General features: G+C 68.1%; 42 protein-coding genes and 2 pseudogenes (1 of these 44 running past the window's edge). 19 read left to right on the plus strand and 25 right to left on the minus strand.

The annotated features are described in order from the left end of the window. The first annotated feature begins 504 nt into the window (after positions 1-504). From ACIOGX_RS36355 to ACIOGX_RS36365, 3 genes are all read left to right on the plus strand, one after another. Positions 505-657 carry a hypothetical protein gene (locus ACIOGX_RS36355; protein WP_401918986.1) on the plus strand — a complete coding sequence of 51 codons (153 nt, stop codon included), beginning with the start codon at positions 505-507 and terminating at the stop codon, positions 655-657. A 189-nt stretch (positions 658-846) separates the two neighbouring features. Beyond that, the gene (locus ACIOGX_RS36360; RefSeq protein ID WP_401918988.1) at positions 847-996 is read left to right on the plus strand and encodes a hypothetical protein; all 150 of its coding nucleotides are present in this window, start codon (positions 847-849) and stop codon (positions 994-996) included. Positions 997-1,119: 123 nt separating this feature from the next. Next, positions 1,120-3,789, plus strand: a complete 2,670-nt coding sequence (locus tag ACIOGX_RS36365; RefSeq protein WP_401918990.1) for a Helicase associated domain protein — start codon at positions 1,120-1,122, stop codon at positions 3,787-3,789. A 101-nt stretch (positions 3,790-3,890) separates the two neighbouring features. Here ACIOGX_RS36365 and ACIOGX_RS36370 read toward each other — a convergent pair whose 3' ends face one another. The 4 genes from ACIOGX_RS36370 to ACIOGX_RS36385 form a co-directional block, all read right to left on the minus strand. Then, positions 3,891-5,810, minus strand: a complete 1,920-nt coding sequence (locus ACIOGX_RS36370; protein ID WP_401918992.1) for a hypothetical protein — start codon at positions 5,808-5,810, stop codon at positions 3,891-3,893. Continuing rightward, positions 5,807-6,376, minus strand: a complete 570-nt coding sequence (locus tag ACIOGX_RS36375) for a hypothetical protein (protein ID WP_401918994.1) — start codon at positions 6,374-6,376, stop codon at positions 5,807-5,809. Before ACIOGX_RS36375 ends, ACIOGX_RS36370 begins: the two co-directional genes overlap by 4 nt. Next, positions 6,360-7,538: a dsDNA nuclease domain-containing protein gene (locus tag ACIOGX_RS36380; RefSeq protein ID WP_401918996.1), complete on the minus strand. Its 1,179-nt coding sequence runs from the start codon at positions 7,536-7,538 to the stop codon at positions 6,360-6,362. Before ACIOGX_RS36380 ends, ACIOGX_RS36375 begins: the two co-directional genes overlap by 17 nt. A gap of 211 nt (positions 7,539-7,749) precedes the next feature. After that, entirely contained in the window at positions 7,750-10,041 is a 2,292-nt protein-coding gene (locus tag ACIOGX_RS36385; RefSeq protein WP_401918998.1) for a dsDNA nuclease domain-containing protein, read from the minus strand. 268 nt (positions 10,042-10,309) lie between these two features. Between ACIOGX_RS36385 and ACIOGX_RS36390 the strand changes: the two genes are divergently transcribed. The 5 genes from ACIOGX_RS36390 (at position 10,310) to ACIOGX_RS36410 (ending at position 19,745) form a co-directional block, all read left to right on the plus strand. Beyond that, on the plus strand, positions 10,310-11,026 hold the full coding sequence (locus tag ACIOGX_RS36390; protein WP_401919000.1) for a TnsA-like heteromeric transposase endonuclease subunit: 717 nt from the start codon (positions 10,310-10,312) through the stop codon (positions 11,024-11,026). Next, positions 11,023-13,191: a transposase gene (locus ACIOGX_RS36395; protein ID WP_401919002.1), complete on the plus strand. Its 2,169-nt coding sequence runs from the start codon at positions 11,023-11,025 to the stop codon at positions 13,189-13,191. Before ACIOGX_RS36390 ends, ACIOGX_RS36395 begins: the two co-directional genes overlap by 4 nt. Positions 13,192-13,232: 41 nt before the next feature. Beyond that, entirely contained in the window at positions 13,233-14,243 is a 1,011-nt protein-coding gene (locus ACIOGX_RS36400; protein WP_401919074.1) for a TniB family NTP-binding protein, read from the plus strand. 15 nt (positions 14,244-14,258) lie between these two features. Further along, the gene (locus ACIOGX_RS36405; RefSeq protein WP_401919004.1) at positions 14,259-17,828 is read left to right on the plus strand and encodes a helicase associated domain-containing protein; all 3,570 of its coding nucleotides are present in this window, start codon (positions 14,259-14,261) and stop codon (positions 17,826-17,828) included. Positions 17,829-17,966: 138 nt separating this feature from the next. Next, entirely contained in the window at positions 17,967-19,745 is a 1,779-nt protein-coding gene (locus ACIOGX_RS36410) for a Helicase associated domain protein (RefSeq protein WP_401919006.1), read from the plus strand. Between the two features lie 956 nt (positions 19,746-20,701). On the opposite strand, the gene ACIOGX_RS36415 is transcribed toward ACIOGX_RS36410, so the two are convergent. After that, the gene (locus tag ACIOGX_RS36415; protein WP_401919008.1) at positions 20,702-21,424 is read right to left on the minus strand and encodes a DUF402 domain-containing protein; all 723 of its coding nucleotides are present in this window, start codon (positions 21,422-21,424) and stop codon (positions 20,702-20,704) included. A 147-nt stretch (positions 21,425-21,571) separates the two neighbouring features. Between ACIOGX_RS36415 and ACIOGX_RS36420 the strand changes: the two genes are divergently transcribed. Further along, complete coding sequence (locus tag ACIOGX_RS36420) at positions 21,572-21,712, plus strand: hypothetical protein (RefSeq protein ID WP_401919010.1); 141 nt, start codon at positions 21,572-21,574, stop codon at positions 21,710-21,712. Positions 21,713-21,897: 185 nt separating this feature from the next. Here ACIOGX_RS36420 and ACIOGX_RS36425 read toward each other — a convergent pair whose 3' ends face one another. The 3 genes and pseudogenes from ACIOGX_RS36425 to ACIOGX_RS36435 form a co-directional block, all read right to left on the minus strand. Further along, complete coding sequence (locus tag ACIOGX_RS36425) at positions 21,898-22,923, minus strand: hypothetical protein (RefSeq protein ID WP_401919012.1); 1,026 nt, start codon at positions 22,921-22,923, stop codon at positions 21,898-21,900. A gap of 381 nt (positions 22,924-23,304) precedes the next feature. After that, positions 23,305-23,469 (minus strand): annotated as a pseudogene (locus tag ACIOGX_RS36430) (transposase); the annotation flags it as partial. Between the two features lie 82 nt (positions 23,470-23,551). After that, positions 23,552-26,647, minus strand: coding sequence for an FG-GAP-like repeat-containing protein (locus tag ACIOGX_RS36435; RefSeq protein WP_401919013.1), 3,096 nt, complete (start codon positions 26,645-26,647; stop codon positions 23,552-23,554). Between the two features lie 472 nt (positions 26,648-27,119). Here ACIOGX_RS36435 and ACIOGX_RS36440 point away from each other — a divergent pair, with 472 nt between their 5' ends. From ACIOGX_RS36440 to ACIOGX_RS36450, 3 genes are all read left to right on the plus strand, one after another. Next, positions 27,120-33,323 carry an RHS repeat domain-containing protein gene (locus ACIOGX_RS36440; protein WP_401919015.1) on the plus strand — a complete coding sequence of 2,068 codons (6,204 nt, stop codon included), beginning with the start codon at positions 27,120-27,122 and terminating at the stop codon, positions 33,321-33,323. 111 nt (positions 33,324-33,434) lie between these two features. Continuing rightward, positions 33,435-34,028, plus strand: coding sequence for a hypothetical protein (locus ACIOGX_RS36445; RefSeq protein ID WP_401919017.1), 594 nt, complete (start codon positions 33,435-33,437; stop codon positions 34,026-34,028). A gap of 1,296 nt (positions 34,029-35,324) precedes the next feature. Then, positions 35,325-35,756: a DUF4259 domain-containing protein gene (locus ACIOGX_RS36450; RefSeq protein ID WP_401919076.1), complete on the plus strand. Its 432-nt coding sequence runs from the start codon at positions 35,325-35,327 to the stop codon at positions 35,754-35,756. 167 nt (positions 35,757-35,923) lie between these two features. On the opposite strand, the gene ACIOGX_RS36455 is transcribed toward ACIOGX_RS36450, so the two are convergent. Then, positions 35,924-36,274 carry a beta/gamma crystallin domain-containing protein gene (locus tag ACIOGX_RS36455; RefSeq protein ID WP_401919019.1) on the minus strand — a complete coding sequence of 117 codons (351 nt, stop codon included), beginning with the start codon at positions 36,272-36,274 and terminating at the stop codon, positions 35,924-35,926. 229 nt (positions 36,275-36,503) lie between these two features. Here ACIOGX_RS36455 and ACIOGX_RS36460 point away from each other — a divergent pair, with 229 nt between their 5' ends. The 3 genes from ACIOGX_RS36460 (at position 36,504) to ACIOGX_RS36470 (ending at position 38,770) form a co-directional block, all read left to right on the plus strand. Next, entirely contained in the window at positions 36,504-36,971 is a 468-nt protein-coding gene (locus ACIOGX_RS36460) for a hypothetical protein (RefSeq protein ID WP_401919021.1), read from the plus strand. Between the two features lie 150 nt (positions 36,972-37,121). After that, entirely contained in the window at positions 37,122-37,628 is a 507-nt protein-coding gene (locus tag ACIOGX_RS36465; protein ID WP_401919023.1) for an NUDIX hydrolase, read from the plus strand. Positions 37,629-37,960: 332 nt separating this feature from the next. After that, positions 37,961-38,770 (plus strand): hypothetical protein, encoded by an 810-nt coding sequence (locus tag ACIOGX_RS36470; protein WP_401919025.1) that lies wholly within the window; start codon positions 37,961-37,963, stop codon positions 38,768-38,770. 149 nt (positions 38,771-38,919) lie between these two features. On the opposite strand, the gene ACIOGX_RS36475 is transcribed toward ACIOGX_RS36470, so the two are convergent. Together ACIOGX_RS36475 and ACIOGX_RS36480 are read right to left on the minus strand one after the other, a co-directional pair. Then, on the minus strand, positions 38,920-39,267 hold the full coding sequence (locus ACIOGX_RS36475; RefSeq protein WP_401919027.1) for a VOC family protein: 348 nt from the start codon (positions 39,265-39,267) through the stop codon (positions 38,920-38,922). 509 nt (positions 39,268-39,776) lie between these two features. Beyond that, positions 39,777-40,271, minus strand: a complete 495-nt coding sequence (locus ACIOGX_RS36480; RefSeq protein WP_401919029.1) for a GNAT family N-acetyltransferase — start codon at positions 40,269-40,271, stop codon at positions 39,777-39,779. Positions 40,272-40,434: 163 nt separating this feature from the next. Here ACIOGX_RS36480 and ACIOGX_RS36485 point away from each other — a divergent pair. Next, positions 40,435-40,747 (plus strand): annotated as a pseudogene (locus tag ACIOGX_RS36485) (hypothetical protein); the annotation flags it as partial. On the opposite strand, the gene ACIOGX_RS36490 reads toward ACIOGX_RS36485, so the two are convergent. The 7 genes from ACIOGX_RS36490 to tap all read right to left on the minus strand — a co-directional run bounded on the left by ACIOGX_RS36490 (position 40,675) and on the right by tap (position 47,272). After that, on the minus strand, positions 40,675-40,965 hold the full coding sequence (locus ACIOGX_RS36490) for a hypothetical protein (protein ID WP_401919078.1): 291 nt from the start codon (positions 40,963-40,965) through the stop codon (positions 40,675-40,677). The pseudogene ACIOGX_RS36485 and the gene ACIOGX_RS36490 overlap by 73 nt on opposite strands. Continuing rightward, positions 40,919-41,260 carry a hypothetical protein gene (locus tag ACIOGX_RS36495; protein ID WP_401919031.1) on the minus strand — a complete coding sequence of 114 codons (342 nt, stop codon included), beginning with the start codon at positions 41,258-41,260 and terminating at the stop codon, positions 40,919-40,921. The genes ACIOGX_RS36490 and ACIOGX_RS36495 overlap by 47 nt, the downstream gene beginning before the upstream one ends. A gap of 389 nt (positions 41,261-41,649) precedes the next feature. Then, positions 41,650-41,868 (minus strand): hypothetical protein, encoded by a 219-nt coding sequence (locus ACIOGX_RS36500; RefSeq protein ID WP_401919033.1) that lies wholly within the window; start codon positions 41,866-41,868, stop codon positions 41,650-41,652. Positions 41,869-42,172: 304 nt separating this feature from the next. Beyond that, positions 42,173-43,255 carry a hypothetical protein gene (locus ACIOGX_RS36505; RefSeq protein WP_401919035.1) on the minus strand — a complete coding sequence of 361 codons (1,083 nt, stop codon included), beginning with the start codon at positions 43,253-43,255 and terminating at the stop codon, positions 42,173-42,175. Between the two features lie 386 nt (positions 43,256-43,641). Further along, positions 43,642-44,247, minus strand: a complete 606-nt coding sequence (locus ACIOGX_RS36510) for a dihydrofolate reductase family protein (RefSeq protein WP_384773469.1) — start codon at positions 44,245-44,247, stop codon at positions 43,642-43,644. A 238-nt stretch (positions 44,248-44,485) separates the two neighbouring features. Continuing rightward, entirely contained in the window at positions 44,486-45,043 is a 558-nt protein-coding gene (tpg, locus tag ACIOGX_RS36515; RefSeq protein WP_384773472.1) for a telomere-protecting terminal protein Tpg, read from the minus strand. Positions 45,044-45,049: 6 nt separating this feature from the next. Then, the gene (gene tap / locus ACIOGX_RS36520; protein ID WP_401919038.1) at positions 45,050-47,272 is read right to left on the minus strand and encodes a telomere-associated protein Tap; all 2,223 of its coding nucleotides are present in this window, start codon (positions 47,270-47,272) and stop codon (positions 45,050-45,052) included. Positions 47,273-47,800: 528 nt separating this feature from the next. Here tap and ACIOGX_RS36525 point away from each other — a divergent pair. Further along, entirely contained in the window at positions 47,801-48,346 is a 546-nt protein-coding gene (locus ACIOGX_RS36525; protein ID WP_401919040.1) for a PadR family transcriptional regulator, read from the plus strand. Between the two features lie 158 nt (positions 48,347-48,504). Here ACIOGX_RS36525 and ACIOGX_RS36530 read toward each other — a convergent pair whose 3' ends face one another. The 3 genes from ACIOGX_RS36530 to ACIOGX_RS36540 all read right to left on the minus strand — a co-directional run bounded on the left by ACIOGX_RS36530 (position 48,505) and on the right by ACIOGX_RS36540 (position 51,728). After that, a complete protein-coding gene (locus tag ACIOGX_RS36530) occupies positions 48,505-49,284 on the minus strand; it encodes an SDR family oxidoreductase (protein WP_356517907.1) in 780 nt (259 codons plus the stop codon). Between the two features lie 205 nt (positions 49,285-49,489). After that, complete coding sequence (locus tag ACIOGX_RS36535) at positions 49,490-50,329, minus strand: SDR family NAD(P)-dependent oxidoreductase (protein ID WP_356517905.1); 840 nt, start codon at positions 50,327-50,329, stop codon at positions 49,490-49,492. A gap of 547 nt (positions 50,330-50,876) precedes the next feature. Then, the gene (locus tag ACIOGX_RS36540; RefSeq protein ID WP_401919042.1) at positions 50,877-51,728 is read right to left on the minus strand and encodes a helix-turn-helix transcriptional regulator; all 852 of its coding nucleotides are present in this window, start codon (positions 51,726-51,728) and stop codon (positions 50,877-50,879) included. Positions 51,729-52,009: 281 nt separating this feature from the next. Between ACIOGX_RS36540 and ACIOGX_RS36545 the strand changes: the two genes are divergently transcribed. Continuing rightward, complete coding sequence (locus tag ACIOGX_RS36545; RefSeq protein WP_401919044.1) at positions 52,010-52,894, plus strand: helix-turn-helix transcriptional regulator; 885 nt, start codon at positions 52,010-52,012, stop codon at positions 52,892-52,894. 57 nt (positions 52,895-52,951) lie between these two features. Here the strand turns inward: ACIOGX_RS36545 and ACIOGX_RS36550 are convergent, their stop codons facing one another. Beyond that, positions 52,952-53,872 carry a helix-turn-helix domain-containing protein gene (locus tag ACIOGX_RS36550; protein ID WP_401919046.1) on the minus strand — a complete coding sequence of 307 codons (921 nt, stop codon included), beginning with the start codon at positions 53,870-53,872 and terminating at the stop codon, positions 52,952-52,954. A 98-nt stretch (positions 53,873-53,970) separates the two neighbouring features. On the opposite strand from ACIOGX_RS36550, the gene ACIOGX_RS36555 reads away from it, so the two are divergent. Further along, positions 53,971-54,981 (plus strand): alpha/beta hydrolase, encoded by a 1,011-nt coding sequence (locus tag ACIOGX_RS36555; RefSeq protein ID WP_383973791.1) that lies wholly within the window; start codon positions 53,971-53,973, stop codon positions 54,979-54,981. 162 nt (positions 54,982-55,143) lie between these two features. Here ACIOGX_RS36555 and ACIOGX_RS36560 read toward each other — a convergent pair whose 3' ends face one another. The 3 genes from ACIOGX_RS36560 to ACIOGX_RS36570 form a co-directional block, all read right to left on the minus strand. Next, positions 55,144-55,593 (minus strand): spore-associated protein, encoded by a 450-nt coding sequence (locus ACIOGX_RS36560; protein ID WP_356517895.1) that lies wholly within the window; start codon positions 55,591-55,593, stop codon positions 55,144-55,146. A gap of 135 nt (positions 55,594-55,728) precedes the next feature. Beyond that, positions 55,729-57,315, minus strand: a complete 1,587-nt coding sequence (locus ACIOGX_RS36565; RefSeq protein WP_401919049.1) for an MFS transporter — start codon at positions 57,313-57,315, stop codon at positions 55,729-55,731. A gap of 14 nt (positions 57,316-57,329) precedes the next feature. Then, positions 57,330-57,671 carry the 3' portion of an SDR family NAD(P)-dependent oxidoreductase gene (locus ACIOGX_RS36570; protein ID WP_401919051.1) on the minus strand. Its footprint extends 11,589 nt past the window's final position, so 342 of the gene's 11,931 nt are visible here — the last part of the coding sequence; the start codon falls outside the window, past its right edge — the gene reads right to left on this strand; the stop codon is at positions 57,330-57,332.

Raw genomic sequence — 57,671 nt, forward strand, 5'->3', positions numbered from 1 at the left:
CCCGCGGAGCGGGTACCACATCGCTGCGCGATGTGCAAGCGAACACCCACGCTGCGCGTGGGTGTTGCGCTCCCGCTCCGCGGGAGCGCTGGCGGGACGCTGCGCGTCCCGCTCACCAAGCCCGCTGCGCGGGCTTGGTGAGGCTCCGTCCGCTGCGCTTCCGGAGCTGTGGGGCTTTGCCCAGCTGGCCTTGGGCTTCGCTTCGCTCTGCCCTGGGCCGGCGGGTCCGCTGCGCTCCCCGCCTCAAGGGCCCTTCCGGCTGCGCCTCCAGGGCCCGGGGGCCGCTGGCGCGGGCCTGGCTGGTTACGAGGAGCGGGGGTCGCTCGTTCGTGTGGGGTTCTAGGGTATGGCTGCCTCAGGTAGATGCACCATGTACTGTTGGAAGAATTAGGGGATACCCGTCCGGTCACTCGGGACCCAACTTTCGAGAGGATGGCCCAGATGGCTGGTCACCACGAATCTACCGGACCAGATCCCGCGCTGAGCAGCGATTCAATGCTCTGGGTGGCGCAGTATCAGGCGGCGGGTGTGAACGCCCGGTTGCGACTGTTCGCGCTCCTGGAGGCGCAGGGCGTGCCCGCGAGCGAGGTGGGCGACTTGGTGGCCGGGGCGCAGTGCGAGGTGGTGGAGCTGGACGGCATGGCGCCGGCTTCTTGAGGTGTGCTGTGTTCGCGGGCGGCTGGGAAACGAAGGGGTGATGGCGGTGAGCGAGGCTCTGGGGGCATCGCGGGCTGCCACGGCGCGCGGCCGGTCGGGCGGGGCGGTTGAGCTGGTCGTACATTTCGCGTACGTGAGACAGCGTGAACGGGCGGACCTGGTGCGGCTGGAGGGCGTTCGGTCGGGACCGTGCTACCCCTCACCCGTCTGCACACCCTGCGCCGCGCCATGGTGTGCAGACGGGTGAGGGGCGAGGCCGGCGGTCTGTGTGCGACGCGGAGGGTGAGCAGCGAGGAGGACTGCGCGCTCGGTGTCGGGCGCTACGACCCGGACGGCTGACCGCCCTGCAAGGGCGGAAAGCCTGGCTGGCGCAGGGCGGGTGCGTCGATCTGGAACGGCTCGGGTGCGGTCTGCATTCCGCGCGCGGCCATTGAAGGACTATAGGGATCGGGAGGTTTAGGGATGGTTTTGTTTCCGCTCAAGGAACATCAGGTCGACCAGGAATTGCGCTTTCGTGACTGGGTTGGATTTCCTGCAAGATCTTTTGTGCCTCCGGAGGGAGCGCGTGCGATGGGGGTGTCGGCGACCGGGTCCGGTAAGACGATCACCACCGCTGCGTGCGCTCTGGAGTACTTCCCGGGCGGGCGGATCCTCGTCATGGTGCCCACGCTTGATCTGATCGTGCAGAGTGCGCAGTCCTGGCGGCGGGTCGGGCACCGGGCGCCGATGGTCGCGGTCTGCTCGGTGGACCAGGACGAGGTCCTGGAGCAGCTCGGGGTACGTGCCACGACCAACCCGATCCAGGTCGCTCTGTGGGCCGGGACGGGGCCGGTGGTCGTGTTCGCTACGTACGCCTCTCTCGTTGATCGCGAAGATCCCGAGGACCCGTCGGGTCGGCGGACGGTGCGCGGGCCGCTGGAGGCCGCTCTGGCGGGCGGGGAGCGGTTGTACGGGCAGCGGATGGCTCCGTTCGACCTGGCCGTCCTGGACGAGGGGCACATGACCGCCGGGGATATGGGGCGGCCGTGGGCGGCGATCCACGATAACGGTCGGATCCCTGTCGACTTCCGGCTCTACCTGACCGCCACCCCGCGGATCCTGGCCGCGCCCCGGCCGCAGCGCGGGCGGGACGGGCGGGAGCTGGTGATCGCGTCGATGGAGGACGACTCCCACACGTACGGCACCCGGATTTTTGATCTTGGGCTGGCGGAGGCGGTGGAACGCTCGATCCTCGCCGGGTTCGAGATCGACGTGCTCGAGATCCGCGACCCCGACCCGATCCTCGGGCTCTCCGAGGACGCGCTGCGCGGCCGGCGCACGGCCCTGCTCCAGGCCGCACTGCTCGAGCACGCAGCGCAGCGGAATCTGCACACCACCATGGTGTTCCACCAGCGGGTCGAGGAAGCCGCGGCGTTCGCCGAGCAGATGCCGGCGACCGCCGCCGAGCTGTATACCGCTGAAGCCTCCGCGGCGGCGCTGGCCGAGGCGGAGGAGCTGCCCGCGTCATCGATCGACGCCGAGCTGTACGAGCTCGAGGACGGCCGGCACGTACCTGCGGAGCGGGTGTGGGCGGACTGGCTGTGCGGAGACCATCCCATCGCCCACCGGCGTGAAGTGATCCACCGGTTCGCCAACGGCATCAACGCCCACAACCGGCGCGTACACCGGGCGTTCCTGTCCTCCGTACGCGCCCTCGGAGTCGGGGTCGACATCACCGGACTGCGCGGCGTCGAAGCCGTGTGCATCGTCGGCTCACGCAGCTCACAGGTCGACATCGTCCAGAACATCGGACGGGCACTGCGCCCCAACCCCGACGGCAGCGTGAAGACCGCGCGGATCATCATCCCCGTCTTCCTCCAGCCCGGGGAAGACCCCAAGGACATGGTCGCCTCCGCCAGCTACCAGCCCCTCGTCGACATCCTCCAGGCCCTGCGCTCGCACTCGGAACGCATGGTCGACCAACTCGCCTCCCACGCCCTCACCCGCAGCACCGAACGCCGGCGACTCCACATCCACCCCGCGGCCGGGGCCGGCCCGGAGAACGGGGACATGCCCGGGGAGAGCAGCGAGGCGCAGCAGGAGGTCGACCGCGTCGCGTCGGTCGTGGTGAACTTCGCCTCTCCCCGCGACGCCGCTGACATCGCCGCCCTCACCCGCTGCCGCGTCATCCGCCCCCAGTCCCTCGTCTGGCTCGAGGGCTACCAGGCCCTCCTGCGATGGCGTGCCGAGAACGGCATCACCGGGCTGCACGCCGTCCCCTACGACGTCGAGACCGCAGTCGGGACGACGAAGGCGTTTCCGCTGGGGCGATGGGTCCATCAACAGCGGAAATCCCTGCGGTCCGGAGAACTCGACTCCCACCGCAAAGACCTCCTCGACATGCCAGAGGCTGGCATGGTGTGGGAACCCGGCGACGAAGCCTGGGAGAACAAACTCGCCGCACTCCGCACCTACCACCGGGCCACCGGACACCTCGCACCCCGACAAGACGCCCTCTGGGGCGAAGGCGCGGCGATGGTGCCCATCGGGCAGTATTTGGCGAACCTCCGCCGCAAGAGCGGCCTCGGCAAGGACCTGCAGCGCGCGGAGGCCCGGGCCGCGCAGCTCGCGGAGATCGACCCGGACTGGAACTGCCCCTGGCCCCTCGACTGGCAACGCCACCACAAGGTGCTTGCCGACCTCGCCGCCGACGAGAACGGCGGAGTACTACCCGACATCCAGCCGGGCGTGACCTTCGATGGCGACGACATCGGACGATGGCTGCAGCGGCAGAAGAACCCGGGCACCTGGGCGCAGCTGTCGACCGAGCAGCAGGAACGGCTGACCGCGCTGGGCGTGGAACCTGCCCAGGCGCCGCCTCCGGCCCCTGCATCCAGCCGTACGGCGAAGAGGCCGAGCAAGGCGCAGCAGGCATTCCAACGCGGCCTCACAGCCCTCACGCAATGGGTCGAGCGGGAAGGCGCCCACCGGCCGGTCCCCCGCGCCCACGGCGAGGAGATCACAGTCAAGGGCGAGGCTGAACCGGTGGTGGTGAAGCTCGGTGTATGGGTCTCCAACACCAAGTCGAGGCGGGACAGGCTCACTCAGGAACAACTCGTTGCCCTACGGGAGCTCGGTATCGCTTGGGCATGACTCTGGCACCGACCCATCGGTGCGCTAACCAGACAGCGCCGAGCCCGCAGTCCCCAAGGGAACGCCTGCCGGGACTGCGGGTTGCAGATTCGACTGGTGTCTCAGCTGCTGTCGCCACTCTGATCAGTTTCTGTGTCCGGGGCCTCTTGCCCGGCGGTCGCTTCTGGGACGAGGCGATCGGTGTCCGACAGTTTTAGTGCTCGGTGAACTCCCGAGATGGGCGGGGGATCGTTGTCCGCCACGATGATCTGCAGGTCATCGATATGCTGGAGGGCAGCGCTGAGCAGGGTGGTGTACATCTTGCGTAGCCGCTCGAGATCGATGCCTTCGTGGCCGACGTTGTTGCTGAGGCCGTCGATGATCAGGATGTTCGGGAGCGGAATGCTGTTGTCACGCAGGGCAACAAGTTGGTGTGCGAGGACGTGCGCCACGTTGACGAGGACTTCCACTCCCTGAGAACCGAGGTCTGAGAAGGACCGGCCGTCGACGATGGGCAGGTACGTCTTGCGACTGATGTACGTGCCTGCCGGTTCTTCGAATCGTGGGGTGTCGAAGGCGCGAAGGATCGTCTCGAAGGCTTCGTCGAGTTTCCGCAGTCGTTCTTGGACGGCAGGGTTGCTGTGCCTGGAAGCGTCGATGCTCGCGTTGAGAGATTCTTGTTCCTGCTCAAGCTCGGCGATGCGGCGTGCCTGCTTCTGGGAACGCTCGTACAACGACAGGGCTTGTTCCAGGCTGATCAAGCGTTCTTCAAGCCTGGCTTGTTCGGCGGCGGTGGCGCGGATGCGGTCGGTCTGATCGCTGACGAAGGCTGACGTGGCTCGGTCTAGCTGTGCTCCGAGGTCGTTGCGGAGACGTGCGTGGCCTGCGCGTGCGGCCTGGAGTTCTTCGATTCTTTTCGTGCTGCGTTCGATGAGTTGCTTGGTTTCCGAAACCTGCTCGATCACCCGGTCCTGCTCGCTGGCGAGGGATGACGGTGCCGCGGTCTGCGGAGGGGTCTGCAGGCACAGTCGGCAGGTGTGGTCGTCGCCGCGCTCTGGGATGCCGGATCCGCATCGGGGACAGGTGTGGAACTCGAAGTCGTTGAGAAGCCGTTCCGCGACGAGTGCGCGGGTGAGGCGACGACTTTGGGCGATGAGCTGGTCGTGTAGCTCGCGCAGGTTGGCTACCGCCGCAGATTCTGCGGCGGTAGCCATGTCGATGCGCGCGAGTTCGCTTTCAGCATCAGCAATCCGAGAGCGCAGGGTCACAGTGGAAGGGTCGGTGAGCTCACTCGTTAGTTGCTGATCCGCTGTACGTGCCGCCCGAAGCTTGGTCTCAGTGGCTGTGCGCTGCACCTCCAGCTGGGCTTGTGAGCCGAAGGCTGTCTCAGCCAAGAGTCGTTCCAGGGTGACGGAGTCCGCAGTGAGGGCCTTGAGCTCCGTGGACACTTTGCGAAGCCGTTCCCGAAGTCCGGTGGATTCAGGGTCATGGATGCCGTACAGAATCTCGAAGACGTAGCGGCGTTTGATGTTCTTCGCGTGGTTGTCAGCGGTGCCGAAGACAGAAGCGTCGATCTCCTTCTGTCTCAGGACGCAGTACATGAGGTAGTCGCTTGCCGTCACGGGGACAAGCGGGCTCGTTTGGTCGGTTGGGGCTCGCGGCACCTTGATGCGAGGCAGGCCGAGGCGGTCGAGGAGCCAGTCGCGGAAGGTGTGGTCGTAGCCGGCCTGGAGTTCGCTGGCCGGCAACCGCCAGGCTTCCTCTTGGCCTCCGATCTCGGCGATATCGACCTTGGCGGTCGTCGTGGTGACAAGGGGGCGGACGATGCGGAAGCGGCGGTCGCCGATGAGTACGGTGCCGGCCATGGTGCGCCCTCGGAGCTCGGGGACGACGCTTACATCGGCGCCGAGCAAGGCCCGAAGGCAGCTGATCGTCGCCGTCTTACCGCCGCTCATGGCGCCAGTAATGGCGTTCATCCCACGCTCGAACCGGATGCGGCGGCTGGTTCCGACCAGGTGCAGTTCTTCGATCCGGATTCTCACAGTTGTGTCCCCCAGTCCGCCTCGACGATGTCGGGGAACGCTCGATAGATCATGTCTTTGAGAGTGGTGCCGGTGAGGTTGAAGTGCCGGCGCAGGAGCCGGGCCCGATCGCGTACGGGGCGCCAGCTTTCGGATTCGGCAAGGGCCTGCGCGACCCTTCTTCCGGATGGCGTGGTGCGGTAGGTCGCGACCGCGTTCTCGTGCTTGGGCTCGATGAGGCCCTTGCCTGTCAGAGCACCAAGGAGGGCGTAGTAGGCGGGGTCCCAGGGGCCATAGCGATAGCGGATCATGCTCTGCTCGATGGCTCCTGTCAGCCACGGATCGTCGCCTGGGTCGGCGTCGGGTCGGCGCTCGGCCATTAGATGGTTGAAGTGCTCGGGGTAGCGCAGGAGAAAGTCAAGTTTGGCGAGCTTCATCCTGCCTTCAATGCCTTTGGATGCTGCTGTCTCGGAGAAGGCGTCAATGACGATAAGAAGCCTGGCTTGGGCGTCAGCGGAAGGAGGGAGTCCGTCTGGATACTCCGGGGGCGCGGTGGGGGGCGGGGCGATATCAGGCAGGAGACTCATGGCCAGTCCCCCAGTCGAAACGGCATTCGTCGGAGATGGCGCACGCCCGGCCCATGAGCAGCACGCTGTCCCGGACATAGAGGGGCCAGCGGTCGTGGGTAGCGGCGCTGGTTTCGAGAGTGGTCTGGAGGCCGTCGAAGATGGCGTTCGCTGGGCGAGGATCTGCCGCGTGCCTGCGGATGGTACGGCGCGCGACCAGCAGCAGCCGCTCGTCCAGGTCCGCCTCGATGGCCGGGTCAGCCGGCCACGTGCCCAGGGACTGCTGCTTCATACGGTGAATGTCGGCATGTGCGCGGACCATCTGAGCTTCCTGGATTACATCGTCCGTCGCCGCGCCCCGGCGTAGCTTGCGGACCAACGATGTCTCGACTCCGCTGAGACGCTGCGATACATCAGTCAGCAGTACGTGGTCAGGGCGCATCAGACGCTGTCGGAGGTCTGCGACGGTGCCGGGGCCGATGCGCTTCCTCAGCAGTTTCGCAGGCAGGTCCTGCACCGCTAGCTGCTCGGCCCACCGCGGGCCCAAACGGCCCTGCATTGCCTCCCGAGTACGGCGTACGAGTTCGGTGTAGAGGCCGGTGATCTCCGCACCGGTCAAGGACGGGCCGAGCTCGTAGAGGAAGGCGGTATTGCGCAGCTCGATGTCCTCGCGTCTGGGCAGTTCCCGGATGCGGACCAGGCCCAGGAAGGCTGAGACCTCCTTAACGTCAGCCTTCAGGTGGGCTGTCACCCTCTCCAGGCACCGCCCGTTATCCGCCCCTCCCCCAAGTGCGAGAGCGGTAACGAGTGCGTCGGCGGGATCGAGGTAGCCCTCCAGCCCAGCTGTGAGCCCGTATGAGAGCGTCTGGTCCTTCACCGCCCGGTACGTGCGCCACAAGCTCTTCAACGGTCCCTTGGCGAGAACGTCCGTAAGCGCCCAGGGCGTGGTCGTGTCCCGTGTCTTGATCTGCTGAAAATCCCAGAAGAGGCCGCCCTTGGTCTGCTCCTCGCTGCCGCGGGCAACGATGACGTCCTCGATGTGCTCGCAGGTCACATGGCGTACCGGCTCGTCAGCGAGCATTTCCAGGATGGCCTGCGCAGCCACATGAACCTGATACTCGTACCGCCGCAGCGTGACCGAACCAGAATCGTCCGGAGCAACGGTCTCAATCGGATCAGCCATATACCCCCCAGGCCACTCTCCCCAAGCACGCAGCGTAAGCGGTACAACACTGGCCAGTCGATCACTTCGACGGAACTCGTGGAGCCACTGTTCCCTCACTGAGGACGGGTCCCTCTTCGGCGGACGCCTACGGCTCGGGCCTCCAGCTCATCACCACCGACAACGACACCGCCCCCTGGCCGGACGAAGCCTTCAGCACCAGCGAAGTCGACTACGCCTGCCTATGGTTCCCAGCGTCACTCGACCCGGCCCAGCCACACCGGGGCGCGCTGAAGACGAGGTACCGGGCATAGTCGCGCCGCCCCCTACGTTGACCCGGCGGTGCCGGTCGCGCCCGGCGGAGGTGGTGAGACTGCCGAGCGGATCCGGTGATCGACTCGCATTTCGTGGCCAGTGAGGAGAAGTGGCGTGCGCAGTCGGGGTGGTCGCGCAGCGCTCCTGCGACTGAGCCGGCGGCATCCCCTGTCAGGGTGCGCAGCCAGGGCCTGATCTCATCCTGCGGCCTCCACTGGTCCCACAAGGCGTCCCAGGTGAAGGCGCCGTTGCAGCAAACTTCCAGGAGATCCAACTGCGCAGCATTAGCGGCGTGGCGTGCGACGGTGAACAGCCACAGGATGACGGCGTCGACTTCACCACGCTCTATTGAGCGGTGTGTGCCCAGAAGGTCGGGCATCGCCCGGACAATCTCAAGGGCTCGGGGAAGGTCAGCCAGCAACGCCGGCATGAGCGCCACAGGATCAACATTGAGAAGTACGTCGCAGTACAGAGCAGCGTCGTCGGGGTGGGTAGCCGCCAGGGCCACCAACTCCTCTGAGGCATTCGCTGCTCCATCGTTCAAAGCATCACGGAGCGTTTCGGCATGTACTACGGGCGGCGTGGGGGGTGTGTCGATCTCCTGGGCGATGAGGTCAAGGAACGCTTGCACCGTTGCCGGCCGTCTCCCGGGGTCCGTACGCGTTGCTCCTCGGACGACCGCGCGCCAGGGCCCAGAGTCCGGTATGAGTGGAATATTCTGCTGCGGGTTCCTGCGTGTGATCGCCCAGCCGATCAGCTGCCCCAAGCTGTAGACGTCAGTCGGCGGACCGGCACTGTGGGCATCGAAGCTCAACTCCGGAGCGGCAAAGCCCTCAGATCCCATGCTCGCCCCAAGCCGAGTGCGCTGCGCATGCGTGGTCTGGCCAGGCGGACGACGCACAATGCCCCAGTCGGCAAGAACCCATCGCCCATCAAGCCGAAGTACGTTAGACGGCTTGATGTCCCGATGTATCCACCCGTGGGGGGCGCCCGGTGCCTGCATCCCATGCGCAGCGATCAGCACCGAGCACAGGCTCTCAATCAGGTCCCGTAGTACGGCCGGATCCTTGAGGTCATCGAGGCATTCCGTTGCGACAGCCTGCGCCTTGGGCATGACGAACCACGTGCCGTCGGCGCTGGCGTCCCAGACCGGCATCGCATTCGGATGGTCGCTCAGAAGACGGCCCACCTCGATCTCACGGGTCATCCGGGCTTTCTTGTCGAGGTGCGGGTACTGGCCGCGTAGCTTCTTGAGGACGACGGGCATGCCGGTCGGCTTGTGCGTCGCGTAGAAGACGTCAGCCATGCCGTCCTCTTGACGGTGGAAGGGGAACTTCTCGCAGTCATAGTCCTTGCGCAGACCGCGTGCCTCGTACGGGGCTGCTGCGCCACTCCGCACTTCACTGATCTGTGCTGTGTCGACTCCTCCGCGCTGTGAGAAGCCGGTCAACAGCATGCGATCAGGTAGTTGCAGGCGCTGTCGGATGTCGGCAACCGCGCTGGGCCCGATGCGCTTCCCCAGCAGCCCCGCAGGCAGGTCCTGCACGCCTGATTGCTCAGTCCACCGAGGATCCAGGCGGCCTTGCATCGCCTTCCTGACACGGTGCACTAGCTCGGCGTAGAGACCGTTAATTTCAGTACCGGTCAAAGGCGAGCCCAGTTCGTGAAGGAACGCGACGTTACGTTCCTCGATGTCTTCGCTCCTGGGAAGTTCCTGGATACGGATCAGGCCCAGGAAGGCAGAGACCTCCTTGGCGTCAGCTTTCAGGTGGGCAGTCACCCGCTCCATACAGTGCTCGTTGTCGGCCCCTTCTCCGTACGCAAGAGCAGTAACGAGCGCGTCGGCAGGATCAAGGAATCCCTCAACGGCAGCCGTTAGCCTGTAGGAGAGCCCCTGGTCTTTCAACGTTCCATACGTACGCCACAGGCTTTGCAACGGCCTCTTTGCGAGCACGTCTCTGAATGCCCAGGGAGTGGCCGCTTCCCGCATCTTGATCTGTTGAAACTCCCACAACAGACCGCCCTCGGCCTGCTCCTCACTGCGGGCGATGATGACGTCCTCAATGTGCTCGCATGTCACATGCCGTACTGCCTCATCAGCGAGCATCTCCAGGATGGCCTGTGCAGCCACATGAGTCTGGTACTCGTAGCCTCGCAGTGTCACCGAACCCGAATCGTTCAGGGCAGCAGTCGCAATCGGATTAACCATGTACCCCCCAGCCCACTCTCCCCAAGCACGCAGCGTAAGCGGTACTCGACTGGCGAGTCGATCACTTCGGCGGAACTCGTGAAGCCAGCATGTCCTTCCCTCACTGAGGTCTCCCTCTTCGGCAGCGGATCGCGGCGTGTTCACCCGTTCGGGGTGGGAGCAGCCGGATCACGTACCCGGCCGCCCGGCATGCATTTGGCTGTCAGACGTGAGGCGACAAGGCGGCGAGGCAAGCGGAGAGTTCGCGGAGGGAGCCGGCGATCACCTGATGGCGCGCTTCGTCGATCCTGCGTGCAGTGAGCGGCTGATGTGCTGGCGAGACGTCGCACGGGAGGTCGCGTTGGAGGACTGCGGTCCGGTGCGGCCCTTTCCCGTGCGTTCTGGCCGTCGTTTTGCGCCGGGTTGGTGGTGGTCGGCAACGACCGGGCGGCTGGTGCACTACGGGTCTGGTGTCATGCGGAACCAGGTGATGCAACTGGACCGGGATCCTTCGGTCGTGGCCATTGCATGCCGCCCGGTGGAATTCACCTGGCGTAAGCGTGACGGAGCCTGGGTCCGGCACGCACCGCATCTGATGGCCCGGCTCGCGGAAGGCAGGGGTCTGCTGGCGGACTGCGCCGGGCACGGGGACATCTCACCGCGCCTGGCCTGTCGGGCGGCGGTGATGGAGGCCGCGGCCGCGGCAGCGGGGTGGCAGTACAGGGTTCTGCGCCCTCCGGATCCGGTTCTGGCGGCCAATCTGCGCTGGCTGGCCGGGTACCGGCACCCCCGCTACAGAGGCGGCGAACTTGCCGGGCGCGCGGCCGAGGTCTTTCGGCGACCGCGGCCTCTGATCGAGGGCGTGCGTGAACTCGGCGATCCGGTGCAGGTCTTCCCGGTGGTCTTCCACGCGCTGTGGCACGGCAAGTTGTCGGCCCCCCTCGAGGTGCCCTTGCACGAGCGGGTGACCGTGACGGCGGACCGCCCCAGAGGGGGGCAGGCATGAGCGGCACAGTGCTAGAGCCCGGAACACAGGTGCGTTTCGCGAAGCGGACCTGGACGGTGGTAATGCTGGAAGGGTCATGCGTACGGCTGGTCGACGCGGACAACTCCGTGGCCACTGTCCTGGCGAACTTCCTGTTCGCCGAACCCGACTTCGAAGTGGTAGGCGCCCCGCAGCGCGGCGTGCCTCCGTTCGGGCTCCTGGAGGAGCTGCCTGAACAGGTGCGCGCGCGTGCGTACGCCTGGGAGCGGCATGTGCGTGAGGTGGAGACCGGGTGCCCCGTTCCGGGTCAGGACCAGGTGCCGCGTGCCGAGTTCGATCCGGCCCGGCGCACCATGGCGGAGCGGGAGGCAACCAAGGCCGCCGAGCTGACAGCGGCCGGGCAGCCGGCCAGTGCGGTGACGGTGCGGCGGATGCGGGCCCGCTATCGGGAGCAAGGCCTGTGGGGGCTGGTGGACGGCCGGGCCGCCCGGCGGCGCTCGCCGGTAGGGCGCGCGGACGAGCGGGTGGTCGCCGCGATCGAGCAGGCACTCCAGGCGCAGCGGGAGCGGTCGACCGGGACGCTGAGCCGGCTCCGGCGAACCGTCGGCTGGATTCTGGAGGACGCCCACGGTGTGGGGACGGTAAAGGTGCCGCCGGCCTCGACGTTCAACCGGCTGGTGCACGCCCTTGCGGACCGTCAGGGACTGCTGGGGACAGCGGCGCAGCGGCGCCGTCACTCCTCACGGCCGGCTCCGCCGTTCACCCCGACGGTGGCGCTGCGGCCCGGTGAGCTGGTGATGCTGGACAGCACCCCTTTGGACGTGATGGTGGTCCTGGCCGACGGGGTAGTGGGTAAGGCCGAGCTGACGATCGCCCTGGATGTGGCGACGCGCAGTATCTGTGCGACCGTGCTGCGGCCGATGGGCACCGGGTCGGTGGATGCGGCGGTTCTGCTGGCGCAGATGGTGACGCCCATGCGGATGCGCCGAGGCTGGGAAGAGGCGCTGGCGATGTCGCGGTCGGTCATCCCCTACAAGCGGCTGGTGTCGTTGGACGCGCGGCTGGAGGGTGCGGCAGCCCGTCCGGTGATCACGCCGGAGACGGTCGTCGTCGACCAGGGCCGGGTGTTCATCTCCGCCTCGTTCACCGCGGCGTGCGACAGCCTGGGGGTGTCGGTGCAGCCGGCGCCTCCGGCCAACGGCCCGGCCAAGGGAAATGTCGAGCGGATGTTCCGCACCATCGGCGACCGGTTCTCCCAGTACGTGGCCGGTTACACCGGATCCGACGTCACTCAGCGCGGCTCTCACATCGAGGACGAGGCGTGCTGGACGCTTCCCCAGATCCAGGACCTGCTGGACGAGTGGCTGATCGCGGACTGGCAGCACCGCCCGCACGCATCCCTGCGCCATCCGCTGGCCCCCAAGCTCGCGGTGTCGCCGAACGAGATGTGGGCCGCGCTGGTCGGCGTGACCGGCTATGTCCCGGTGCTGCTCAGCGAAGAAGACTACGTCGAACTCATGCCGGTCAAGCGGCTGGGCATCAACGACTACGGCATCCGCTTCGACTACCGCACCTACGACCACGAGGTCCTCAACCCGCACCGCGGGCGCAGGTCAACGGCCCCGCACGGGATGTGGGAGGTGCACCACAACCCTTATGACCCCCAGCAGATCTGGGTGCGGCTGCCTGCCGGCTGGGAAGAGGTGCCCTGGATCCACAAGGAGCGGGTAAGCCTGCCCTTCACCGACTTCACCTGGCGGCACATCCGCGCGACCGTCGAGCGCCGCGGCAACCGCGACGAGCACGAGCAACAGCTCGCCCAGGCCCTGGACCGCCTCCTGCGGCGAGCCGGCAACGGGGAAGGCACCCGCCGCGAGCGGACTGTCGCGGCACGCGCCACCGCCGCAGCCTCCCTCGCCGGGCCCGCCCCAAACCAGCAGGAGCCGCCCGACCCCCTCACCGCCCCGACCCTCTCCTACGGCTTGGTCGGCGCCTTCACCCCAGCAAGCCTGGATGAGCCTGACGACGAAGAGTTCGAGGACGGCTGGGACGAGGACGAAGACCCGCTCGGCACATCAGACGATGCCGGCGGCGGCCCCGACGGGGACGGACAGCCATCCGGGCGGGCCGCAGTCCCCCGCCCGTCGCGGATCTACGATGCCCGCCAGGAGGCAACCCAGTGGTAGCAGTCCCCGAAGCCGGTCCCGTCCCGGACGAGGAGCAGCAGATGGCGGCCTATGCGCCGCCGACCACGCGGGAGGGCTGGCAGCAGTTCGTCGGCACTCCCCCGCTGAAGCCCCCGCCCACCGGGGACGAGGACTGGTCGCTTGAGGAACGCCTGGACTACCACTCCCGGTTCGTCGTCCTGACCACCCCGGCGATGGAGCGCATCTCGCTGTCGGTGCGGCGGCTTATGCTCCTCAACCGCCGCCAACAGGGCACCGCGCGCCGCGGGCTGATTGTGTCCGGGCCGCCCACCACCGGCAAGACCACCACCCTGCTGGAAATGGGCCGTACCTTCGAACTCGCCGAGCAGCGCCGCCACCCCGGCCGCACCGACCGCCTGCCCGTGGTGTTCCTGGCGGTGCCGCCCGCCTCCACTCCCAAGATGCTGGTATCGGAGTTCGCCCGGTTCCTCGGCATCCCCATCGCGGCCCGGATGAACCAGGCGCAGATCACCGACGCCGTCTGCCACCTGCTGTGCCAGCTGGGCACCGCGCTGGTCCTCGTCGACGACGTCCACCTGCTCGACACCCGCACCCGGGCCGGCGCGGAGACCTCCGACCAGATGAAGCACCTCGGCGAGAGGATCCCGGCGACGTTCGTCTACGCAGGCGTCGACGTCGAGGCATCCCCCCTGCTGAACGGGCCGCGCGGCGCACAGTTGGCAGGCCGCTTCACCCTGGTCCGCAACACCGCACTGTCCTGCGGCAGCGCCGAACAGCGCGCGACCTGGCTAGACCTGGTCACCGACATGGAGAACGCCCTGCACCTGCGCCACCACACCCAAGGCACTCTGGCCCGGCACGCCGACTACGTCCACCAGCGCACCGGCGGAGTCATGGGAAGCCTCTCCCACCTCATCCGTGAAGCCGCCCTCACCGCCCTCCTCGACGGCAGCGAAAAGATCACCAAACGGCTCCTGGCCGGCATCCAGCTCGACATCCGCGCGGAGCAGCAAGCCCGCCCGCCCCGAAATCGCCTCCCGCGCCCCCGCAACAACGGCACTGGATCCTGACGAGGCGGACCAGCGGTGAAGACCACCAGCCCTTTGATGGAACCTGCCGTCAGGGATCATTCGCAGCCACCACAGCGCGAGCAGAACGAACTACCCCTGCACAGACCGCCTTCGGGCGCGGTGCGTGTCGCTCCGCTGAACGGCGAGACGACGCTGTCGTTCATGAGCAGAGTCGCCTCCCGGTACAGGCTCACGGCCAAAGAGCTCATCGGCGCGCTCGTGGACGTGGGACGGCGGCCCAATCTGTTCACGGTGCGGCCCGACGGAGAAGTGGTCTTCAACGCCGAGGCCCGGGCGGTGGTCGCCGCTTTCTGTCGCATGCCCGAAGAACACTTGCACCGTGCCCTGCCGGCCTGGGGCAGGGACGTTCCTTCGAGCAGGCTGGGCAGCGGGCCGGCCGCCTGGGTCCGCACCGCAGCCACTATCCCGCCGACCGGCCCCGGATGCCGGGCCTGCACCGCGACCGCCACACGAGGCCAGGAAGAAGCACGCCGCTACCTGCTGCCGCACGGCCGGGTATGCGTCAAGCACCAGTGCTGGATGCTGGAAGCACCCGTCGTCGACGGGGCAGCGGCCGTCCCCGGGCAGCTGGACCTGCGGTATGTGCCGCAGATCGGGGCGGCCCAGCGCCGTCATGTACGGCTGCTGCGGCGCTCTGCGCACGCTGGCGAAGCGTTCACCGTGGCGCAGGCAATCATGGCTTCGTGGTGGGACGAGCCCTGGCCGGAAGAGATCCTCTGGCCCGATCGGCTGCGGCTGATGGCACCCGGCAACGACCTCGCTTGGCGTGCCGCAGCGCGGGATGCGGTGACCTATCCCGAAGCCGTCACGCTGGCCGCGGCCCTCGCCGACCCGAGCCTGCAGCAGCGGCTACTCGATGACGCGGGGCAGCATCAGCCGCACGCGCTCGCCGATGTCCCCGGCCTCGTGGACGAACTGGCTCGGCGTCTTGAGCGGCCATGGATCGCCGGTCGCCTCAGCGCCCTCACGACAGGCCCGCTGAACGCCTGGGTACGCGCCTGCGTACGCACCAGAGCCGGGCACAAGCCGAAGACACGCAGCATGTGGCACGTCTCCCCGCCCCACCGGCCCGCACCGATCACCCGGCTCCTGGCCGAAACCCGGCCCGTAGACGATGCGCCCGGAAAAACGGAGTCGGCAGGGGCGCCGGCCCCAGACGTGGCTGAGACCGCCAAGGGGTTCGCGCGCGGCCTGCGCCACGCCCGTGCCTACGCCACCGAACACGGCCACCTCTGCATTCCTTACCGGTACGAAAAGGACGGGTTCCAACTCGGCCTGTGGCTGTCCAACCAGCGCGCAGCAGGCCCCCAGCTCTCCCCCGAGCGCAGCCAGGCCCTGGCCGCTCTTGACCCGTGGTGGAATCCTGCGTGGAGCACGCTGTGGCAGCGCATCTATCTGCGCGCACGACGGCTGCTGGACTCAGGCACCGACATCAGACCCGAGCAGGGCTTCCCGGGCACCAGCGAGAATCTCGGCACCTGGCTGTACCGGCAGTGCCAGGTCTACAGCAGCCTCCACCCCCAGCAGCGCAGACTGTTGGAACAGATCGGTATCAGTGCTGAAGCCGCCCGCCAGGCACTGCCGCGGCGTCGCAACCTCGCCGAGGCCCGTGACCAGGGCCTGACCAACGCACGCGCCTACTGGAAGGAGCACGGGCACCTTTGTGCGAGCGCTACTGATACGTACGCCGACTTCCCCATCGGCAAATGGCTGACCAACCACCGCGTACGCGCCCGACGCGGCATTCTCGATCCCGCCCTCAGACAGCAGCTGGACGCAATGGATGTGTGGTGGGCACCGCCCTGGCCCTCCGACTGGCAGCGAGCCTGCTACACGGTGCGCGATCTTGTCCGCTCCGGCCACCCCCTCGACCCCGGAAGCGCCTTCACTGCCTTCGACGACGAGCTCGGTCAATGGCTATACACCCAATGTGTGTCCTACTCCGGCTTGGCAGTGGAACAGCGCCGACAGCTCGCGACCATCGGACTGACTGAGCAGACTGTCCAAACCGCCCGCCCCAACCCCGCCACCCACAGGCCGTCCCTGGAGACCGGTCTCCACTACGCCCGCTCCTACGCGGCACTGCACGGCGACCTCAACGCATCACCCTCCGACCGGCACGAGGGCTTCCCCGTCGGAAAATGGCTGGCCCGCCAGCGGCACCAGGCCAGCCTTCACACCGCCAAGTTCGCCACGCCCTACCCAGCCGACTCGCTCCTGGCAGCCGTCGACCCGTGGTGGAACCCCCCGTGGAAAGGGGACTGGCAGATCAACCACCGCGCCGCCCGCAAACTCGTCGAAGACGGTCTCAGGCTCCTCCCCGGCCAAGGATTCCCCGGCAGCCCCGACTGGACTGGGCAGTGGCTCTACACCCAGTGCGTCGCCTACCAGAACCTCCACCCGGGGCAGCAACACAGGCTCACGCAACTCGGCATCACCGCCACCAATGCCCCCACCGCACGGCCCCGTCGCGTCACCCAGCAATCCTCATTCGACACCGGCCTGGGCCACGCCCGCTCCTACGCTGCCCGACACGGACACCTCGCCGTGCCCAAAAGCGCGAACCACCACGGCTACCGGCTGGGGACATGGCTCGCTCACCAACGCAAACGGGCCGCCAACGGCCGACTCCCCCACCGTCGCGCCGAGGCCCTCGACGTCCTTGACTCATGGTGGAACCCATCCTGGGGCCTACCATGGCAAATCGCCTATCATGCCGTCAGAAACGAGATCCACGGCCACGCTCTGAACGCAGCCGCAGGTTTCCCCAGACTCCCTCCAGCCGCCACCAGATGGCTGCTCACCCAGTGCATCAACTATGGCGACCTCCACCCGGGCCAGCAGGAACTTCTGACCGGCCTCGGCATAACACCCCAGGACGCACACGCCGCCCGCCCCCAGCAGGAGACACGCACGCGCCGCAGAACCGGCGCCAGCCGGTCGCGCCCCACAACCGTCTCCTCATCCATCGACGGCGGCCTGCCCTACGCCCGCTCCTACGCACACACTCACGGCGGACTCGGCACCGCCCACTACACCACCGAACACGACGGATTTCCCCTGGGCTGGTGGCTGTACGAGCAGCGCAAACGCGCCGTCGCCCACCTACGCCGCACCGGCCGGCCCTGGCCTCACGACACACAGCTCACCGCACTCGACCCGTGGTGGAACCCACCCTGGCGGGCCTCCTGGAACCACAGCTACCACCAAGCCCACACCCACCACAACGCCGGCGTGCTCCTCCCCAACCAGACCATCCGATGGATTCGCACCCAGCAGCAAGCCTGGAACCAGCTCCACCCCCACCAACAACACCTCCTGAGCACCCTCGGCATCCACGGACCCACCCCCCTGATCAGCTACAACAGCCGCCCAACGAAACTGACCGGCCAACCAATAGAACTGACCAACGGACCTACGGCCACCCCGAGGCAGGAAACCCACAGCTCACAGACCCCGCCCAGCCCCAGCCCGCAAGCAACGTCAAGCCCCTCGCCAACGCAGAGCACACCGCCAGCCCCAACCAGCCAACTGATCAGACCAGCTCAACACCCCGGACACTGATCAGATCGAACGAGCCGCGACATCCGCGATCCCTCCCCCGTCCTCGGAGAGTCCGAGGAGGCGCGGCGGGGCCGGCGCCTGGCGCTCCTGCAGACCGCGCTCCTGGAGCACGCCGCCGCGTACAACCTCCGTACGGTCATGACGTTCCACCAGAAAGTTGAGGAGGCCGCCGCGTTCGCGGAGAAGCTGCCCCAGACGGCCGCGGACCTGTACATGAACGACGCCTCCGACGACCTGGCGGCCGCAGACCGGCTCCCGAGGTCGTCGATCGACGCGGAGTTCTACGACCTCGAGGTCGGCCGCCACGTACCCCCGGACCGCGTCTGGTCGGCATGGCTGTGCGGCGACCACCTCGTAGCCGAACGGCGGGAGGTGCTGCGGCAGTTCGCCAACGGCATCGACGCGGCCGGGCGCCGGGTGCACCGCGCGTTCCTCGCCAGCGTTCGCGTGCTCGGGGAGGGCGTGGACATCACCGGCGAGCGGGGAGTCGAGGCCGTCTGCTTCGCGGACACCCGCGGCTCGCAGGTGGAGATCGTCCAGAACATCGGCCGGGCGCTCCGCCTCAACAAAGACGGCAGTACGAAGGTGGCGCGGATCATCGTGCCGGTGTTCCTGGAGCCGAACGAGGACCCGATGGACATGGTCGCCAGTGCCTCGTTCCGCCCCCTTGTAGCGGTCCTCCAGGGTCTGCGCAGCCACGATGAGCGCCTGGTCGAGCAGCTCGCCTCCCGTGCTCTCACGAGCGGGCAGCGCACGGTCCACGTGCAGCGCGATGAGGACGGGCGGATCGTCGGGGCCGGCGGCGAGAGCGACGGCAAGGACCAAGAGCGGGACGGCACCGACGCCGCTGGCGAGTCCGCGCTGCTGCACTTCTCCAGCCCGCGCGACGCGGCGACCATCGCGGCGTTCCTGCGGACCCGGGTGTATCGGCCGGAGTCGCTGGTGTGGCTGGAGGGTTACCGGGCTCTGCTGCGCTGGCGGGCGGAAAACGAGATCACTGGCGTCTACGCCGTCCCGTATGACGTGGAGGTCGAGGTTGGCGTCACCAAGGACTTCCCGCTCGGGCGGTGGGTGCACCAGCAGCGCAAGGCGCTGCGGGCAGGGGAGCTGGAGGACCGGCGCAAGACTCTGCTGGACGCGCCGGAGGCTGGGATGGTCTGGGAGCCGGGCGGGGAAGCGTGGGAGGCCAAGCTCGCTGCCCTGCGGTCCTACCGGCGGGCGACCGGGCACCTCGCGCCGCGTCAGGACGCGGTGTGGGGCGAGGGCAAGGCGATGGTGCCCGTCGGACAGCACATGGCGAACCTGCGCCGGAAGGGCGGTCTCGGCAAGGACCCGAAGCGTGCGGAGGAGCGCGCGGAGCAGTTGGCGGCGATCGACTTGGACTGGGACTGCCCGTGGCCGTTGAGCTGGCAGCGTCACTTCCGGGTGCTCGCCGACCTGGTCGACGCCGACAACGTCCTGCCCTACATCGCGCCGGGCGTCACCTTCGAGGGCGACGACATCGGTACGTGGCGGTGGCGGCAGCAGGAGCCGGGCACCTGGGCGCAGCTCCTGCCCGAGCAGCGGGAGCGGCTGTCCGCGCTGGGCGTGCAGGGCGCCTCTCTCGCCGTGACTCCCGCCGCCCCGGCGGAGATCGCTCCGGCAGCGGCCGACGTGACGAAGGGTCCGGGGAAGGGCGGGAGCAAGACGCAGGCGGCGTTCCAGCGGGGACTGGCCGCCCTCGCACAGTGGAGGGAGCGAGAAGGCCCTGACCGGCCCGTGCCCCGCGGCCGCAACGAAACGGTCACGATCGGCGGCGAGACGGAACCGGTGACCGTGAAACTGGGCGTATGGATCTCCAACACCCGGGCCAGGCGCGACAAGCTCGCCCAGCAGCAGCTGAACGCGCTCCGGGAATTGGGAGTGAAGTGGGCATAGAGGACAGCGGGGAGCGGGCGCCGCTGTTCATCCACTCGGGTCGGCAGCCAACGTGCCGCACAAGGGAAGATCTTCTGGGAACTCGCTTCCAGGAACAGCACGTTGACCGGATGCCCATGACCCTGCAGCCACCTCACGCGTGCCGCGGGTCAGCAACGCCGACAAGAAGGGATTCAACATATGGACGACATCTTCGGGGAACTCATCGAGGAGATTGCGGAAGAGACGGCCGAAGAGGTCGGCGGCGAGATCGCCGAGGAGGTCGTCGAAGGACTCTTCGACTGACCAGGCGTCCATGGGATGCGGCAACGGTCCGACCTGCACCGCATCCCATGGGCAAAGACGCCGTCCGCGGTACAGAACGGGCGCGCTTCCCGAACTGCGGAAGTCGTGGCAGGCGTTTCCAACGCGGCTTGACGGCCCTCACACAGTGAATGGAACGAGAAGGCGCCCGCCGGCCGGACTCCGGGCGGGCTGACCGACCAGCTGTGGTGTGCTGGCCGGACGTCGGCGGAACCCGTATATCTCGCTCAGCTGCCGCAGGCGCGGCGGGCCCGGGCGCCGCGCAACCGGGCTGAGCGCGCCCCGACCCTCGGCCGTGGCCGTGCCGCCCACCCCGCCCGTCCCTTACTCCTTCACTCCAGCCAGAGGACATGGGCAGAGCAGCCGCAACGGGGATGTCAGCGGCCCGACCACGGCGCAACCGCATGCTGACCTGCACGGACACGAGAGCGGCCCTCGGGTCGCGCAACAGTAGGCGCACCCCCCAGTCGCAACAGATAGCGCAACCCATAGGGGGCGCAACTCTTGTCGCGACCTCCAGCTCCTGGTCGACCAAGGCGACCAGTCACGCGGCCCGGACGAATCCCCGGGCGCGGGTCGGCTGGCGCAGCTCGGAGCGCGCCACCGGCACCGAGGGGACGGTCTTCCATCAGAGGTCCCCCCATGGCAACGGTTCAGTCTCCCTCCGGTGCAACCCTCCCCGCGGCCGCCGTGGGCCGGGGCAGACGCGGTGTGGGCCAGGCCGGCTCCCACTTCCAGGCCGCCCACCGCTGCGCGTGCGCGAAGACACCGGTGCGGTCGTCGAGCATCGCCAGCACTTGGGCGCGGGCGTCGTCGACGGCCCGGTGCTCGGTGTCGGAGACGATGCCGAGACGCCGCACATGCGCGTACTCGTCCTCGTCCTTCCACTCCCAGCGGGTGAGGTCGGGCGTGACGACCAGGTCGACGGTGAGGTCGAAGGTGTCGAACCCGGCCCTGCGGCGACGGGTGGGGTGCTCGAAGTTCACGTACCAGTTCCGCAGTCGGCGCCCCTCACCGTCGGGGACGAAGAAGGCGTTGACGCTGAACCAGGCCGCCGGCGGCTTCCACAGCAGCAGGTCGGTCTCCTGCCACACCGTGGCCGCCAGATCCCACCGGCCGCTCGCCATCGCCTCGAACGCCTCCGTGCGCACCGAACGGTCCTCATCCGTGCGGGCCTTCGCGTACAGGGCGGGCCACCGGGCCTCCGCTCCGGGCGTGCACGCGGTCACCAGCGCCTGGTCGGTGTCGGCGACGACACGCAGCGCCAGTTCGGTCCACACCCGGCCGCTGCGGTGCACATCACGCCTTACGACCGTCTGCCCTGCCTCGAAGACATGCACCGTCTCCTCCTCCATCCCGGCCGGGATACCCGGCACGGCAGCAGCACAGCGCGATCCCGGACCTTGGGCAAGCCACCACGCGGGGGCTTGCTCAAGGGCACCTGGGCTTGCCCGGATCAGGCGCGGAAGCGGGAGAACCAGCGGTCGGCTCCGCACGGTGGCCACCAACTCCCCGTTCGCTGAGTGGGACAGGATCTTCGCCCCTGGCTCTGCGCCGCCATCGCCTATCGGATCACCTTCCGCTGCATGCTCGTCCAGACCGGCACCGATTCCTACCGGTTCCAGGCCACGGAGTCCGAACGCCAGGCAAAGCCGGGGCGGTGACCGGGATCCTCGACGTCGACGCGCGGCGGGAGCTGGTCGCCGATGCCCACCGCAACGGCGTCGTCAATCTCACGGTCGTCACCCTGCTGGCACGCATCACCCTGGCCAGGCACCCAGACCTGCAAGAGGCCCCGCACCCGCCGTCCCGTAACACGGCCGAAAGTCGTCGGACCCGTGGATGTCGCTCAGCCGTTCACGGCGAGAGAGAACGCCTTGAACGGCGTCCCGTCAGTCCCGAACTGGGCGACCGTCAGCTTGATTTCGGTTGGACGCCCTGAGGGGACAGCAACGAGAACGAGGTCCTCCGTCACCGTCTGGCCGATACCAAGGTCGGTGTACTTCATCTCGAATCCCTGCGCGCACGACTGCCCGGCCCGAACCCCGTATGTGCCAACGCCGTCGGGGACATGGACCCCGATCATGGCTTGCTCGGCTTCGAACCGTGTCTCCGCTCCCGCCCACTTCGAATCATTATTGTTCGTGTAAGAGACCGTGACGGGAACAATCGATGTGCTCTGGGAAGCGTGCAGCGAACACAGTGGGTGGGCCTGGACAGGGGATCCGGCCGTGGCGGTGAGAGTGCCACGAGTCCTATAAACCCGAGGGTTTCCCTCGCTGTCCTGGCCTTCCTCAGACTGGATGTCGACGGTAAAGGTCTTGACGCGACCCTCAGCCGGCGTGTCGCCAGACTGACCAGTTCCCCTGCCCGATGCATCTGCTGACGTGCCGCTGTCACCAGAGCTGTCGTCGTCCGTGATCAGCTGGGCAACCCCGACGCCGCCCAAGAGAACGGCAACCGCTGCGACAACGCCGAGTCCGATACGGACATTGCGCTTGCGGTTGATGATGTTGCCGCCAGCCACCTGGTGGCCTTTCCCAGCAATGCCGCCTCCCATGTTGACCTGGTGGTGTGGGGACCCGGACGTTGCGGTGCCTTGGTTGTAGACGTAGACGGCGCTGCTAAGGGTCTGCGCGTACTCCGGATCAGCCTGGGCTGCCGTGGTGAGGACCCGGGTAGCTTCGCTCCGCTGGGCAGCACCCCGCGGGTTCTCCTGGAGGGCCTCAGCGGCCTGGGTTCCCTCGTCGGTTTGCCGCAGCCGTCTCGTCACGAGATCGCATACGAGGTTGGCAGCCATGTTCTGGGTTACGCCTGCGAGGAAGTCGCCTGCGATCGGAACGGCTTGTCCTGCCAGTGCGATGACGTCCAGCATGTCTCTCCCCGTTCAGCAGCGTCCGGCCGGAGTCCCGTGGGAACACCAGCCAGCGGGCCGCTCACCATAGAGGTTCTCCTGGCCGGCAAGAGCGGTTTTCCGCCGCTTGGTCCCTTCGCTGCTTTCCACTTCCGAAGAATCATCGCGCACAGGGCCGGGCCCTACGGGCGATGGTGCCGGGGCCCGGTGCCGCACGTCTCACTCTGTTCGAACGCGTGACTGAGTCGGCAGATGACGCTTCGACCACATCACCGACTCCTGACCTGCCGCGGTCAGACCTGTGGTCGGCGGGGGCGTCGACATGGTCGGGGCCTGTGGGGCGGATTCAACAAATCGTCGCAACATAAGGGGGGTTGGGGTCGTCCTCCAGCAACCTGGAAAGCGCTCAGCTGGGGTGTCCCAGCCGAGCGTCTTCCTGGCTCTGGAGATCAGTTCAGCCGCTACGGCTTGCAGGTCTTCTCTGCCGTATCTGGATAGATCTGTCCCTCTCGGGAAGTACTGCCGTAGCAGGCCGTTGGTGTTCTCGTTCGAGCCCCGCTGCCAGGGTTCATTCGCCGTTGTCATCCTTCGAGCAGACCGTGACGCCGCGCTGCAGGAGGCGGCACCACGGTCTGCTGGTACTCGGGCTTCAGCTGATGATCTGGTAGCCGGTCCAGTCTCCTGCGACGGGCACCTTCGTCTTGTGGTCGGTGCCGAGGTCGAGGTAGGCGATCAGACTGGAGGCGCCGTCGGTTTTGCGGGTGTACCAGATGTCGAAGGCTCCGCTGTGGTCGGCGTCGCCGGGTGAGGTGATGAGCGGGTTGGCGGCCACGGTGAACTGGCTGCCCGCCTGGATTTTGGTGCTCTGGTCCGCGAGTCCGTCCCCGTCGTCCCCGCTTCCCCGGTAGATGAAGATGTCGCCGGTGGTGCGGTCGCGGGCGCCCAGGTCGACGCGGCCGTCTGCGTTGGTGTCGCCGGGGGCGAACAGGTCCATGTCCTTCCAGCCGTCGGCGCCGATCAGGATGGGCTCGCGGTCGGTGTCGAGGCGGTAGTCCGCGGCTCCGTAGTAGAGCCAGAGCAGGTCGCCGTTGCGGACCAGCAGGTCGGGGTAGCCGGTAATGTCGGGGGTTCCGTCGTTGTCGATATCGAGGGGGCCGTCGACGTCGCCGATGGCGAGGATTTCGTCGGCGTCGCTCCAGTGGTTGTTGGCCGGGTCGTAGACGGTCAGTTCCTGGCGGTCTGTGGTGTCGCCCTCGCAGTCGGTGCAGGCGAAGCCGAAGCCGTTGTTGGGGTGGATCGACAGGCTCTTGACGCCCGTGGTGCCGGGGCGCAGGGCGATGAGGTCTTCGTAGCCGTCGTCGGTCCAGTCGCCGCGGTGGGTGATCTTTACCCCGGTCCAGTTGAAGTCGGAGGCGGTTTTGGTGTTCTCGGTGAGGGTGCCGTCGCCTGCCCCGTAGTAGCGGTGCAGGGTGCCGTCCTTGTCCACGGCCCACAGGTCGGGGTTGCCGTCACCGTTGATGTCGCCCGGTGTGTCGGCTTGTTTGAGGCCGTTGGCGTAGAAGAGGTAGTCGGCGCTGTCGGATTTGTTGCCGGCTTTGTCGAGGCTGCGTGCGTAGAGGTGGTTGGAACCGGGTGTCGTGGGCGTGAGCTTGACGCTGACGCTTCCTCCGGTGGCGGTGGGTGTGGCGGTGCGGACGGTCTGGTCGGTGTCGGTCCAGTACTCGTACTTGGCGACGTCTGTGACTCCGCCGCTGGAGAGGGTGAAGGTTCCCTCGCTGCGTACGGATCCGGTGGTGGAGGGCCATCCGTCACTGCCGTCGGGGAATTGGGGCGATGCGACGGCGGGCGGGGTGCTGGGCCGGTTGGGGTCGAAGACGAACCGGCAGCCGGCCTTCCCTGCGGCCGGGGTCCAGTCGGAGGTGGTCTTGCCGTCGTCGGCCCGGGCCTTCCAGGAGAAGTTGCCGCTGGCGACGTTGATGTACTTGCTGAGGGTGCTCTTGGCGACCTTGAGTTTGGCGACGGTGCCTGAGGTGACGGAGACGGTCTGGTTGACGATCAGTACGCCGTTGGGGTCGTCGTTGGGGTGGTGGCCGGTGGCCCAGAGGTTGAACTGGACTTTGACGGTTCCCCCGTCCTTGTCGCTGCCCTTCGCGGTGACGTAGATGTCGGTGTTGCCGATGAGGCCGTAGGGCGCGGTGTCGCCGCAGCCCTTGGTGTTCTTCGTGCTGGGGACGGTGTCGAGGCCGGTGGGCGCGTCGGGTGGTGTGTTGTACTCGGTGGACATCACAGCCGACTTGGCATCGAACTTTTTCCAGCCGAACACGTCGGCCTCGTCGTTGGCAGCGAGTTCGAAGATGATGGTGTTCCACTTGCCCGATGCCGCGTCCTTGGCCCCGGAGGTGACGTCGAAGGCCAGGTTGCCGGCGGGGCAGTCCGAGCCCCAGCCCTTGGCGTCATTGACGTGGCTCAGCTGTTCTTTGCGCGCGGGGCGGTTGTTCCAGCTGGTGTAGGAACCAATCTCGCTGGTGCGCCAGAGGTCGACGCGCGAGGCGGTGCAGGACCAGGACCAGGTGTTCTTGATCCGGAACGTCGACTTGACGACCTGCTTGTTGGTACTCCACAGGTTCTTGGTGTTCATGCGGAAGTACGAGCGAGCCAGGCCGTTGGTCTCGTCCTCGTAGCCGACGCGGGCGGTGGAGGTGGAGGAACCGGAGCCGCCCCATCCCGCGCCGTTGAAGAACTCGGCGTCGGGGTGCTTCTTGTAGGCGATGGCCCAGGAGTGACGGGATCCCTCGACGTAGGGGTCGATGTAGACCGGATACTGGGTGTCCTTGCCGGTCATCACCTCGGGGTCGGGGGTCAGTTCGAGGGCGCCGTCCTTGACCTCGATGGGCATGGCTGCCTGTTTGGCCCCGCGTCCGGGTTCGAACTCGTCTCCCGGTGGAGGGCCGGCTGCTTCGCCTGACGTCCTGGCGGCGGCCAGGGCGACGGGCTCGCTCGTGGTGCTGTCCCACATGCGCGGTGTGGGGGCGGTGAAGAGCTCCTGCCCTCCTGGGTTGACCGCGCTGAGATTGCCGTACTGGTCAGTGGTGACATCCACACCGTCGCTGGACATGCCGTAAGCGATGGTTTTGAGTTCCGGGTTGGCTGCGGCCTGCGGGGTCTTGACCACCAGGAGCTGGGCGAAGCCGGAGGCACCGGCGCGGAGTTTCAGGTCGACGTCCGCCAGGACGTCGGGGTAGGTGACGGTGTCGTCCGAGATCACCGGCTCGGGCAGGGGGTTGGGCCAGGACAGGGAGAGGCTGCGGCCGTCGCGTCTGATGGTGGCCAGCGGTCCCCCGCCACCGCCGGAGAACTCCAAGCCCACCGCGGTGGCGTTCGGGGTGATCTTTCCGTTCGCGCCGCGCCGCAGGGTGGTGTCGATGTCCACCAGTTTGTTGCCTTGGCGTGCCCACTGGGCTGTCGCGAACCGCTCCTCCGTGAACGTACCGGAAGGGTTGGCGAACACCTGTGATGCCTCGGTGCGCTGTGAGAGGACCTCGACCGGCTCGCCCGACTCGGCCGCCTGGGACAGGGCTTCGGCCTCAGGTGTCCCTGCCGCCGCGCGCGGAGGCCCTGATGCATCGTCAACTGCGTTTGCAGGAACGGCCGTTATGAGGGAAGCGACTATCGCGAGGGTGGCGGCCGCAACAATATGGAGGCGGTGTGGCGCCGCACGGTTCGGTCTCTTTCGGTGTGACCTCATCACACTTCCTTTTCTCTTTAGGCACAGCATTCCGGGCACTTTATAGTGTGGACGATCCAGGCGGGGGCCCAGACCACGTGAAGGATTATCAAGGGTTTCATTCACAGAGAAGCCGAATAGGGTGAATCCACACTTAAGTACCTTAGGGACGTTTCGCCCGTCACATCCATCCAGCACCCCCACTCGGCACAACCCCAGCTCAAAGCCTTGCGAGCGGCGAGAGGATGGGAATTTTTCCAGGTTTACACCCTTCACGAACAGTGACCGTCGCCCCCGAAGCCATCCCCTTATCACCAACAGGATTACGTCCTCCACTCGAGGGATGTTTACCACTCCATTGCATACTGCTAAGGTCCTCCCGATCTTCATCTTTGTGAACTTCCCGTGGGGGGAATTGGTGACCGGTTTGCGGGCGAATGCATTTCGCCGTTCCACGCGCACGATCAACAGACGGGTCCGGGCGGTGCGATGGGTGGCACTGTCCCTCGTGGCCTATCTGGTGGCCGGATTGCTGGGGGCCCCCGTCGCCGCGGCAGCCGAGCTGGAGCTGCTGAAGCTCAAGAAGCCCGACCCCGTTCCCACCTCCACGGTCAAGGAACACACGGTCTCGCGGCCGGACCAGACGAAGCAGAGCCCCTCGAAGGGCACGCGGACTTCGGCCTGGCCGGGAGCAGGCACCACACAGATGGACGTTCCGCCCACCGGCGTGGCCAAGGGCCGTGCGGGCTCCCTCCCGGTCAAGCTGAGCCGGGCAGGTGCCGAGAGCGGCAGGCCTGCGGGCCCCGCGCGGGCACAGGTCCAGGTGCTGGACCAGAAGACTGCCGCGACACTGGGCGTCGACGGTGTCCTTCTGGCCGTCAGGCCCCTGGAGGGCGAACGGGGTTCGCTCGACGTGGAGGTCGACTACAGCAGTTTCCGGCAGTCCTTCGGCGGTGACTGGGCCTCCCGTCTGGCGGTGCAGCAGCTCCCGGGCTGCGTACTGACCACACCTGAAGCCAAGGGGTGTGGTACCGGCAAGGTTCTCGGGACGGTCAATGACACCGAGCGTGGCACGGTGTCCGCTCCGGTCCCGCTGCCGGCCGCCGCTCCCTCCGAGCGGGGGAAGACCGCCCCCGTCGCCAGGTCCCTCGCTTCGGCACGTTCGGTCACGGGCCTGGCTGCCGGTCAGGGGTCGGTTCTCCTGGCTGTGACGGCGGCCGCGGCCGGTGCGGCCGGTGACTTCAGGGCCACCTCGCTGGCGCCGTCAGGGGCCTGGTCGGCCGGCGGCGGTAACGGCGGGTTCTCCTGGACGTACGACATCGCCGTTCCCGAGGTGCCTGGCGGGGCGCAGCCGGACATCTCGCTGGGGTACTCCTCACAGTCGGTGGACGGCCGTACGGCGGCCACCAACAACCAGGCCAACTGGATCGGCGACGGCTGGTCCATGGAGCCCGGATTCATCGAGCGCCGCTACATCCCCTGCACCGATGACACGAAGGACAGCAACGCCATCGGCAGGGTCGGCGACCAGTGCTGGAAGAAGGAGAACGCTGTCCTGAACCTGGGCGGGAAGAGCACCGTCCTGGTCAAGGACGACTCCGTCAAGGACGACCCCGAGGGCGAGTGGCGTCTGGAGAGCGATGACGGCACCAAGGCCGTCAAGCTCACCAGCTCGAACCGGGGTAACGGGGACGACAACGGCGAGTACTGGCGTGTGACGACTCCCGACGGCACCCGCTACTACTTCGGCTACAACCGGCTGCCCGGCTGGGCGGAGGGCAAGCCGGAGACCAACTCCACCTGGACCGTGCCGGTCTTCGGCAACCAGGCCGGGGAACCCTGCCACGCCAACGCGTTCAAGGACTCCTGGTGCCAGCAGGCATGGCGCTGGAACCTCGACTACGTCGTGGACCCGCACTCCGACGCCATGGCGTACTACTGGGAGAAGGAAACCAACTCCTACGGCCGCAACGTCAACGACGCCACCGGCGACTCCTCCGCCACCGACTACACCCGCGGCGGTTACCTCAAGCGCATCGAGTACGGTCTGCGGTCCAGCACCATGTACGGCAAACAGGCCGCCGGGAAAATCGACTTCACCGTCTCCGAGCGCTGCCTGAGCAGTTGCGGCACCTTCGACAAGGCCAACGCCATGAACTGGCCCGATGTGCCTTTCGACCAGTACTGCGCTTCCGGCACCGAGTGCAAGGACAGCTACTCGCCGTCCTACTGGACCCGCAAGCGTCTCACCCAGATCGACACCTCGGTCCTGACCGGCGGCACCTACCAGGCGGTCGACACATGGAAGCTGGACCACGACTTCCCTCCCACCGGTGACGGCACCGACCCCGCGCTGTGGCTGAAGTCGATCACCCGCACCGGCCATACCGGTACCGGCGACGTCACCATGCCCTCGGTCACCTTCAAGGGCCAGCAGCTGGCCAACCGCGTTGAAGGCGCCACCACCCGTGAGGGCAAGCCCGACCCAGTGCCCCCACTGGTGCGCTACCGCGTCTACGGCATCGACACCGAGACGGGCGGCACCATCGGTGTCACCTACGCAGCCGCCGACTGCAAAGCGGGTGACATCCCCTCCCCCGCCTCGAACACCCGTCGCTGCTACCCCGTCATGTGGTCACCTCCGGACGCACCGGCCGCGGACTACGAGCCCTACCTCGACTGGTTCCACTCCTACGTGGTCACCCAGGTGCTGGAGTCCGACAACACCGGCGGAGCACCGGTGAAACAGACCGACTACTCCTATCTCGACGGTCTGGCCTGGGCCAAGTCCAAGGACGACGAGTTCACGAAGGCCAAACACCTCACCTACGACGACCGTAAGGGCTACGGACGCGTCCAGGTCCGCGCCGGCGCCGGCGCGGACCCGCGCACGCTGAAGGAGTACCGCTACTTCCGCGGCATCGACGGCGCGCAGGTCAAGGACCAAGAGGGCATAGCGGTTACAGACCGTGAGGCCTTCGCCGGCATGACCCGGGAAGAGGCCACGTTCGACGGCGACGGCGGCAAACTGCTCACCACGACCAGCTACGAGCCGTGGCGTTCCGCTGTCACCGCCACCGAGTCCCGCCCGGAGGGGCTGGCGCCCCTCACCACCTACGCCACCGGCATCAAGTCCGACACGACCCGCACCGCCGTGGGATCGGGCTGGCGCACGGCGCAGACCGAGCGGACCTTCGACGCCTACGGCCAGGTCCTGACCGAATCGCGGCTCGGCGACACCGCCAAGGCCGGCGACGAGGAGTGCACGACCACCGCCTACACACCCAACCCGGGAACCAACCTCCTGAACCTGGCCTCCGAGGTCAGGACGGTCGCCAAGCCCTGCGGGACGACGCCCTCGCTGCCCGCCGACCTGGTCTCCGTGGCCCGGTACTACTACGACGGTGCAACCAGCCTCACCACTGCTCCGACCAAGGGCGACGTCACCCGCCTCGACGAACAGGACGCGGCAGGCACCGGTTACCTCACGACCGCCAGCACCAGCTACGACCAGCACGGCCGTGAGCTCACCGAAACCGATGCACTCGGTCAGAAGGACACCACCGCCTACACTCCGAGCACCATCGAGGCCCCGACGTCGAAGACCGAGACCAACGCTCTCGGTCACACCACCACCGTCGAGTACGACCCGGCGCGAGGCATCCCCGCAGCCATCGTGGACGCCAACGGCAAACGGACCGACGCCGTGCACGACGGGCTCGGACGGCTCCTGAAGGTGTGGAACCCCGGATGGTCCAAGGCCGATCACGCCACACAGCCGTCCGCCGAATTCACGTACACCATCTCGAAGACCGCCGCGAACGCCGTCGCCACCAAGGCCCTCCAGCACGACGGTTCCTACGCAACGTCGTTCGCCCTCTACGACGGGCTTCTGCGTGAGCGGGAGACCCAGTCCCCCGCCATCGGCACCGAGGACCGCGTCGTCACCGAGACGCACTACGACACCCGCGGCTTCGTCTGGAAAACCTACTCCCCCTACTACGCCGCGGGCGCCCCGTCGAAGTCTCTGGTAACCGGCGCCGACCAGCAGATACCCGCCGCCACCGAGAATCTCTACGACGGCGCGGGACGTGAAACCGCCACGGTCTCCCGTACTTTCGGCGACGAGAAGTGGCGCACCACCACCCTCTACGACGGTGACCGGACCACGGTGATACCGCCGAAGGGCGGCACCGCGACCACCGTCATCACCGATGCCCGCGGCCGGGCCACCGAACGTCTCGAGTACACCAACACCGCCCGCACCACGCACCAGAAGACGGTCTACGCCTACGGCAAGTACGACGAGCCGTCCGCTGTCACCGACCCCGTGGGCAACACCTGGACATACACCTTCGACAACCGCGGCCAGCAGATCGAAGCAGACGACCCGGACAAGGGCGTCTCGACCACGGTCTACGACAAGCTCGGACAGCCCCTGTCGACCACCGATGCCCGCGGTATCACTCTCACCAGCTCCTATGACGCGCTCGGCCGCAGCACCGGCCTGAAGCAGGGGGGCACGCTCCTGGCCGAGTGGACCTACGACACCGTCGCCAAGGGCCAGCCCACCAGCAGCAGCCGGTACATCGACGGCAAGGAATACCGCACCGCCACGGACGCCTACAACGACAGGTACCAGCCCACCTCCAGCACCGTGACCGTCCCCTCCCAGGCCGGCACACTCGCGGGCGCCTACACCTGGACCTTCGGCTACAACACCTACACCGGGCTCCAGGAATGGATCAGACACCCCGCGGTCGGGAACCTGCCCAGCGAACGCCAGACCACCATCTACGGCGAGGGCAACCTCCCGCAGAAGACCACCGCGGGCTCCATCACTCTGGTCAACTCCACCGCCCACGACGTCTTCTCACGCCCGGTGCGCACCGAGTACGGAACGCTCGGCAAGAAGGTCTACACATCCCGGGTCTACGACGAGCACACCGGCCGGATGACCCGGCAGACCACCGACCGTGACCTCGCCCCCCAGCGCATCGACGACACCTCCTACACCTACGACCCCGCGGGCAACATCACCGGCATCACCACCGCCAGCGGCCAGGACACGGCCAAGACCGTCGACACCCAGTGCTTCACCACCGACCTCCTGGGCCGGCTCGGCGAAGCATGGACCGCCAAGACCGCCTGCACCACACCCCCGTCAGCGGCCACGGTCGGCGGACCGGACGCCTACTGGCAGACCTACAGCTACGACACCCTCGGCAACCGCACCCAGCTCGTCGAACACGCCACGGGCACCCAGGCCGGCTCCGACGCCACGACCACCTACACCCACCCCGCAGCCAAGACGGGCCTCCCCCACGCCGTCCAGCAGGCGAAGACCACCGGTGGCCCCGACAACGGCCGCATCAGCACCTTCGCCTACGACAAAGCCGGCAACACCACTCAGCGCGCCCTCGGCAACCAGAACCAGACCCTGACCTGGGATGCCGAAGGCCACCTCGCCACCCTCAGCGAAGCTGGCAAAACCACCAGCTACGCCTACGACGCCGACGGCAACCGCATGATCACCAAAGACGCGGACGGCAGCCAGACCCTCACCCTCCCCGGCGGCAACGAACTCAAGGTCACCAGCACGGGAACCAAGGAAGCCGTCCGCTACTACACCCATGAAGGCGAAACCGTCGCCGTACGTACCGGCAGCGGCTTCTCCTTCCTCCTGTCCGACCATCAGGGCACCGCGATGGCCGCCGTCGGCATGACCACCCTCGCCCTCACACGCCGCAAGCAACTCCCCTTCGGCCAGACCCGCTCCACGCAGAACGAACAGATCCCCGGCACCCGCGGCTTCGTCCAAGGAACCAACGACCCCACCGGCCTCACTCACCTCGGAGCCCGCGAATACGACCCCGCCCTGGGCCGCTTCCTCTCCGTCGACCCGGTTATCGACTTCGACGACCCCGCCCAGATGAACGCCTACAGTTACGCCCACAACAGCCCCGTCACCCAGTCCGACCCCAGCGGCCTGCGTCCTGACGGCCCTGCCGGCGGAGCCTCCTACAACGACGAATACTGGGCCGACCAACGCGGAATGACCGCCGGATACACCCTCGGCAAAAACGGCAAATGGGTCTGGAAGCAGACGCCAAAGAAAGACAAGACATCCCAGAAGAAATACGCCGCATACAAGGCAAATCCCTCCACCTACAAGGTCTCCTACTACAACCCCAGCACCTCAGGAGCCAAATCCAACGCAAAAGCAAGAGCCGCAGCACAGGCAAAATCCAAGGCAGCAGCACAGGCTCAAGCCGATAAAGTCGCCAGGGAAAAAGCAGATGCAGAACGCCGCGAACAAGACAGCATCTTCGGAAGCATAAGTCGCGGAATTGACTCGGCAGTTTCTAAAATGACTAGTAACAGGTTCCTGACCCAGACAGCCGCAAACATAGGAATAGGAATAGTGGCAGGCCTGACAGCCGTTGCCGCATGCGCGGGAACAGCAGGACTGGGGTGTGTCGTAATTGCCGGAGCAGTGACTGCAGCTCTGATCGGCACGCCAACCAGCCTGGCCATCGATAAAGCATACGGGCACCAGACCACGGGGCCGGAAGCGGTCGGATATTTGGCTTCAGCCTTGCCCCGAGGGGGATTTCAAGGTGCAGTTAGAAAGCTCACCGGGAAAGGTCCATTCATGTATTACATGGGGCAGGCCTGGAGTAGTATCCGTAGATGAAACCCGCGTAAGGCAGGCCTTCGCAGACTCCTCGAGTCCAAGGGCCCCATGCGGCGACGGCAGGCAAAGGTGTTCCATGTTAATGGACTCGCCGCCGGTCCACACTCGACAATGAGCGTGGACCGGCGGCGAGCCGCTTCCAGAATTGAGGAAGATGTGAAATTTAAAATCGTGCGAAAATTGCACTCGTCGCTGCTGGAATATGCAGAACCAGCGCGAGAAGAGCGCCCTTACGCCTACGCAGAAACTCCTGTCGGAGTGGTAACTCTCACGCGTTCCCCATCTGAAAGCAGATCTCCGGATGCGCTAGCCAACAAGCATGAAGACTGGAATCTCCTCCTCAATGGGGAGAGCAGAATGACAATTAAAGAAATCGCCGCCCCTGGCTATCCGGCAAGAAGCCGCCTAAGAACCGGAGTCCACGCCACCATTTGTGGAGCCCCTTGCCAGATAAGAGCCGGCGGGTCGCTGCGACCGAGCAAGAGATTCTTTGAGGCGAAATTCTCCGATTCATCAAAGATCGGAATTCACTCAAACGGAATTAACATCGAGCTAGAGGGAACGGATGGGTATACCTTGGGAAAAAGGACCGCCGGACAATGGAATATAGACGCGCAAGAATCTCCGGAGTTCTTCACCGTCTGCCTGTTCGAGATCGGGGATTTTGATTACTTTCTGGCCTCCCCCCTACTGACTCTCTTCTGACTTTCGGGATGCGAGCGTTCTCCACCTCTGACCGTGAAGGTTCTTTGCCCAAGGTTCGGCCGATGCCGTCCACCGGGCAGACGACTGGTGTTCTCTCGTTCGGGACCAGGGTTTCGACACCGACTGGCCACAGTGGCAGCAACCGTGCCTCAGCGGGACGCCAGGTGCAGATCTTCGAAGAAGTACGGCCGCCGCACCGTCGGCGGCCGCGGACGCTTGGCCTGGGGGCGAAAAGGCGCGCACGAGGCTGGCCACGACTCGTTCGCCGAGATCCTGTTCGTCCGGGGGCATACCGCCGATCTTCGCGAGGCCGGTTCGGTCGGTCAGGAGGGCAAGTTCCAGCTGCGGAGCCCGCAGGTCGACGACGCACTCGTCGTGCGGCTTGGCATTGGGCAACAGGTTCCGCTGCCGGGCCCAGAGTGCGAGGTGGTCGCGCCAGTTGGACAGTGGGGCCTCAGGTGCGGCGAAGTCGACGATCTTCACGACGTGGGCGTTGTCCGGCGTGACCGGGTGGGCCAAGAGGTCTGCGGCAGTGACGGTGACGGCGTCCTGCCGAGAAGGTCTTCAGCCTCGGTCGGGGACATTCCGCAGCTCAGGGGGCCGATCCGGCCAGTGCCGGAGAAGTCGACGAGTATGTCCATCAAGGTCACGACAGTGACTGTGGCACTCTCCCCGAGCCGGTTCGCACCTCGATATCAGCGTTCCGCGCTTGCGCCGCGTTGCCGGGCGGCGACGAGTGGCAGGAGGCGTGCAGTGGTCGGTACGTCGAGCTCGCGTGGTGTTCGGGCCTGCGGGCGTCGGAGTGTCGGAGTGTCGGAGTGTCGGCCAGACGGTTGAGTAGGCTGTCCAGCGCTTCCTGGCCGTCATCGACGGCCGCGCGTTCGTCGTCGGTGAGGGGGTCGCGGCGGCCATTCTCTGCAAGTTGTCTTTGGCTTCGATGAGTTGCGCCTTGGTGGAGTCTTTCGGGGCATAGAAATCGCAGCGAGCGCAGGCCATTCGGTGCTGGCGCTGCTCGAAGAAGGTGTAGCTGCAGACCGCTGTCCGCTCATGGCGCCCCGACACAGGCCACGTCTCCACCAGTACCGCCGTGCTGCCCGACACATCTCCCGGTCCGTGGCCGCACCAAGGGGACATGATCACCCCAGCCAGGTTCCACGTAGCTGTAAAGATGCTCAAGCGTCAGATGTTCGTGCGTGCTGGCTTCGCCCTTCTGCGGAAGCGCGTACTGCTCACACAGTGATCGCGATGTCAGCGGCTGATGCGAACATCCCGGCGCACCTACACGAGGAGATCAACATGGGCACCTGGGGCACTGGCCCCTTCGACAACGACACGGCCGCGGACTTCACCAACGCTCTCGACGACGCCAAACCCGGGGAACGCGAGGCACTGATCCGTGGCGTCCTCACGCATACCGTCGACGCCACCGGCCGGCTCACCGAAGGAGAAGAAGCGGTGGCCGCAGCCGCACTGATTGCGGCGCAGTACCCTGGCGGCGACCCAATCGACACACCCTACGGCCCTGAAGAACCCATGCCCGCCTTCCCTGACGATCTCCGGACTCTCGCAGACAGGGCCCTCGCTCGCATCATCCGCGACGAGGCCGGGCCGGCCTCGAACTGGGTCGATCCGGAAGACTGGAAGCAGTGGCGAGCCAACCTCAACCGCCTTCGCACAGTCCTTGCTCCGCCATCACCGTCCATCCCGCTGTTCGATGTCGAGCAATGACCGATCGTCACCCGCCACAAACCCGGAGCCGGAACCCGAGTAGTGCCATCAGTTGTTCAAGGGTCTGGGCTCTGGCGCAAGTTCCGTGACATGGCGACCTCCATGTACGGTCACGCCCCGCAAGAGCGTGACCGGACAGTCATTCCCCGCGGCCGGCGGTCAACTCGTCACAGAATCTCGATGGAGTTGACCTTCGGCGGACGGTTCGGGAAGCTGATTTCCGTCCAGCGATTGATCCTCACCGAGTCGCCGTTGGCATCGTAGTAGATCAGGTCGTTGTTGCCCGTGGAGATCTTGTCGACCCACCACCCACCGAAGCTGGTCCTCCCGCGGTTCGCGTAGCAGTCGACGCTTTGCCTGCCACCGCTGTGTGACCAGATCTTGAGGAAGTTCTCTCCGCCACGACACTCGACATGGTCGATGGCGTAGGCGTTGCCGCTCGTGCTGACGGTGAGGGCGGTAACTGCGGCGAGCGACACGGCCAGGGCACGCGCGACCCTCCAGCTTTTTGAGATCACAGACTCTCCTTCATACAAAGGCCGGCCGCACGGGCTGACCCTGTCGGCGATGCTGCCTCATGACGGAGCGGTACTTCGTCGAGCGGACAGACGGATACGACCCGTCAGGACCCCTCGGGCAGCTCGTGCGATGGTGCCGCCACGCTATAGACGAAACGACGCCAGACCGATAGAAGCCAGTTAAAACACATCAAAAAGGTGATAACCCCAGGTAAGACCGTGGCGCACGATGAAGCAAGAAACAGCCCGAGCCTCGGCCGACCGGTACGAGTGGGGCGTGACGCACAACTTCGGCTTCCACTTCACCCAGGAGCTGGCCAATCGCCTCAGCATGCCCACCGACAGCTGGCCCGCGAGCGCAGAGCAGGTGACCGCGTTCTTCGCGATCGTCGTCAACGCGCTGGGCACGGACGGCGCGGTGCGGTGGTTCACGGCAGCTCGCAGAGCTCACCACCGTGTGGTGACTGCGGAGCAGAACCGGGCCCATCACTTCGGGTTCGCCCATCACCTGGACGTGGAGACCGAGACGCACCAGGAGCTCACCCTTCCCGTGGCGGCGGCCTTCGAGGCGATGAAGGCATTTTGGGAGGTCGCCCGACGCGATCCCGGCGTGGACGTTGGTGAGTTTTTCGACTGCGCGCTGAGGGCGTGCTCGCGCCTCAGCGGCGCGCCGGCGGCAGCGGGAGCGATCGCGTAGCTCGTCGCCCGTTCAAGCCCTCGCTGCATGGTGAGAACCCGGCGCTGTCGGGGAATCCGGGTTGATCAGCCCAGGTTTCGCACAGAGGCAGAGCGGCAGTTCGTTCAAGCGGCGGGCTTTCCGAGGCAGTGGGCTGGGAAGCATCCGAACGTGGCCAGCTTCGAGGACCACCGACCGCTCGCAACCGATGACCGTGGCAACACCTTGCTCTCGTTCACGTGGGGAGACGAGGTAACGCCGCCGGGAGATGCGCCACTGCCGGCGGCGCTCGTCGCCCTCTGGTGTGCTGGCCGGGTTCTCATGGTCCTCGATCGATACCGTCAGTCCTGGGAACTTCCTGGCGGGCATATCGAGCAAGGCGAATCGCCTCGTCAGGCAGCTCTGCGTGAACTGTTGGAGGAGAGCGGGCAGGAGCCTGACGGACCGATGCGGTTCGTCGGCTACGCGAAATGTGTACTGACACCCGACCAGCGAGTCGAATACCTGGCCGTGTTCGCAGGTCACTGTGCCGGAGCCCGCGACTTTCAGGCCAACGAGGAGACCGCGGCCATTCACTGGTGGGATCTTCTCGAAGCACTCCCAGGGCATGTTCAGCTCCTGGACACCTATCTCGCCGAGCTCACGCGCTTGCCCAGCCGATCGCCCCACTCGGGCTGAGTGGGCGACGCTATCGAGAGCCGGGAAAGTCCCGATCTGGCGGGCGGTCATTGAACGCGGAACGTGGCGAGCGCGCCGGCAGCTTCGGGCTCGGTGGTGGTGAGCATGCCCCTCGCCCGGCGCCGTACGACGCGGCCGATGCGGGCGGGGTCGACCGGCTCGCGAGGCGCGGCGACGCGCGGGGCGAATGGTCGCCGGGTACTCCGCCACCCCGATCCGGTGACTCCGAGATCTGTCGGGTACCTGTGCGGGGGAGCCGTTCCTGTCACCCTGGAAGCCAGGGGATTCCTGGCCGGCCCTGGCAGACCGGGCGGGATCGGAGGGGGCAACTGATGGCAGGCTTTCTGGGGGACTTACCGACCTTCTGGGCCTTCGCGGTCGTCTGGGTCGGCGCTTTCGCGGCATTCATGGCGTATTCGCTGGTCCGCCTCCGCTACGTGCTCCGGCGTGACCGGCAGGCCATCGGACGCTTCTTCGAAACCGGGGCCGCCACGCCCGTGCTCGCCATGTACCACCTTGAGGGAGAGCGGGCGGCGACACAGGCCGGGATCCTGCTGCTGTCCCCCGGGCACCGCCCCTCCGGCGGCCGACGCCGGAAGGTACGGGACACACGACCGGAATCGGACCCCCTGCTGGCGGCACTCCAAGCGGCCGTTCAGGACGCCGGAGGGAGCGGCTCCGTGGAGGAGGTGAGGGCATCACCCCGCTTCCCGGCCTTCAGCGCCCAACTGCGGCAGGCAGCGCGGCGCGACCTCCCCGCACGTCGGACGCGCGACGTGCCCGGCGGGAGGGAAGCGTGGGCCGCGGTGTTCGGTCTTTTCGCCGTCCTCGTGTACGGCATCGGGTTCTACGTCCGTCAGCCGGACGCGAACGGGCTCTGGTTCGTGATCGCCCTGGCCGTGCATGTGCCGGCGGCGGTCTGGATCGCCATCGCTGACGAGAGGACGGGACAGAATCAGTGGCCCGAGTTCGAGGCGCTGTGCGAGCGCTGCGTCACCCGGGCGCAGGTACGCGTCCCTCGGGCGGAGCGGGCTGCCGGTACGGACCGTGCCCCTACCACCGGCTGGGCCAACGACGGCGGCGTCGGCGCGTCCAGTTCATGCGGAGGCGGCTGCGGTGGCGGCTGCGGTGGCGGGGTATGAGCCGGCCGCGGCGTACCCTCGGTACCTGGCGGGCGCGGTTCTGGGCGCAGCTCGCGGTGCCTTCCGGCGGTGCAGGAGAGACAGGTGCCGGCGTCGTCGAAGAAATCCTGACCGCCGGCGCGGCCCCCGTCCCCGCGCTATCCGAGGGGTCAGGTCACGGGGTTCTCCAGCAGGGTGACCCGGTTGCCGTCCGGGTCTTCCAGGGCAGCGAACCGGGTGCGCGTACCGCCGGCCCGCACCGGCCCCGCGGCCAAACCGCGTTCCTCGAGCTGTGCAAGCGCCTCATCCAGGTCAGGAACCTCCAGATTGAGGAGCGCCGAACCAGAACGCTCGGCGTCCTCGAAGACCGAGAGCCAGCCCCCTGCCGTGAGATGCCAGTCCGCCAGCGACGGCATCGGCCGGGTGTCCGCCGGGCGTCCCAGCAACCGTTCGTACCAGACCACCGCGGTCTCAACGTTCCCCACCGGCGCAACCATCAACACGCGGGCAATATCCATGAACGCCATCCTTTTTTCGGACCACAGTTCCGTGTCGCTTCTCCAGACTGCTTGAGTCAACAGAACTCATCGCACGTTGCCGAACACACACTTGGCTTGTCGTTTATCGTCCGGTTGCCGGCGGTGTCGCGAGCGATGACTGAATTCTGCTCAGCCATCGACGGCAGAGCTCAGTCGTCACCGGCTCGAAGGCTTCGGGCGTGGAAGTCTCGAAGAGGAACTGTGTCAGCAGGTCTTCGTGGCCGTCTTCGATGTGCGGGCCGTCGACGAAGTGCACCGTCTGGGCCCAGGTCGTGAGCTCGTCGAGTCCCGCCTGGCCGTCGGCGGCCTTCTCCAGTACGACTGTGATTGCGGCGCGGTCAACGAGGGCGGTGGCTTTCCGTTCGTATCCACGCCATCCGTCTTCCTGGAGAGCGTGGATACATCCGTGAGCGGCCTCTGTAGCCGCGTTGGGCGTGCGGAGGTCCGTACCCGGAAGGCGGCACGGACCCTCCGCGTGGTCGCTGTCCTCAGGTGCTGTCGTGCTCCATGGCGTACAGCTCGTAGGGGATGGCGGCTCCGTCGTCGCTGTGGCGGTCGGACGTGCCGACGTGGGTGAATCCGGCTTTGACCAGGACGCGGCCGGAGGCTGGGTTGTCGGGGTGGTGCATGGCCTCCAGCCGGTGGAGGCCGGCGGTGGTGAAGGCGAGGTGGACGACCTGGCCGGCGGCGTGGGTGGCGTAGCCGTGGCCCCAGCTGTCCTCCCTGAGGATGTAGCTGATGGTGGCCATGGACGGGGTTCGTCGCCGCAGGGCGATCAGGCCGATCAGGCCGGCTTCGTTGAGGATGCCCCAGCTCCACTGCGCGCGGGGGGTTTCGGTTGCTCGGGCGAGGGCGGTGCGGATCTTCTCGTGGGCCTGGTCGAGGGTGAGGGGTTTGCCGGTGGTGTGCCGGATGGAGGCCCCGCTGTAGATGCGGGTGAGGGCTGGTGCGTCGTCGGGGCCCAGGGCGCGCAGGGTCACCATGCGGTGATCAGCTCCTTCGTGGTGGATCGGTCGGCAGGATCGGGGGCCGGGCGCGCGGCCGCCGGTGGCCTGGCCGCGTCGGTGAGACCGGAGAGTGCTTGTAGGCGGTTTCGGAGAGCGGTCCGGAATGTTGACCGTAGGTTCTCGGCGAAAGGCAGGTGCAGTGGACATCACGGTGCGGTGGATCAAGACGTCCTGGACGAAGCAGTCTCGGGGCGGGAAGAGCCGCTGCCCGCAGGAACGCGGCGCCGGTCGGCTTCTCGTTGCCTCAGGTGCCCGCTGGGTTTGCCCACTTCGTTCGGCTGCTTCCCGGGCAGTGGGTCCGCCGGCAGTTGAACTACCGGTTCACCGGCGCTCTGGGAATCCGCGGGGGGTCGTGCTGGCTCGGCACGTTCAACATCGCTTATGGCCCCGTCGACCGGGATGTCTTCCTGTCGGAGCCGACTGTGATCGTCGATGAGTGCGGGCCAGTTCGACAGAGCAGGCGGACTGGGCTCAGACGGCTGCTTGTTCCGCTTGGGCGCGGGTGGTGGCTTAGGCGGTAGGTGCCGGTGTCGGTGATGTTGCCGCCGAAGGTGAAGCGGTCGACGACGGCCGAGCAGAGGCGAGGGTCTGTGAAGGTCTTGGTCCGGCCCGAGAAGGACTCGTTAGAGCCGATGGTGACGCTGTTCTTCTCCTCGCGCCCGGTCAGGATCTGGAAGAGGAGTTCGGCCCCGCGAGCTCAGCACGATGATCGATCGGTGGGACCGGGAGGACGACGCCCGCCGGTCCGGTCCCGTCCTGGCACGATCGGCGAGTACGTCGCGGCCGAGCAGCCGCTGCCGGAGGAGCCCTTCGAGACGGGCCGGCTCTTCACCCCGCGGGTCACCTCGTGCCCTGGGCAGACGGGCGGCCGACTCCTGCGCGATCAGCTCCCCCACGTCCTCCTCGGCGACCACCACGTCGGCGACGGCGGCGAGGAGAGCGGCGGGCGCTTCGGCAGCGCGCACTGCGCCACCGACAACTCCCCGGGCCGGCCGGGCCGGGGTGGCGGTCGAGGCGCACCGCGGTCTGCTCGGCCAGGACGCGAACTCCCCGGCGGGAGAGAGCGGACGGGCCCTGGACGGCGGTGCAAGCGACGGTCTCAGCCGTCGGGCCGGCCGCGTCCAAGACCGTGGCCACCGGCCGGCGGCCCCGCCGTCACGTGACGGCGGGGGCTTCCCCGGCGAATAGCTGCTGCTCGACCTTCCGGGCCGGCGGCTTCAGCTCCAGGACCTCGCGGGCGCGGATCGCCGGCGCGCTCGCGCAGTTGCCGGACAGGCTCCGGGCTGGTGGATCGGCCCTTCCGTCGCGCGCGACAGCGCCGACACCGCTGGGACGTCTCAGGGGTGCAAGGCCCTCACGCCGTCCGGGACCGTTCCAGCAGTTCCACGACCTCCCCGTGAGGGAGGCCGGGCTCCCGCCAGCCACGGGCCCAGTCCAGCGCGCTGCCCCCGGCGCCATCGTGCTTCTTCAGCTCAGGGTCGGCGCCATGGGACAGCAGCATCCTCACCATGGCGGTATTGGCATTGGCATGGGCCGCCGCAGCCGCCAGCGGGAGCCCGTCTGCGAGGGCCATGGGACGCCAGATTCGGCGACGCTCCAGCCGCCAAGAGCCCCAACTCGGCCTTGCTCTGCCGCCTCGCACAGACGTCGGGGAGTTTCTTGCGCTGCCCGTCGTCCGGTAGTCCAGCGCGGTCACGCAGGGCAGCGTCAGCCGGCGTCGGCGTCGGCCGTGGTGCCTGGTCAGTTGGGGCCTCGGAGTGTTCGGGGCACAGGAACAGCAGCCAGTCCGGTGCACCGCCGCTCCTCGTCTCCGGGCCCTGCCGGAGCACGGGCGCCGTGCCCCCGTAGCGCAGCGTTCTCGCCCAGGGCGATGGCCGTCACCAGTCAGTCCTTTTGTCCATGATCGCGGCGCACATGAGGTTCTCGGGGTGCTTGTGGCAGGCGACCAGTGGGTTGACGGATTGGCTGAAGTCCGTGATCCATAAGTGCTCCGGCTTGCTCGGTGTGGCCTCCGCGAAGAAGGACTTCTTGCCGTCGCCGACCACCACCTCGCCGGTATGCCCGTTCGCCTCCTGGTAGCGGGCCTTGATGCGCCACTCGCACGACTTGTCGAGCACCAGTGCCTCCACTCTCAGGCCGCCGGGCTCCAGTCCACCTCCGAGATCGATCTTTTTGCGGGCGAAGTAGGGTTCGCCCACGTCGTTTCCCTCGTCGGTGATGATCGGCTCGGCGCCGTCGTCGGTGAGGTCGAACCGGACACCCGCGTAAACCTGCTCGCCCTGCGGCGGGTACGCCACCACCGTCTTTGCGGTGGGTGCGTGGCACGAGACGTCGACGGGCTTCATCCCGACGATCGACAGCTGGGACGTGCGCTCGCTCAGGAGGTTCATCGTGAACATCGTGGCGTCCGACGGATGGAACTCCTGGGGGTCGTAGTCGGGCGGCGGCGGACCGGTCAGCTTCAGCGTCGTCGGAAAGCGCACAATGCGACCGCCGAGAGGACGCAGGAACTCCCAGGCGTCCTCGGAGAAATCGCCCCCCTTGGCGATCGACTCCAGTCGCCGTACCTCCGCGGGAGACAGTGTGCGGTCGAGAACGATCTTCCAGAGACTGGGCGCGGGGGCGTACGCGATTCCGGCCGTGAACGGTGGCTTCTGCTCGTCCAGCCGGTCGCCCTCGTTCTGCTCGGCCCGGACTCTCTGCGGCGTGGTGAACAGGTCGAGTCCGAAGCTCAGCAGGTAAGCGGCGCCCGCGAGGAGAACCGCGGTGACCGCGACTGCGGCGGTGTACACGAGGAGTGTGCGCCGTCCGCCGCCGAGTCCTTCCGTACCGGGCAGGAAGTGGGCGAGCGCTCGGCGTATGAGCGACCGCTGGGCGCCGCGGGAAGCCGGCACCGGTGGGCCGGGCCGTCCCGCCGTTGGCTCGGGCGTCTCGTCCGTGCTCGGGGGCAACGACGACATGTGCACTTCCTTGCGGCGGCGGCTGCGGTCACGGCCGTGAGAGCCGGAGCAGGCCCTCACGGATGGCGTCAGTTTTCAGTACCCGAAGGGAAGTTACAATCGAAACCGCCCATACAGGCAGCTGCTGATCACGGCCGGGCGTTGCGCTGAGCTGAGCTGAGAGGGCCTCGCGCAACTCCTCCCACAGGATGCACGGCGGCGCATCCGTATCCGGAAGGTGGATCTTTGCGGAGACTGCGGCCTGGGAGGGCGTACATGGGCTGACCCGCGACGGCTCGGGGCCAGGTGGGCCGGGCGTCCTGACGTTGGCCGGCCCCTGTTAGGTCTTGCTCCGCACCCGCCGGCGCCGGCCTGGCGGCCGTCCGGACCGGCGGGCCGGGGCGACGTCACGCAGGGACGCCGAGCGGCGGGTGCTCGAGCACGCGGGGCTTGTACTCGACCAGTTGGATGCGGCCGTCGAAGGTGCGGTGCTCGATCATCTGGAGGGCAACGTCCGGATAGCCGTCGTAGATGCGTTCTTCGCCCGTGGCGCCGGTGATCACCGGGAACATCACGACCCGGAAGCGGTCGACGAGTCCGGCTCGTAGCAGGGACCGGCACAGGCTGAGGCTGCCGATTGTGCTGAGGAGCCCCGAGCCACTCGACTTCATGGCGCGGACCGCCTCGACGGCGTCGTCGCGGACGAGCGTGGAGTTGGCCCACGTCAGCGGCTCCTCGAGTGAGGAGGAGAACACCACCTTGGAAGCTTGCGTGAGCTCGTCGACGGACGCCTCTTCTTCGGGCCTGAACTCGTCCTGGCCTTTCGGGACCTCGCCTGCGGCGAAGCCCGACATCAGGCGGTAGGTGTTCGTTCCCATCAGGTAGGTGGCCTGGGGCTGCTCGCCGAGCCATGAGAGGTACTCCGGGCCTTCGAGGCCCCAGAACCCGGGCCATCCCTCTCCTGATGCGTGGCCGTCGAGGGAGGTGATGAAGTCGACGAGAAGCTCCGACATGGCGGTGTCCTTTCCTGGGGTGTCACGGGCTTGGACTGGCCGGGAGCCGCAAACTCATCGGCCGCGCTGTGGAGTAACGAGAAACCCGTGACGCTGCAGCCGATCAGATCGGCGGAGCGCCACCCGCGAACGGCCCCGGGCCAACCGTCACGCTCAGCCGGGCCGAGTACGACGCTCACGGGCCAACTGAAGCGCCCGGCCACAACAACTGGTCCGGGCTCGTGGGCTGTCCGGGCGGTTACAGGTCGAACTCCAGGTGCTCGATGTCCGTGAAACGGATCTCCTCCAGGGCGCCGGCGCGGCGGCCGCCGTCCTGGAAGTAGGTCTCCTTGAGCGCTTCGGCCGCGATCTCCTTGAGTTCACGGTCGCCGGCGCCGGCCTCCTGGGCCTCGAAGAGGCGGGCGGCGTGGCGGGGCGGCAGGGCGACGGTCAGGTGCCGGATCCGGTCCTCGTCCGTCGATCCGATCGGCGCGATGTAGCCGAGCCGGGCCCGGGTGTCGATGACGATGCCGCCGGTCGTGGCCGCCGTCTCGCGGGCCTTCGCCCGGATCCGCGGCTGCCACCGCTTCCCGACCTCGGCCTCCAGCCGGGCGGCGAGGTCCGGGCGGGGCTTCTTGATCTGGTCCTTCACGTACCGCTCGACGGTGCGCTGGGAGACCCGCAGCATCTGGGCGACCGCCCTGGTGCCCTTGAACTGCTTGACCAGGTAGCGCATCTGCGCGCCCGCCGACTTCGGTACCGGGCGGGTGAACGCCTTCCGCACGGCCTGGTCCAGGCCGTCCCCGAACATGCTCATCGCCTGCTACTCCCCGTTGTCCTGGGCGGTGACGGTGCCGTCCTTGATGTACCGGGCGAGGTTGAGCTCCGGGGCCTCGAACTGTTCCCTGACGCCCTCGCCCCACAGGACGCTCTGTGTGCCCTCCCATTTCACCAGGCCCGGGTTGACCCCGAGCCTGAAGCCGCCCGGCAGCGGCCTGCCCTCCCGGTAGGGCAGGACATCCAGCGGGGATTCGCCGTCGGCCGCGTACACGACGCAGTCGGAGAGGATCGCGACCGGGTACTGCCCGGTGAACGCCGCGTGCTTGACGATCTTGCGGTGGAAGTTGATGCGGGTGCGGGAGATGACGGCGGCGCGGATGTCGGGCCGCCAGGTCGGGCGGGACAGTGCCCGCCACGGCTCGCCGGGCCGCCAGCCCTCGCCCCGGGGCCGCTCGCGCAGCTTTCCCAGGCCGCCCTTCACCGTCGCCTTGACGGCGGACACCACGATGGCCAGCTCCGGGTCACGGGCGCGGTAGCCGTCCATCGCCGCCAGGAAGTTCTCCGGCGGCAGGTCCGCGTCGACACCGAGGTCGGCCATCGTGGCGAGGTAGGCGTCGCGCAGCCGGTTGTACCAGCCGTCCAGGTAGCGGCCGTTCTCGTACCGGACGTGCGCCTCCAGCGGGCGTACCTCGTAGCCCAGTTCCTGGGCGTAGGCGACGGTCGGTGTCGCGTACCAGGCCGGGCCCTCGGGGCGGTCGCCCTTCGGCGTGAACGGGCTGGGCAGCAGCGCGGCGTCCAGCTCCACCCACTCCTTGCCGGTCTTCACGCGGGAGAGGTCGACGTGGCTGAGGTCGACCAGCCACGAGCCGGGCAGCTTCGGGTCGAACGCCGGGTTCCTGACGTGCGTCGGCGCGCCGAGGCCGACGGTCAGTCCGTTCGCTCCGGCGGCGAAGGCCATGTTGACGTCGAGGCCGACCAGGTTGCGGCGCAGGCATTCGGCGTCGGTGAGCGGCCGGGCCCAGTCGTACGCCTCCTCGAACAGCTTCTCGCCGGGGCCTCGGACGTGGAAGCGGGGCAGGTCGGCGAGGACGGGGTGGCCGTCGGGGGCCTCGCACGGTGCACAGTCCACCGGGTCCTTGCCGAGCGAGCCGGGGTTGTGCTGGGAGCGGCGTCTGCCCGTCTCGTCCGGCTCGGAGGCGCGGGTCGGCGGGTGCAGGGCGGTCATCAGTTCCAGGCCGGTGACGGCGGTGGAGCCGCGCGGCGTCATCACCCGCGAGGCGTACACGCCCAGGACGCGGGCGAGTTCGGCCGGCGGGAGCTGTCCGGCGTCGCCCCAGTGCCGGGTGTCGAGCGCGTTCCAGGCCGGGATGCACAGCTGGACGCAGGCACGCTCCGAACCCTGCGCGGGGCGGTAGATCCGCGCCCACGGCCCGAAGCCCCTCTTGGTGAGCCGCCAGTCGGCACGGGTCAGCTGCTTGACGACCTTGTGGCCCTCCGGGATCCGCCCGGCGGTCCGCTCCTCCTCGCCGAGGGCGGCGGGCAGGCCGTAGCGCTTCAGGGCCGGCTCGGTGAGCACGAGCAGCGGGTCGGCCGGCTTGCCCGGACCGGACAGTTTCGGCTGCCCGAGCTTCGCCTCCTCGAGGGTCCAGTCCACCAGGGCCGGCAGGCTTTTGGCGGGCACGTCCAGGACCAGGCCGCCGGTGCAGTACGCCAGCGTCTTCCCGTCGGTGTCGACGTCGATGACCGCCAGCGGACCGTTGTCGAACCGCGGGCCGCCGGTGGCCGACGGGGCGGCGGGCGGCGCTTTCCGCGCGCCGGGAAGCGGCGCGGGCGCCGGGGCGGCGGCAGGGGCGGGACTGGTCCGGGTGTTCTCGGAGACGGTCATGTCCGCCGCCTCGGGTGCCGGGCCCGCGGACGGAGCCGGCGCTTCCGCCGGGGCGGGCGTGCCGGTGGACGTGGCCGCCGGCGCGGCGTCCTGGACGGGTACGGTCGCGTCGGCCCTGGGGGGCACGGTCGCGTCGGCCGGGGCGGGGTAGAGCTCCGCGAGCTGCTTGAGCAGCCGGGCGTAGGCGTCCCGCTCCGGCGGGCGGGGCTCGGTCTTGCCGGACTCCCAGCCGGACACGGTGGCCCGCCGCACCTTCAGCGCGGTGGCCACCTCGTCGATCGTGAGCCCGTGCGCAGCACGCAGCCGCTTGCGTTCCGCCGGTGGCGGGAGCGGGGAGCGGGACGCGACCAGTGCGTCGACCGCGTCGAACAACTCGGACATGGAACACCTCCTGACCAACACTCTCCCTCATGAAACGTGCGTGTCGCGTACGTTCGCCGTACGGACAGCGCACAACGTGCGTTCGGGGAGTGCGACGACATGTCAAACGGTGTGCGGGCAACCGGGTTCGCGGTCCGGCTGACGGGCGTGCGTGCGGTACTTCCCGGGCCGGTTTCCGCCGGACCCGTGGCGGGCGCCGGCTCCCGGTCCCTGTCGTGATCAGCAGGGGCTTGCGGCCGTAGAGGTCGGAGAGGCGGCCGTGGAGCGGGACGGTGACGGTGACGGTGACGGTGACGGTCAAGGGTGAGCAGGTAGGCCGTCACGGTCCAGGTGCGGAGGTTCTGGCCGCCGAGATCCTCGGTGATCCGGGGCAGGGCGGTGCCGGCGATCGTCCGGCCGGGCATCGCGAGGAACATGCCGCCGAGGACGGCGGTCAGGAGGAGTCCGCCGCGGGACCGAGGTTCCGACCACACACGTAAGACCGTACAGGTGGATCCTTACATGTCAAGTCGGAGGTATTCTGCGTGCATGTCCCTTCGGATCGCCCTGCTCGGAACGCTCGCCTACCACGGCCCGGCGTCCGGATACGAACTCGCCAAACGCTTCGACGCCTCGGTCAATCTCGTATGGCAGGCCAAGCACAGCCAGATCTATCCCGAGCTGGCCAAAATGGTGCGGACCGGGGCCGTCACCGTCCAGGACGGCGGCGGCGGACGCGGCCGCAAGCTGTACACCGTCACCGACTCGGGCCGCGACGAGATCTCCCGGTGGGCCACCGGCGAGGACCCCTACCGCAGCGTCCGCAACGAATCCGCCCTGCGCGGTTTCCTCGTCCGCCTCCTGCCGCCGGGGGAAGCGGCGGCCGTGATGCGCGCCGAAGAGGCACGGCACACCGCGGTACTGGCCGGACTGCCCAAGCTGCGGGAGGACGTGCACGCCCGCACGGCGCCCGGCAGCCCGCCCTTCGGGGACTACGCCCTGGACCTGGGCCTGCGCACCACCCGGATGCTGCGGGAATGGGCGGCCGACACCGCCGAGGACCTCGAGAAGCACGCCGCCGGACGGACGCCCTGAACGCACCGGCCCGGAACGTTGCCGCCCGCACGGGCCGGGCCCGGTCATGGCGAAGACCTCCGTGTGGTGGAGCGCACCACACGGAGGTCTTCGTGTCCCCGCCGCGATGCCCGGCCGACGGTCGAACGGCGGTCCGCGCCGCGGCGGACGGGCGGGCTTCAGATGGGCTGGGCGGTGGGCATGATGGTGATCTCGGTGAGATTGACATGGCGCGGGACGGCGGCCATGAAGGCGACGGTCTCCGCGATGTCGGCGGACCGCAGGCAGTCGATGTCGTGGATGAGATCGGCCATCAGCCTGGAGGCGTCGGGGTCGGTGACGTGGTCGGGGAGTTCGGTGTCGACCATGCCGGGCTCGATGGTGGCGACCCGGACCATCTTGGGACCGAGTTCGACGCGGAGCAGCCGGGTGAGGTGGCTGATGTAGGCCTTGGTGCCCGAGTAGATGGAGAACTTCGCCAGGATGCGGGTGGCCGCGATGGACGAGGTGTTGATCAGGTCGGCGGGCCTGCCCTGGGCGGCGGAGTCCGTCAGGTGCGGGAGGAACGCGGCGATGACGTTCATCAGGCCGGTGATGTTGAGGTCGATCTGGCGCTGCCAGTCGTCGACCTTGAGCTCCTCGATGCCGGAGATGAGCTGGACGCCGGCGTTGTTGAACACGAGGTCGGCCTTGCCGAAGCGGGCGGCGACCTCGTCGGCGGCGCTCTGGACGGCGGCGCGGTCGGTGACGTCGACGGCCAGGGCGAGCGCGGTGCCGCCGGCGGCCTCGATGTCCTTGACCACGCTGTCGAGGCGCTCCTTGCGGCGGGCCAGTACGACCACGGTGGCGCCGAGTTCGGCGAGGCGTCCGGCGGTGACGGAGCCCATGCCGCTGGAGGCGCCGGAGACGACGGCGACACGGCCGGCCAGGGGGGTACCGGTGAGCAGAGCAGCAGACATCGGAAATCCTCAATCTCTTTGATCGGAAGGCTCGGAAAGACCCCGGAAGGTCCGGAACTGGACGGTCCGGAACTGGACGGTCCGGAAGGCGGGACCGGTGCCGTGTCCGGCCGGGCCGGGGCCTCCTGCCCGGCCGGACTGCCCGCGGGGCCGCGGGGCGCTCCCGGACGCGGGGCGCTCCCGGATGCGGGCGCCCGGCGGTGTGTCAGGCGGCGTCGTCGTGTGCGGTGGCGGCGGACTTCTCGCGCCACGGGGCGAGATCGTCCCGCACCTGCTGGTACTTGACCTCGAGCCGCTCGAGAGTGTCGCGCCCGAGGTAGAGGTGCGTGGGCGGCTTCTCGGCGGAGGCGGCCTCCACGATCAGGGCGGCGCCCTTGACGGGGTTGCCGAGCTGGGCGTGGTTGGCCCGGTCGATCCAGTCCAGCGTCACGTGCGCGGGGGTGTCGTCGTAGTCGGCGATACGGTTCGCGGCCACCGAGAGCGAGCTGGCGTCGAGGAAGTCGGTGCGGAAGACGCCCGGTTCGACGACCATCGACTGGATCCCGAACGGGGCCATCTCCGCGGACAGCGCCTCGCTGATGCCGGCGACGGCGAACTTCGACGCGCTGTACAGGCTGACGCCGGGCTCGCCCTCGAAGCCCGAGCGGGAGCCGATGTGCACGAGCCTGCCCGAGCCCTGCTTGCGCATGACGGGCAGCACGGCGCGGGTGACGTTGATCAGACCGAAGACGTTGAGGTCGAACAGTGACCTGGCCTCCGCGTCGGTGATCTCCTCCAGCGCCCCGAGCAGGCCGCGGCCGGCGTTGTTCACCAGGACGTCGATGCCGCCGAACCGGTCCACGGCGGCCTCGACCGCCCGCGGGATGCTGTCGTTGTCCGTGACGTCCAGGGCGACCGCGAGGACCCGGCCGGAGTTCTTCAGATCGTCCGGCACCCGCTCCGGGTTCCGTACGGCGACCACGACATCGTTACCGCCCGCCAGGGCGGCGCGGGCGATTTCCGCGCCGATTCCGCGGGAAGCGCCGGTGACAAACCACGTAGCCATGGGAAAACCTCTTTCGTCGTTTCCCCTTCTCGGGGATTTCCTGTTGACGTATTCGAGTCTGCCCGTCGGGTACGGCGCCATGAAGGCTGTGCTTTTCCTGGGAGTCCCACACCCAGGAAGACGAGGCGTGTGCCGTGTGCCGTGTGCCGTGTGCCGCCGGGCGAAGCAGCGCGGGCCGCGCGGCGGATTCCGCGGACCGCCGCCCGGCAGTCGCGGCGGGAGCAGCGGGAGCCGGGCCTTTTAGGAAGATCCGGGCCTTGGGGCGGTGGGACCGCGCCTCCCGGCGCCCTGGGAGGGGTCCGGTCCGCCGAGGGTGTGCCGCGCGGGCGGGGGGATCCCGAGGCCCGGGGCCGGCCGGAAAAGCGGCCCGGAGAAAAGGCGCGGCGCCAGGTTTCCGGTCCGCCGGCCGCCGGGCGGGAAATTGCGGCGGATTCCCGGACCGAATTCCGGGCGCCGTCAGGGGAAATGTGCGGCAGCGGTTCGGTTCGGGTCAGGGTCTCCTGGCTCAGGTGCCCTGAGCGGGACTGTTTCTTTTTCTGTTTCCGTACTAATAAGGTACGTCGGCCGCGCTGATGGAGCCCAGCAGGGCCAGGCCGTCCGCGGAGGGGGAATCCGGTTCTGCCTGGAGGATGACGAGTTGCTGTCCCGGAGCGCTGCGGATGCTGAGGGCCTCGTGGCGCAGCTCCAGGTCTCCCACGGCGGAGTGGTACATCCGCTTGACCTCGTAGGGCGGGACGCGTGTGTACTGGCGGGCCCACAGGGAGCGGAACTCGGAGCTGCGCACCGACAGTTCGCCGACGAGCTGGAGGACGCGGGGATCCTCGGGGGCGCTCGCGGCGGTCTGCTGGAGGTCGGCGACCGCGCGGCGCTTGGCCCGCTCCGCGTTCCGGTAGAAGGTCTTCGCCGCGGGGTCCAGGAAGAGCATGCGCAGCACGTTGTCGTGCTGCGCGAAGTCACGGTAGAGGGCGTCGGCCAGCGCGTTGGTGGCCAGCAGGTCCTGGGCGTGCCCGATGATGAAGGCCGGCGTCCTGGTCCAGCCCTCGATCAGCTGCCGCAGGTGCGGGCGGACCCGTTCGGTCCGGGAGGGCGACTTCGTGCGGCGGGCTGCTGGCCGGGCCAGCCGGAAGAGTTCCCGCTTGTCCTCGTCACCGAGCCGCAGCACGCGGGCCATGGCCTCCAGTACCCGGACCGAGGGGCTGAGATCACGGCCCTGTTCGAGCCGGCTGTAGTAGCTCAGGCTGACACCGGCGAGCGCCGCGACCTCGTCGCGCCGCAGGCCGGGCACCCTTCGGCGGCCGGCGCTGGGCAGTCCCGCCTCCGCGGGGCTGAGGCGTTCCCTGCGGGTACGGAGGAACTGACCCAGCCCGTCGACCGAGTCGGGTCGCGTGTCGTTGTCCATGCTGTCGAGGCTAGGCGCGAAACGCCCGGAAACGGGTCGGCCGACGGTGGGTGCGTTACACCCAGGATCACGGGTCCACGGGCGGCTCGGGGAGGTGACGGACGGGGGGAATCCTGACGGGGGAAGCCTTTCCGCGGACCGGTGGCGCGCAGCGGGCCGCGCGGTGCGGGAAAGCCCGTTGGTGAGGACAGGCAAGACACTCTGCGCGCAGGGCGTGCTACCTGGTGTCATAGTGCGTGACGGGCGGTTTCCGCAGGCCGGAAAGCGTCTAGGCTTGCCGCATGAGCAATGGGACACCTTTGGGTGATTTCCTCAGAGCCCGCCGGGAGGCCCTCAAGCCGCACGATGTCGGTCTGCCCGAATACGGGCGGCGCCGGGTGCCGGGACTGCGCAGAGAAGAAGTCGCGCTGCTCGCCGGAGTCAGCTCCGATTACTACATCAGGCTGGAACAGGGGCGTGAGAACAGTCCGTCCCCGCAGGTACTCGAGGCCGTGGCCCAGGCGCTGAAACTGGACGCGGAAACCGCCGACCATCTCAACCGCCTCTGCCTCACCGTCTCGCAGCGGCCGCGGGACCGGGGCGAGAGCGGGGTCAGCCGGAAACTGTTGCAGCTGATGGACGGATGGGAGCACACCCCGGCCTTCGTCGTCGGTCCCGCGCTCGACATCATGGCGGCCAACTCCCTTGCCACGGCCCTCCACAGCGGGTTCGCCCAGTTCGACAACCTCGCCCGCATGGTGTTCGTCGACCCGGCAGGGCGCGATTTCTACCAGGAATGGGAGCGGGCCGCGCACTCCTGTGTCGCCGAGATCAGGGCCGCCTACGGCCACGATCCCGCATCGGCCCGCATCGCCGACGTGGTGGCGGAACTGTCGGCCCACAGCGAGGAGTTCGCCGCGCTCTGGCAGACGCACGAGGTCAAGAGCAAGTCCCAGGAGGGGAAGCACCTGAAGCATCCTCAGGTCGGGGACCTGCACATCGAGTTCGCGGCGTTCACGGTCAACGGGGCGCCGCACCAGCAGCTGGTGGTCTATCAGGCCGAGCCGGCCGGCGCGACGGCGGCGGCCTTCGAGACGCTGAGGGCCATGGCCGCCGGGCCGGAGCAGAACGGGGCGGAGCAGGCCGGGGCGGCCGGACCCGTGGCCGGCCTCGCCGGGGACCAGTAGCGGCGGCGGCAGGAAACCCGTAGCGGCGCGCGTACGGACGGGCCCGGGTGGCCGGAGTCAGAGGCCGCCTGCGGCCGTGTTCCCGTCCGGGTCCGGGGCGGCGGAGCGGCGGGCCGGGGTGCGGCGCGCGTCTCCGGACCACCGGAGGAGGAAGCCCAGCGCGTCGCGGGACTTCGCGTCGTGCGCGGTGTAGGCGGCCAGCAGCTGGTCGGCGTGGGTGTCGACGGAGAGCTGCTGGACGTCCACGGTCAGGTCGCCGGCCGTGGGGTGGCGCAGGAGCTTGGTCAGCTGCCGGGCTCCGGCGACGTGGTAGCCGGCCCACCAGGTGCGGAAGTCCGCGGAGCGCTCGTTCAGCTCGGCGATCAGGGCGTTGAGGTCCGGGTCGCCGGGGTGCCGGCCGGACTCCATGCGCAGGACCGCGACGCACTCGCGGGCCACCGCCGGCCACTCGACGTACAGCGACCGGAAGGCGTCGTCGAGGAAGGTCAGGCGGATGATGTTGCGCCGGGCCGGGGGCAGCGCGCCGAAGTCGGTGAGCAGGGCGGCCGCCCCGCGGTTCCAGGCCAGGACGTCCATGCGCCGGTGGATGATCATCGCCGGGACGTCGTGCATGTCGTCCAGGAGCTGTCGCAGGCGCGGGGCCACGTCCGGCAGTCCCGGCGCGCGGGCGGCCCTGTGCGGGGAGATGTCGGCGAGGCCGAAGAGATAGGTGCGCTCGTCCGGCGTCATCTGCAGGGCGTCCGCCAGGGCGTCCAGGACGGCGCGGGAGACCCTGCGGGTGCGTCCCTGTTCGAGCCGGACGACGTAGTCGAAGCTCACATGGGCGAGTTGTGCCAGCTCTTCCCGGCGCAGCCCCGGCACGCGGCGCAGCCCGCCGTGGTGGGGCAGCCCGGCCCGGCGCGGGTCGAGGCCGGCACGCCGGGTACGCAGGAATTCGCCCAGCTCGTTGCCGTCGGCGGGTTCACGGCGGTGGTCCATAGCGCCAGTCTCCTCCGGGACGCGGCGGGGTGCCTGGTACCGCGCTCCATAGGCAGAGCCTTCTCTGGCACCGGGGGCGTGGCGGCGTGGAGGGTCGGGTGGGTGGCCACGACGGTCACCGGGTACCGCGGTCCCGTTTCCCCACCGAGCTGGAGCACCACCTCATGCGTACCGATGTGACGTTCGACAGTGCCGGTCTCACCCTTGCCGGACACCTCTACACGCCCGATGCCCCCGCTGCCGGGCCGCGTCCGGCGGTCGTCGTGTCGCACCCGATGACCGGGGTGAAGGAGCAGACCGCCGGCCTCTACGCCGCGCGGCTCGCCCGCGCGGGTTTCGTGGCCCTGGCCTTCGACGCGGCCCACTGGGGCGCGAGTGAGGGCCTGCCCCGTTTCCTGGAGGACCCCTCGCGGCGGGTCGAGGACATCAAGAACGCCGTCACCTTCCTCAGCGTCCGTGACGAGGCCGACCCCGGGCGGATCGGCGCGCTCGGGATCTGCGCCTCGGGCGGCTACGTCGTCCCGGCCGCCGCGACCGATCACCGGATCAGGGCCGTCGCGACCGTCAGCGCGGCCGACGAGGGGGCCTGGTTCCGCGACGGGCTCGGCGGCACCCAGACGCCCGGCGAGCTGGCGGCGATGCTGGACCTGTCCGCCGCGGCGCGCACCGACGAGGCCCGCGGCGGCGAGGTCCGCAGGCAGCAGATCCACCCCGGATCCGCGCCCGGGCGCGGCGAGGTGAAGAAGAGCCTCACCCGGCACATCCATCAGGGCTGGGAGTACTACCGCACCGAGCGGGCCCATCACCCGCGGACGGAGAACTGGTTCGCGCTGCGCAGCGTGGACCTGCTCACCCAGTTCGACGCGTTCGGGCTGATCGCGCTCATCGCGCCGCGCCCGCTGCTGATGATCGCCGGCACCGAGGCGGTCTCCGACTACTTCACCGTCGGGGCGGTCGAGAAGGCGCGTGAGCCCAAGGAACTGTTCTGGGTCGACGGCGCCGACCACGTCGACCTCTACGACAGGGACGAGTACGTCACCCCGGCCGTCGAGAAGCTCACCGGCTTCTTCACCGAGGGGCTCAAGGCGCCCGGGGCCGTGGCGGCCTGACACCGCGACGGGGCGGGTGCTCCCGTGCGGGCCGGCCCGCACGGGATCCCGCGCCAGGCCGCAGCCCATGGGGGCCTTCCCGGTGAAGCGTCAGCGGGAAGGTCCGCAAGGGGCGAACCACGCGGAGCGGCGCGGGAACCCGCGGCCGGGTGATGGGCCGGATCAGCGGGTTCCGGTGACCCGGTGCTCCTTCAGGGAGGCGCAGTTGGAGTTCTCCACCGAAACGTACACGTTGTCGATGCTGCCGCCCCAGCTCACGCAGTGGCCCTTGCCGTAGACGTAGGACGGGCCCGCGTACGACGTGTAGTTACCGGAGTCCCCGGCCCACTCGTCGCCGTCGGGGACGTAGATGTAGGCGGACATGTACTTGGCCGCGCCCGGGTTGGCGCGGATGGTCGCGACGCAGTTCTTGCCGTTCGAGGAGTTGTACGTCAGGTACACGGTGCCCAGTGAGCCGATGGGAGCCGAGTTCACGGTCTTGTAGGCGCTGCCGCAGACGCCCTGCGGTGTGACGTTGGGTGCGGCGGAGGCGGTGGTGCTGAACGCGGTCGCGGCGCCCATCGCCAGCGCGGTCAACGCCCCGACGGTTGCCGCATTACGTGCGATTCCCATATTTCCCCCTTGTGTCCCCGGGAGTGGTTTGCTCCCACTTGATGTGACACGCGAGCGGCACGGATGGTTGTGCCCGTTGTCCGTCCCGGGCCGAAACCGGCAACGCGGCGCCGGAGCGAGGCTCCTGGATCCTTCCTACACCGAGTCCGGTACGAGACGTTCGGCCGTTGCGTCGTGTTCGTCGGATGGGGCCGCGGCGTCGCTGTCCTCCGTGGCGCTGCTGCCCGGAAGGAAGGAACTGAGCACGGTGGTCAGTACGAACACGCCCACGTTGCACCAGAGCACCGAAGACGTCACGGAGCTGAAGTGTCCGGTGCCGGCGCTCGCCCCCGCCCCGCCTTCCACTCCCGCGAAGTAGAGGGCGCCGAGGATCGCGACACCCGCGGCCGTGCTGAACTGGATGGCGGCGTTGAGCACCCCCGAGCCGGCGCCCGCGTCCTGCGGGGGCACATCGCCGAGGACCACGGCGGTCAGCACGGGCGTGGTCAGCCCCATGCCGCAGCCCATGACCAGCTCGGCACCGGCCAGTTGCAGCCAGGACAGCTCTCCGCTCCCGGCCGACCAGACCGCGAGCAGGGTCCACAGCGCGCCGCAGGCCATCAGGAGGGATCCGACGCGTACGCACAGCCGGCCCCGGCCCGTGCCGAACTTCCAGGCGATCTGGAAAGTGGCGGTGATACCGACCGGCCATGCCGCGGTGACCAGGGCGGTCTTCACGATGGACCAGCCCAGACCGGTCTGCAGGTGGTAGGTGAGGACGAGGAAGAACGAGGCGACACCGCTGAAGACCAGCAGCGTCACCGTCAGGCCCACCACGGTGGAGCGGTGCTTGAAGAGCGTCGGCGGGATCAGCGCGGAGCCGTCGCGCCGGTGCCGACGGCGCTGCTGCGCGGCGAACAGGACCAGCACCACGGCCGCGACGCCCATGAGGACGAACATCCAGCCGGGCCAGCCCTGTTCACGCCCCTGGATGAGGGGATAGAGGATTCCCAGGGAGGCGGTCGTCAGCAGCACCACACCGACGATGTCGAGCCGCAGCGCCTCGTCCGAACGGGACTCGGGCATGCTGCGGGCGGCCAGCACCAGGGCGAGCAGCCCGAGCGGCACGTTGATCAGGAAGATCGCACGCCAGCCGAGACCCAGGATGTCGAGTTCGGTCAGCATCCCGCCGAAGAGCGGCCCCCCGACACTGCCCAGGCTCAGGGCGGCCCCCAGCACGGCGAACGCCCGCGCCCACTCGTCCCGGTGGAACATCGTGACGATGACGGAGACCGCCTGCGGAACCATCAGAGCCGCCATGAACCCCTGCGCGAACCGTCCCGCCACCAGCACTTCGGGCACCATCGCGGTGCCGCACACGATGGAGGCCACGGTGAAGCCGGCCACCCCGGACATGAACAGCCGTTTGCGCCCGTAGATGTCGCCCAGCCGGCCGCCCGTGATCAGGAACAGGGCATAGGCCAGTGCGTAGCCGGCCAGTGTCCACTGGGCCGCGGTGAAACCGGCGCCCAGGTCCCGCTGGATGGTGGGGAGGACGACGGTGACGGCGTTCGCGTCCAGGTTGTCGAGGAACGAGGCCAGGGTGACCACGACCAGGGCGATCCACCGGTGCGGCGCCGGTGCGCGGTCGCCGGACTCCCCGGCAGGGCCGGAGAGGTCCTCCGGCCGGTCCGGGGTTTCCGGAGTCCGCGGTGATCGCGATTCAGAAGTGTTCTTTTCCATCACGGGGGGTTTCCTCACATCGCTTTTCCGAGGACGGCATCAAGTGCCCGGTCCATGTCGTCGTCCGACAGTTCACTCGCGGCCCGCAGCGCTTCCGCGGCCGTGCGCGCCCCGTCGGAGGAATCGGCCTGCGGCTGTGCGAGCTCCAGCAGTTGTGCCAGCAGCCCGCTCTGCAGAAGCTGCTCGGGGGTCACCCGCCCGAGCGCCCATTCGGCCGCCTTCGCCGGATCCTGCGGCGGCCCGGACTCCCCGGACGCCGTACCGAGGTCCAGGCGTACGTACAGGAACTCGGCGATGGCCCGCGAGGTCGGGTAGTCGAACGCCAGCGTGCTCGGCAGGGCCACCTCGGCGTACGC

It is taken from the genome of Streptomyces sp. NPDC088147 (assembly GCF_044741565.1).
In the GTDB taxonomy this organism is placed as follows: domain Bacteria; phylum Actinomycetota; class Actinomycetes; order Streptomycetales; family Streptomycetaceae; genus Streptomyces.

Bases quoted from the DNA above. Each gene is read 5' to 3' on its own strand.
- tap (WP_401919038.1), bottom strand. From the start codon at position 47,272: ATGTCCGAGTTGTTCGACGCGGTCGACGCACTGGTCGCGTCCCGCTCC.
- ACIOGX_RS36560 (WP_356517895.1), bottom strand. From the start codon at position 55,593: ATGGGAATCGCACGTAATGCGGCAACCGTCGGGGCGTTGACCGCGCTG.
- ACIOGX_RS36365 (WP_401918990.1), top strand. From the start codon at position 1,120: ATGGTTTTGTTTCCGCTCAAGGAACATCAGGTCGACCAGGAATTGCGC.
- ACIOGX_RS36425 (WP_401919012.1), bottom strand. From the start codon at position 22,923: ATGCTGGACGTCATCGCACTGGCAGGACAAGCCGTTCCGATCGCAGGC.
- tpg (WP_384773472.1), bottom strand. From the start codon at position 45,043: ATGAGCATGTTCGGGGACGGCCTGGACCAGGCCGTGCGGAAGGCGTTC.
- ACIOGX_RS36375 (WP_401918994.1), bottom strand. From the start codon at position 6,376: ATGAGTCTCCTGCCTGATATCGCCCCGCCCCCCACCGCGCCCCCGGAG.
- ACIOGX_RS36505 (WP_401919035.1), bottom strand. From the start codon at position 43,255: ATGTCGTCGTTGCCCCCGAGCACGGACGAGACGCCCGAGCCAACGGCG.
- ACIOGX_RS36385 (WP_401918998.1), bottom strand. From the start codon at position 10,041: ATGGTTAATCCGATTGCGACTGCTGCCCTGAACGATTCGGGTTCGGTG.
- ACIOGX_RS36500 (WP_401919033.1), bottom strand. From the start codon at position 41,868: ATGGCCCTCGCAGACGGGCTCCCGCTGGCGGCTGCGGCGGCCCATGCC.
- ACIOGX_RS36395 (WP_401919002.1), top strand. From the start codon at position 11,023: ATGAGCGGCACAGTGCTAGAGCCCGGAACACAGGTGCGTTTCGCGAAG.
- ACIOGX_RS36545 (WP_401919044.1), top strand. From the start codon at position 52,010: ATGAGCAATGGGACACCTTTGGGTGATTTCCTCAGAGCCCGCCGGGAG.
- ACIOGX_RS36480 (WP_401919029.1), bottom strand. From the start codon at position 40,271: ATGGTGACCCTGCGCGCCCTGGGCCCCGACGACGCACCAGCCCTCACC.
- ACIOGX_RS36565 (WP_401919049.1), bottom strand. From the start codon at position 57,315: ATGGAAAAGAACACTTCTGAATCGCGATCACCGCGGACTCCGGAAACC.
- ACIOGX_RS36525 (WP_401919040.1), top strand. From the start codon at position 47,801: ATGTCCCTTCGGATCGCCCTGCTCGGAACGCTCGCCTACCACGGCCCG.
- ACIOGX_RS36475 (WP_401919027.1), bottom strand. From the start codon at position 39,267: ATGGATATTGCCCGCGTGTTGATGGTTGCGCCGGTGGGGAACGTTGAG.
- ACIOGX_RS36550 (WP_401919046.1), bottom strand. From the start codon at position 53,872: ATGGACCACCGCCGTGAACCCGCCGACGGCAACGAGCTGGGCGAATTC.
- ACIOGX_RS36450 (WP_401919076.1), top strand. From the start codon at position 35,325: ATGGGCACCTGGGGCACTGGCCCCTTCGACAACGACACGGCCGCGGAC.
- ACIOGX_RS36460 (WP_401919021.1), top strand. From the start codon at position 36,504: ATGAAGCAAGAAACAGCCCGAGCCTCGGCCGACCGGTACGAGTGGGGC.
- ACIOGX_RS36530 (WP_356517907.1), bottom strand. From the start codon at position 49,284: ATGTCTGCTGCTCTGCTCACCGGTACCCCCCTGGCCGGCCGTGTCGCC.
- ACIOGX_RS36510 (WP_384773469.1), bottom strand. From the start codon at position 44,247: ATGTCGGAGCTTCTCGTCGACTTCATCACCTCCCTCGACGGCCACGCA.
- ACIOGX_RS36445 (WP_401919017.1), top strand. From the start codon at position 33,435: ATGAGCGTGGACCGGCGGCGAGCCGCTTCCAGAATTGAGGAAGATGTG.
- ACIOGX_RS36540 (WP_401919042.1), bottom strand. From the start codon at position 51,728: ATGGACAACGACACGCGACCCGACTCGGTCGACGGGCTGGGTCAGTTC.
- ACIOGX_RS36435 (WP_401919013.1), bottom strand. From the start codon at position 26,647: ATGAGGTCACACCGAAAGAGACCGAACCGTGCGGCGCCACACCGCCTC.
- ACIOGX_RS36535 (WP_356517905.1), bottom strand. From the start codon at position 50,329: ATGGCTACGTGGTTTGTCACCGGCGCTTCCCGCGGAATCGGCGCGGAA.
- ACIOGX_RS36410 (WP_401919006.1), top strand. From the start codon at position 17,967: ATGACGTTCCACCAGAAAGTTGAGGAGGCCGCCGCGTTCGCGGAGAAG.
- ACIOGX_RS36390 (WP_401919000.1), top strand. From the start codon at position 10,310: ATGGCGCGCTTCGTCGATCCTGCGTGCAGTGAGCGGCTGATGTGCTGG.
- ACIOGX_RS36380 (WP_401918996.1), bottom strand. From the start codon at position 7,538: ATGGCTGATCCGATTGAGACCGTTGCTCCGGACGATTCTGGTTCGGTC.
- ACIOGX_RS36470 (WP_401919025.1), top strand. From the start codon at position 37,961: ATGGCAGGCTTTCTGGGGGACTTACCGACCTTCTGGGCCTTCGCGGTC.
- ACIOGX_RS36400 (WP_401919074.1), top strand. From the start codon at position 13,233: ATGGCGGCCTATGCGCCGCCGACCACGCGGGAGGGCTGGCAGCAGTTC.